This window comes from Candidatus Phytoplasma stylosanthis (genome assembly GCF_032886435.1).
GTDB lineage: Bacteria > Bacillota_I > Bacilli_A > Acholeplasmatales > Acholeplasmataceae > Phytoplasma > Phytoplasma stylosanthis.
Genome location: NZ_JAUZJP010000002.1, coordinates 1 through 57671 on the forward strand (window position 1 = coordinate 1; position 57671 = coordinate 57671).

Here is a 57671-nt window from a genome sequence, read left to right on the forward strand (position 1 = left end):
TCGTAATTTAATAAAAGATTATAGTGATAAAAAAAAATTAAAAAAATTGTTAAATCAAGATAAAATTTTTTTTTATTGCGGTTTTGATTCTACTGCGGGATCTTTAACAATAGGACATTTAGTCCAGATTATAACTTTTTTATTATTAAAACAAAAAGGTCATCGAATTTTTATTTTAATAGGTGGATTAACAACTTTAATAGGAGATCCTAAAATTAATAAAGAAAGAAATTTGTTGTCTCTTCAAGAAGTTAATACTAATTCTAATAAAATAAAAAGACAATTACAAAAAATATTATCCCAAAAAAAAATAACTTTTCAAGAGAGAAAGTTATTGTCTTTTGAAGAAATAAATAATTACCCTGATAAAATAAAAAAACAAATGGAAGATATTTTATCAAGAGATGAAGTTAATTTTATTAATAATTATGATTGGATTTCTAAAATATGTCTCATTTCTTTTTTTAGGGATTATTGCAAACATTTTAATATTAATTATATGATTTCTAAAGATAAAATAGCCCAAAGATTAAAAACAGGTATTTCTTATACAGAATTTTCATATATGATTTTCCAAGCACTAGATTTTTATTATCTATATAAAAATTATAATGTGCAATTACAAATTGGCGGTTCTGATCAATGGGGGAATATAACTTCAGGTTTAGAATTAATAAGAAAAATGGAAATTAATGAATTATCAGATACTAAATCTGTAGCTGGAATGAGTTTCCCACTTTTATTAGATAATAAAGGCGATAAAATAGGTAAAAGCGAAGATAATGCTATTTGGTTAGATGAAAAATTAACTTCTCCTTACCAAATGTATCAATTTTTTTTAAATTCTAAGGATATTAATGTTATTGACTATTTAAAAATGTTAACTTTATTAGAAGTAAATGAAATTATAAAATTAGAAAAAGAAACTAAAGAAAATCCAGAAAAAAGATTAGCTCAAAAAGAATTAGCAAAACAAGTTGTTAAATTTGTTCATGGACAAGATATTGTTGAAGAATGTATTCAAGTAAATAATATTTTATTTAATCAAGAAGAAATAATTTTTAAAATAGAAGATTTTCTTTTACTAAAAAAACATTTATTTTTTTTCGAAGTTAACAAACAAATTTCATTAATTGATGCTTTAGTTCAAACTAAACTTGCTTATTCCAAAAATCAAGCTAAAAATTTAATTTCAGCTGGTTCCATTAAAATTTTTCAAAAAAGTATTAAAAATAAATGTTTTTTATTAGATAATGAACAAGCATTGTTTCAAAAATATATTATATTAACTAGAAAAAATAAAATAAACGCTTTAATTATTTTTAAATCTTGAAATAATTAAAGCGTTTTAATTTTTCAAAAAGAGAAGGCAATTTAAGAAATTGAATAATATAAATGAATTATATAGAAATTTAATAATTAAACATTACCATAAATCTAATAATAAAGGATTGATAAAAAAAAACAATTCTAATGATTATTTAATTATGGAAAAAAAAAATATTTCTTGTAGTGATAGGATTATTTTACAAGTTAAATTAGAAAAACAAATAATTGTTGATATTAAATACGAAACAGAAGGTTGTATTATTTTAACTGCTTCTGCATCTTTAATGTCTATTTATTTAAAAAATCAAAAAATAGAAACAGCTCTTCGCAAAAAAAATATTTTTATCAATATGTTGAAAAATAATTTTTTTAAAAATAATCTTTTAGAAGAAGAATTGCAAATTTTTTTATTAGTAAAAAAATTTCCTGGTAAAGTTATATGTGCTAGTATGCCTTGGAATCTTTTAGAAGAAATAATATTAAATAAAAAAAATTAAATTTATTTGTTAATATCTTCGTTTTATATGTTAAAATTAAATAAATTAAGAAATTAAATAATTTTTCAACACAAATAATTTAATTTTTTTATAATGAGAAAGGATTTATTGTTTAAAAATAATGTTAAAAATAGTGAATCTTTATAAAACTTTTTTTTTTAACAAAAAACCTATCCCAGTTTTACAAAAAATTAATTTATCCGTTCCTCAATATAAAATTTTTGGCTTAGTAGGTTCAACTGGTTCAGGAAAAACGACTTTATTGAAAATAATGAATGGTTTAATGAAACCTGATAAAAATCAAGAAACTAAAATTTATAAAAAATTTAATATTTCAGAAAGTGGTACTATTTGGCAAAATTTTAATCTTTTATCTAATTTAAATGTTTTCGATAACATTGCTTTACCTTTAAAAATAAGAAATTTAAGTAAATCTCAAATCAAAAATAAAGTATTAAAAATTGTAAAATTTGTAGAATTATCTCAATTTATAAATATTTTCCCGAAACAACTTTCAGGTGGACAAAAACAAAGAGTGGCAATCGCTAGATCTTTGGTTTATGAACCTAAAATTATTTTTTGCGACGAACCAACTTCATCTTTAAATGAATCAACTGGAAAAAAAATTTTAAAATTATTTTATGAAATAAATAAAAAATTTAAAACAACTATCGTTATTATTTCTCATGATTCTTGGGTCATTAAAACATTATGTGATTTAGTAGCTATTTTAGATAAAGGAAAAATTAAAAAAGTTCTTCATTTACAACCTAGTTATGATTTTAAATTTTCATCATATCAAGAAATTTTTGAAAAATAATTAATTTTTTATTTTATTATCGTTTTTTTTATTTTTTTAATATATATCTTATTTAATTTAAAATTATTAAATAAGATATATATTAAATTGTATGTTAAATTTAATTTTTTTTAATAATTTAAAAATAATATAATATAATTAATTTAAATGACTTTTAATAGTCATTTTTATAAAAATTATTTTAATTTTTAAAAATAAATAAATATATCTTTATATATTAATATATTTATCTTTTATTATAAATATAGTAAAAAAATTTTTATAATATGAAAAATATTTATTATAATTTTTTTCTTCATTAGTTTTAAAATTCTTCCATTTTTAAAATTGTTAAAAAAATATATATAAAAATAGATTTTTTTATTTTTAAAAAAAGGAGTTTTTTAATATGAATAAAAAAAATACAAAAAATAAATATTCAAAATTATTTTTTAATTTTTTTTTTATTATATTTTTGTTAGTAGTGATTATTATGATTTTCTTTTTTATTTTTTTTAATAAAAATAAAAAAGAAAATGAATTTTCTCAACAAGAACTTAATTCTTCTCAAAATGTTAAAAATGTTAAAAAGTATGCAAAAGATAACAAAACAATTGAAGAAGAATTAGAATACGATATTAATAATAAATTAATTAAATCAATTAATTATCGTCCTGATGGAAAAACAGTTTGGTTTATTAAAGAATATAGTCCTAAAACTCATAAACTAGTAAAAGAAAAAACTTATTTTTGGGATGGAAAAAATATTCTTTTAATAAATGAATATGATGAAAAAAGTGGTCAATTGATAAAAGAAAAAAAATATAGAAATGATGGAACAGAATTTTAAAATAAAAAATGTTAATTCATTAAATTTAATTAAATTTCATTTTTTATTATGTAAAAAAATATTAGTTAATATTTTTTAAAAAAATAATTTATTCATTTACATAATTTTAATTGTAAAATAAATTACATTTTTAAATTTAAAATACCTTCTTCTAATAAATAAGCAAAATCTTTGTTATTACTATTTAATATATAATTACTTATATCAACATTTTGTAGTATTTTTTTAATATTTTCTTTTGTATATTCTACATTTAAAAAATTTTCTAAGAATTCTGATAAATTATCATTTTTATTAAAAAAATCACCTTTTAAAAATATTTGTTTTATTTTTCCTTTTTTTAAAGATAATAAAATTTCTAAATATCCCCAATTAAATCTTTTTTTTAATTTTTTATCATATTGCGGATGTTCATCAAAAATCCATTTTTTTTCTGAATATTTTTCAGACATTTTTTCTATTTTAGATATTTCCTCATGATCTAAGATATATTGTTCATTTGTTAATTGATCGTTTAAATATTGTACTAATTCTTTTTTTGTTGTATTTTTTAAATATTTTTTTAAATTAGTAATTCGTGAATATACACTTTCAATACCTTTAGAAATTAATTTTTCTTTATTAGGAGAGATACAACGAAACATCGTATCAACATCACAATCGTACAGTAAAGTCCCATGAATAATAACACCATTTTCATTTTGTAAAAAGGCATTTCCTGAAACTTTTTTATCTCCTAAAAGAATGTCATTTCTTTCGCTTAAATGTAAATTAATACCTTTTTTTTTAAATATTTCTATTATTTGAGATAAATATTTTTTAAAACTAAAATTTTTATCTTTTTTTTTTGAAATAATACTAAAAATTATAGTTCCTGTATCGTTATATACGCAACCGCCTCCTGTTGGTCTTCTGAAAAAATTAATATTATTTTTTTTAACAAAATCCATATTTAATTCATTTTCTATAATTTGATTTTTACCAATAACAATTCCTTTTATTTCCCATTGAAAAAAAAATGTTTGATCTTTTTGAGGAAGAAAATTTAAAATATATTCTTCAAGTGCATAATAAAAATAAGGTGTTAAATCATTTTTTTTTCTATTATTATAGACTACTAAAATCATTTTTTCTCCTATTAATTTTTAAAAATAATCATTTTTACAAATTATATAATATATTTTTTATTTTAATAGAGATTAATTTAAAAAAACCAAGATTTATTTTTTTTTGTATTTTCGTTTATTTGATCTAATTCTTTTATTTGTTGGATAAGTTTTTTTTGATGACTTGTTAATTTTTGAGGAGTTTTTACTTTCACTGTAACATAATGATGTCCTTTTTGATAAGAAGAATTTAAGTAAGGTACTCCTTTATTTTTTAATCTAAATTGAGTATGACTTTGAGTTCCTTCTGGTATTCTTAAATTAACTTCTCCATGAATAGTTGAAACACTAAAATCATTTCCTAAAATAGCATCGTAAAAATTAATCCATAAGTTTGTATAAATATCTTGGTTTTTTCTTTCGAATAAAGAATGAGATTTTACTTCAACATTAATATATAAATCACTATTATAGTTTCCTATTTTGTTTCCTTGGTTTTTAATTTTTATAGTCATTCCACTTTCTATTCCAGCAGGAATAGATACTTTTACTTTTTTAATTCCAGAAACTCTTTTTAAACCTTTACAAAATAAACATTTTTTAAGAATTATTCGTCCTTTTCCTTGACAATATGAACATACTTGTTGAGTAGAAACGCTACCTAAAAAAGTCATTTGAGTTCTTTTAATATAACCTTTTCCATCACAATAATAACAAGTTTGAATATCTTCTTTACTTTTAGCACCTGTGCCATTACATTCATGACAGTCTTCTTCAAATTGGAATTGGATTTCTTTTTCAACGCCTAAACAAGCTTCTAAAAAATCAATTGTAATATTTATATTTTTATCTTCAATTTTGTCTTTATTTCTTTTTTGACTTTGTTTATTTTTACTACTGCCAAAAAAATTTTCAAAAATATCTTCAAAATTAAATTCTTGACTAAAATCTTTAAAATTATTACTATTAAAATTATTATAATCATTTCTATGCCCGAATCTATCATAATCTCTTTTTTTTTCGGGATTACTTAAAATTTGATATGCTTCTTGAATTTCTTTAAATTTTTCAGTAGCATTAGCTTCTTTGGAAACATCTGGGTGATATTTTTTGACAAGTGTACGATAAGCTTTTTTTATTTCATTTTCAGTAGCATTTTTAGAAATTCCTAAAATATCATAATAATCTCTTTTAGAACTCATATTTTACTCCTATAAAAATTTTGTTACAAAAAATCTGAAAATTAGTAAAATAAACCAAAAAAAGACTTCTTTTTTTGGTTTATAATTTTTTAATAAAATTATTTTTCTTCTTTAAAATCTGCGTCTACTACTTTTTCTTCTGAATCTTTTGATTCTTTTTGTTGTTCTTTTTTATTATTGTCTTCTTTTTCTTTTTGTTTAGATTGTTCTTTTTGATAAACCCTTATTGCTATTGCTTGCGCTTCTTTTTCTAAAACTTCCATTTTTTCTTTAATAATAGCAATATCGTCTTTTTTCAATGCTTCTTCTAAATTTTTTATTTGTTCTGTTATTTTATCTTTTTCTTCTGGTTTTAATTCGTCTTTAAGAGAATCTAAAGATTTTTTAGTTTGAAAAATTAAATTATCAGCTTGATTTAAAGTATCAATTTTCTCCTTTTGGATTTTATCAGATTCTGCGTTTTCTTCTGCTTCTCTAATCATTCTTTTTATTTCTTCTTCTGTTAACGAACCATGACCTGAGATAGTAATTTGTTGTTCTTTATTTGTACCTAAATCTTTTGCTTTAACAGAAACAATACCGTTTACATCAATATCAAAAGTAACTTCTATTTGCGGAACACCTCTAGGAGCAGGAGGAATATTGTCTAAACTAAAACGACCTAAAGTTTTATTTTCTCTTGCTAAAGGTCTTTCACCTTGTAAAACATGTATCACAACTGAAGGTTGATTATCTTCTGCAGTAGAAAAAACTTGTTTAGCAGTTGTCGGAATAGTTGTATTTCTTTCTATTAATTTAGTAAATACATTTCCTAAAGTTTCTATTCCTAAAGAAAGAGGTGTTACATCTAAAAGAACAATATCTTTTACATCTCCTGATAAAATACCACCTTGAATAGCCGCACCCATTGCAACTACTTCGTCTGGATTAATACTTTTATTTAAAGTATTTTTATTTAATTCTTTTTTTACTAGTTCTTGAATAGCCGGAATTCTTGTAGAACCGCCTACTAAAAGAACTTGGTGAATTTCTTCTGGTTTAATATTAGCATCTTTAATTGCACGTCTTAATGGTTTTAAACAACGTTCTACTAAATCTTGAGTTAATTCATTAAATTTAGCTCTTGTTAAAGTATATTCAAAATGAATAGGAGTTTGAGCACCACTAGAACTTTGCATTGTCAAAAATGGTAAAGAAATTTGTGCTGACGTAGCATTACTTAATTCTTTTTTAGCATTTTCAGATGAACTTTTTAATCTCTGCATTACTGTACGATCTTTGCTTAAATCGATTAAATGATCTTTTTTGATTTTTTTTAATAAAAATTCAATTATTTTATTGTCAAAATCATCTCCACCTAAAAGATTATCTCCTGCAGTTGATAAAACAGAAAAATTACCTTCTGCTAAATTTAAAATTGAAACATCAAAAGTTCCTCCACCTAAATCAAAAACTAAAATATTCTGTTCTTTATCATGTTTATCTAAACCATATGCTAAAGCAGCAGCTGTTGGTTCGTTAATAATTCTTTTTACTTCTAAACCAGCAATTTTTCCTGCATCTTTAGTTGCTTGTCTTTGGGCATCATTAAAATAAGCAGGAACAGTAATGATTGCGTTTGATACTTCGGCTCCTAAATATTCTTCAGCTTGTTTTTTTAAATTTCTTAAAATCATAGCACTAATTTCTTGAGGAGTATAATCTTTACCTTTGATATTTAATTTAAAATCTTTTTCTCCCATATGTCTTTTAATGGATATTACTGTATCTAGATTAGTCAACATTTGTCTTTTCGCTACTTCGCCAACTAGAATTTCTTCATTTCTAAAAGCAACGATCGAAGGAGTAGTTCTACCACCTTCTGAATTTATAATTACCTTTGCTTCTTTTCCTTCCATAACAGCGACACAAGAATTAGTTGTTCCTAAGTCGATTCCAATTATTTTATTTGTTTTCATTTTTTTTATCACTCCATTCGTTAACTTTAACCATAGCTGGTTTTATAATTAAATCTTTGTATAAATAACCTTTTTGTAAAACGGCAATATTGATTCCATTTGGTTCATCTTTATTTGATGTTTTTTCTAAAGCATAATGTATCTTAGGATCAAATTTTTCTCTTAAAGCTTTAATTTCTTCAACTCCTTCTTTATTTAAAACTTCTTTTATCTGTTTATTAATCATTCTAAAGCCGGATAAAAAATTTTTTAACAAAGGTTCTTCGTAGTTTGTTTCTAAAACTTGTTCTAATTTTTCTAAAGGCTCTAAGAGATTACTAATTAAATTCATAGAAGAATATTTTAAATAATTATCATTTTCTTTTTTAATTCTTTTTTGAAAATTATCTAAATTTGCTTGATATCTTAATTTATCATTAAGCCAATTCTGTTTTATTTGTTCTAAATCTTTTTGTAATTGTTTATTTTCATTTTCTATTTCAGAAATATCTTTTTTATGTTCTTTTTCTTCTTTCTTATTTTCTGTTTCAGAAATATCTTCTTTTTCTTCATTAGAATTCGAAGAAGAAAAATTAGATTTTTTTTCTTGGTTTTGGTCTTCTAGTTTATTATCATCAATGTTATTTGTTTTTTTATTTTTATTTTCTTCTTCTGAATGATCGCAAAGATTATTTTTTTGTTTTTTGGTTTCTTTTTCCATTATTTCAGCAACTCCTTTAATTTTCTTTAGTTTATTTTTTTATTTATTATCATATAAATGCGATATATGTGCTGATAAATATTCTAAAATAGGAATAATTTCTTGATATTTTATTATATCAGAACCTAAAATGGCTAAAAAACCTTTTTCATTTTCATTAATATTGTAAGGTATAGATAAAAAAATAAATTTCTTATAAGGTATTAAACTAATTTGATTAGCTAATTTACAAATAATTTTTCGTGAATTACAAAAAAAATTAATTAATTTTTCTTTATCAAGAATTTCATAAATATCTTTTATATCATCAGTGTGTTTTTTTTCTTTATATAGTTCTAAAAAATTAGATATTCCATATACAGAAGTATTGTTAATTAAGAAATTATAAAAAGATTCTAAAAAAAAATGAATTAATTGATTTTGATATTCTAAATTTTGAATTATTTTATCTTTAAAATAGTTACTTTGAATAATGTTTAAAACTTCGTTTATATTTTTATCAATTAGTAAATTATTAAAAAGTTTAATAACTTTTTGTAAATCATCTATAATAAACTCTTTTTTTTTTTCAAAAAAAATATTTTGATGTTCTAAATTACCCTTATCAGTTATTATAGAAATAACTGCTTGTTTAGAATTAACAAAAAATAAATCAATTTTTTTGATTTTACTTGTTTTTAAAATATCAGGTTTAACATTTATAATTATATGATTAGTTTTTTTAGAAACCAATTGCAAAATTTCCTTAACGATTTTTTCTTTATTTAAACTTTTTTTATTTGTTAATAGTTCGAATAAAGAAAAAATTTCAATAGTTTCGTGTTTACGAGTTATTAAATTATTAAGATAAAAAACATAACCTTTTAAAGAAGGAATTCTTCCGCTGGATTTATGATTTTTACATAAATAACCTTTCTTTTCTAACTGGTTCATATCAAAACGAATAGTAGCACTAGAAAATTGAAGATAAGGTATTTTAGATAATAAATCAGAACTTATAGGTCTGTCTTCTTTTGAATAATTTTCGACTATAGCTTTCAAAATTAATCTCTTTCGATTAGAAAGCAAATTTATACCTCTATTTTGTCTATTTTTTTATTAATTTAGCAATCATCTATTAAGACTGCTAATAATATTCTATTACTTTTTTTCATTAATGTCAACATTAAAATTCAATTTTATATAAAAAATAAAAATATTTAATTTTTTAATAATTTTTTAATTTAAAGATAATAAATCCCAATGAGTAAAAATAAGATTTTAAAATTTATTTTAATCCTAAAAATTATTCTTTATTTTTAGATATTTTTTTTTTTACAGTTATTATCATTATTTTTATTTTGGTTATGAGGATTTTTTTAGGGTAATTTTTGAGATAAAGAAAAATTGGTACTTTGAGATTATTTTTTTAAAATTTAAAATTATTTTTTATCAATGATAAATTAAAAAAAAGAATATTTATTTTTATCAGAAATTTTTAAGAGATTTTGTAAAAATAATAAACAGAAAAATTTTTTTGAGCAGTATAAATCAAAAAATATTCCAAAATTAGACCTTTTTAATATATACTTATTTAGTTTAAAAAATGACAATTGAATTTTATTTAATTTTTTTTATTATTATCATTTTTTAAATAAAAAAATTTTGAAATTTCTTTTTCAAATGAAAAATAAACAAAAATCATTAAAAAAACATTTTGAAGAAATTAAGTAACACAAAAAAATAAAAAAAATCAATCTTTGATCTTTTTTAGTTATGTTCTTAGAAAAATCAAAATAATTTCATTAGAAGTAAATATACATATTTAATTTATCATTTTTTGATATCTTTTTGATTTTGGTTGTAAAATTGACTTAATTTCTCGAACTGCTTTAACCGACAATTACAAATTACAAATAAAAGATGTTTTATTTCATAAATATCTGAATTTTCAACATTTTTTTTATATCTTCTAAATTGATATTTTCTCCATTATATTCTATTTTTACTAAATTTTCATTTTTTAAAATCATATTGCATTCATTTTTTAATTTTTTTTTATAAAACATTAATTATTTTTTTAATTCTAAAGGTTTTCAATAAAAATCCATCTTTTGTTGATAAATATCTATTGTATTGAAACCTAAAAAAGCAAAAAAACTTTACAAAAATAAAATCAAATTATTCATTTGTATCTATTTCTCCTTTTTTTATGTTTATAAAAATTAACTTAAAAAATAAATATTAAAAATAAAAATATAATACTTTCTATGTTATATCATAAATATACTTTAAATTAAAAAGTTAAAATACAAAAATTATTTTTTTAGTTTCCTCTAAAAATTATTTTTTTCTTAAAACGAACTTATTTCAGTTAATAAAAAGTTTTAATATATTAGAAAGTAAGATTGGAATATATTAGTTAAACATAAAATTAAATTCACTCTGTCTCTTTTTTCCTACCTGCTGAACATTTTGAAAAAAATTAATAATAAGAGATAACCATTTTAAGTTATTTTTATTTTTGGCGAATTTTTTTTGGAATTAAAAAAGTTTTTTTAAAAAACAATCCTTTTACTATATATTTATACAAAAAAGTGAAAAGAAATCAAAAAAATAAAGAATTTAAGGAATAAAAAAAGACTAATTTTTAAAATTTTTTATTATTTTTATCTTTTTTGTTTTTAAATTTCTAAATATTAAGATATGAGAAAATAACACTGAATATTATTATTTGTTGTTATGTTTAAATAATAAAATAAAAAATTAGTAAGATAAAAAATAAAATAAATAATAAAATAAAAAATTAGTAAGATAAAAAATAAAATAAAAAATAATAAAGATATTTAAAAAGAACATCAAAAGACATAACCAATAAAAAAAAGGGATAGTAAAAAAAAATAAGAAATAAAAACAAATTTAACTATCAATTTTTATAACAAAAAATAACTAATAAAAATTAAGAAAAGTGAATATCTTTATTTTATATTGTAATTATTCTAGATAGTCATAAATTTTATAAATAACAAAAAAACACTTGTTATAATCTTTTTTTTTATTCATTTTTTATTTCATATTACAAAAGTAACCTATTTTGATTATTAAATTGTTGTGTAGTGAATGAGGAGAGAAGTGCGTTGTTAATATTTGATACTCCTTTGTTTTTTTCTTAACAGGTTATTAGTATTTTTTTATTTTTTTAAAAAAATTATAGAGATAGATTTTATTAATTTTTTTCTTCATTTTTTATTCCATATTATCATTATAACCTCTTCATTTTGTTATTTAGTTGAACTGAGGAAGGGGTTTTTTTAGGGTGCATTGCTGGTAAGTCTTCTAAATTAATTTTGTGTTCCGTAGATGGTTTTACCTCCTGAATTTTTTCTCTCTTCTTTATATATATTTTTTATTTTACCGATATTTTGTGATTTTTAATTAATTATGTTTCAATATGATGAGCATTATTAAAATACACTTTTTATATAATTTTAATTTTTGATTTTGATTATGGACAGAAATGTTTATTTCTTTAGCTTTTTTTCTATTTTTTTGATTGAGAAGGTTTAATTTGTTTTTTGTTTCTAAATGATAACAAGAAGCCAGACGCATAATTAAAAGAGAACACAAAAGAAGTAAAGTAGTAACAATAAGAAAAGAAAAAAGACGATATTAACGTGTTTTTAAAATAAATTGAAACATAGTAATCCTTTCTTTTACATGAATTCTTCATTATTACTTTTGGTAAATTCTGGTTCTTGTTGTTGTTGTTCTTGTTCTATATTATAAATCGCCCACTCACGAATTTTAATTAGTTTTTCGTTGTCTTTTAAATCTAAGTTTTTTAACCAATCAATAAGGTCTTGGCGATTGTATTGTAAATATATATTTTTTTGGTAATCACTATCAAATTTATCAAAATCTATATTATTATTAAATCTATGTAAAACTTGAAAAGATTTAAAATCAGCAGAAGATAAATTACGAATATCATATTTTAAATCTTCTAAATTTGCAGAAGGATCAAAACAATAAATATAATTAGAAATATTTTTATAACAATCAGAACAATAATCTTTAAATTCTTTTGATATAAAATATAACCAATCAAATTCTAATTCTAAGTTTTTAGTTATTAAACGAAGATAAGGTATTTTTGAATAATCATCTAATTCAGTAATCACATTAAATATATCAATATTTTGACAAGTATTTAAAAAACAATTACTTCGATTATAAAAATCATCATCACCATGTTTATCTCGTGTTAAAAGGTTTGTTTTTGCATAAGGTTTATTAGTTTGAATGAATTGATAATTACTTTTGGAAACTGGCCAACCATATTTTAATTTTTCATTTCCATCACTTTCAAATTCATATTCTCCTAAGTGGTCACGGCCATGAGACCATTGGAGAGGATAACAACTAATGCCAATTTTATTTAAACAATCTTCAAAATCTTTTTTATCAAAAAAAACGGTTCGTCCTTTGATGTCTTTTTGAGTGGGGTGCATGTTTTGAAAAAAAAGATACTCTCGAATAATATTCCCTTCTGAATCATAATATTTAAGATAAGGTTTAGTTGCTAAGATAGGGGTGGTGGTGGTTATTTCATTTGGAGTTGTAATTTCTTTTTGATTTTCTGTTGTAATTTCATTTTTATTTTCTGTTTTTAAATTTTCAACATCTTTTGTTAAATTATTTTTTTCTGGGTTAGGATTAGTTTCTAAAAGATTAAAAACAATCACACTTAAAGTCAGAATAATTAAAGAAATAACAAAACCCCAACCTAAAATTAATTTATTAATTTTATTATTTTTTTTATTCATTTTTTTTAAAATATTTTTCCTTTTGATTCTATTTTAAACTATTTTTTCTCTTTTGCAACAAGAAGCCAGACGCATAATTAAAAGAGAACACAAAAGAAGTAAAGTAGTAACAATAAGAAAAGAAAAAAGACGATAATAAAGTGTTTTTCAAATAAATTGAAACATAGTAATCCTTTCTTTTACATTAATTATTCTTTTTTAGTATTAGTAAATTCTGGTTCTTGTTGTTGTTGTTCTTGTTCTATATTATAAATCGCCCACTCACGAATTTTAATTAGTTTTTCGTTGTCTTTTAAATCTAAGTTTTTTAACCAATCAATAAGGTCTTGGCGATTGTATTGAAAATATAGATTATATTGATAATTATCATGAAATTTATTAGAATCTATATTATTTAATCTATGTAAAACTTGAAAAGATTTAAAATCAGTAGGAGATAAATTATTGATATATTCTTTTAAAGCATTAAAGTTATATATACAAGATTTAAAAAGTCTTCTAAATTTATAAGAACAATAATTTTCAAATTCATAAGTTATAAATTTTAACCAATCAAATTCTAATTCTAAGTTTTTAGTTATTAAACGAAGATAAGGCATTTTTTCAGACTCAATTTCTTCAGAAAATGTTTTAAATATGTCTATATTTCGACAAGTATTTAAAAAACACCAACTTTCATTATAAAAATTATTAATATTATAATCTTCCCTAGCACCATATGAATCTTTTGTTAAAAGTTCTGTTGTTACATCAGGTTTATTAGTTTGAATAAATTGATAATTACTTTTAGAAACCGCCCAAAGATATTTAATTTTTTTGATTCCATCACTATCCAATTCATATTCTCCTAAGTGGTCACGGCCATGAGACCATTGAATGGGATAACAACTAATGCCAATTTTATTTAAACAATCTTGAAAAGCTTGTTTATCAAAAAAAACAGTTCGCCCATTGATGTCTTTTTGAGTGGGATGCATATTTTTGAAAAAACAATATTCTCGAATAGTATTCCCCTCTGAATCATAGTATTTAATATAAGGTTTAGTTGCTAAGATGGAGGTTATTATTTCTTTTTGATTTTTTGTTAATCTTGCATTTTCTAAACATTCTAAACTTTCAAAAATGTTTTTAACATCTGTTTTTAATTGTTTAACATCTATTTTTAAATTTTTAACATCTGTTTTTAAAGGGTAAAATTTGTTAATTAAAAGTTCAAAATCTCTTTTAAAAACTTCGATTTTTGTTTCTAAATCATTTATTTCATAGTTAGTATTAGTTTTTAAAACGTTTAATTCATTTTTTAAAAGTTTAAAATTTTTTTTAAAATCTTTTTTTAAAGCGTCTAATTGATCTTTTAAATTTTTGTTTTCTAGATTTAAAAAATTTTTCAGACGTTTAAAAATGGTTTGAAAATGAGCTTCTAATTGTTCGTTTTCTTTTTTTAAATCTTCATTTTCTTGGTAAATGTCATTATTCATTTTTCTGAATTCTAATTTAATATCTTTGTTTAAAGCTGTTCGTCTGTTTTCAGTTTCTAAATGATACTGATGAAAGGAGGCGTGTATGATAAATAAAAAACAAAAAATTAAAATGGAGATAATGTAGATAAAAGGAATAATTTTGTAATAACGGCCTTTAATTTTAAAACTCATTTTTTTTAATGTAAACCTTTCTTAATATAATAACTATAATATTTATTATTAATTTTTAATCAAAAAATTCTAGTGAAAAAAAGATTTCAACATGAAAATAAATCATAAAAATAAAAAAGTAATTTAAAAAAGAAAAATAAATAATTAAAAATAAAAATTAATCTTAATTTAGTTTTTTTATTTTTAATTATTATTTGATTTATTAAATTTTGTTGATTCAATAATTAATGAAATAAAAAAAATTTTTATTAAAAAATAAAAATCATTAAAAAATTAATGTAACTACTTAGTATAATAATAAGATAGATAATTTTAAAATTATGCGATGCTAAAAATAAAAAATAGAAAATTTAAAAACAAAATAGAAAAATAAATTTTATGAAAATTAAAAATAAAATCATTAAAATAATAAAAAAAATTCCAATAAAAAAATCAAATTAGAGAATGAAATATCATATTTCCAAAGAAAATTAGAAATTATAAATAAAAGTTTAGATAAAAAAAGAAAAGAAAATATAATCTTTAAAAAAGAAAGTCCTAATTTTGAAAATCTTTATTAAAAATTAATTTATTTATATATTTTTTCTATAAATTAATTTCACTAAAAACAAATAAATTTTATAAGGAATTAACAATGAATAAAAAAATTGATCCTATTATCGAAAAGTTAATTAATAAAAAAGGATTTATAGAAGTAATTTGTGGTCCCATGTTTTCTTGTAAAACAACCAAATTAATTAAAATAATTAATTTTTTTAATTTTTATTCTTTTCAATTTTTAGTTTTAAAACCATTTTTAGATAACCGTTATTCTTATGAAAAAAAGTTAATTAATCATTGTTTAGAATCAACACCAGCTATTTTAATTAAAAAAAGTAAAGAAATTTATAATTTCATAAAAAAAGATATTGATTTAATTGTTATCGATGAAGTTCAATTTTTAGATAATGAAATTGAAAAAATTGTGAATTATTTATCTTATCAAGGAATAAGATTTATTTTAGCAGGGTTAGATTTAGATTTTAGGGGATGTCCTTTTGGTTCGATGCCTTATTTATTATCAATCGCTGATCATATTACAAAATGTAGCGCTTCTTGTTATTTTTGTGGAAAAGAAGCGACCCGTACTCAGAGAATAAAAAAGAAAAATTTCAAAAAAAAAGAATCAATTATTTTAGTAGGCGATAAAAAAGATTATCAACCTTGTTGTCGAAAATGTCACAAAATTTAAATAGTAAATTTTTATTATTAAAAAATATTAAAACATTTTTTTAAATTCTTTTTTTTAAAATAAGACTAAAATTGATCATCATAAATTAAATCTGTTTTTTTGAGAAATTGAAGTGTTTTTTTATCTTTTATATTAATAAAATATTATATTTTATCGTTAAAAAAAATTTTTTAAATATTAATTTTTTAATATTTTTTATTTTTATCAAATATATTAATTATTTTTTTCATTATTTCTATTATTATTAAAGGCATTATAGAAAATATAATAATAATCATAATATCTATATAAGATAAAAAATTTGATAAATAGAATCTTTGTCTAAAAAAAGGAATCACAAAAATAATAATTTGTAAAAAAACACTAATGATAAAAGAAATTATTAAATAAAAGTTAATTTTTAAACTAAAAATAGATTTATTAAAACTTCTTAAATTAAAAACATGCACTAATTGAGATAAAGATAAAACCATAAAAGCAATTGTTTGTGCAGATTGATTATTATTTTTGTTATATTTATATCCTATAAAAGCAGCAATAAATGAAAAAAAACCAATCATAAAACCTTCTAATAAAATTTTATAAATCATTTTTTTATTTAATAAAGAATTTTTTATTGAACGTGGTGGTTTGTTCATTAAATTTTCTTCAGGTAATTCTACTCCTAAAGATATAGCTACTAAAGAATCAGTTACTAGATTAATCCAAAGAATTTGTAAGGTATTCAAAATAACAAAATCTTTATTAAAAAAAAATATTCCTAAACAAGTATTTAATAAAATAACTATTATTTCCCCAACATTACAACTTAATAAGAAAATAATACTTTTTTTGATATTATCAAAAATATTTCTTCCTTCTTTAATGGCGTTTTTAATAGTTTCAAAATTATCTTCGATTAGAATAATATCTGATGTATTTTTTGTAATGTCAGTACCTGTTTTCCCCATAGCTATTCCTATATCAGCTTTTTGAATACTTGGAGCATCATTGACTCCATCACCGATCATGGCAACAATTTTTTCTTTTTTTTGCCAAGCTTTTATAATTTTTAATTTATGTTCAGGATTAACTCTAGCATATACTTTGATTAAATGTAATTGAGATAAAAATTTATCTTCTTCTAATTTATCTAGAATTTCTCCTGTTATAGCTAAATCTTTTGGATATTGAAATATTTTTAAATCAGAAGCTATTTTGATAGCTGTTTGCAAACTATCTCCTGTTATCATGATAGGAGTGATAAAAGCTTTTTTTAATTCTTTAATGGTGGGTAAAATTTCAGATCTAACAGAATCTTTTATCCCTACGCCGCCCAAGAAAATTATTTGATTTTTTGTTTGAGATAATATTTTTTCAATATTAGAGTTATTTAAATTAAAATCATTATTTTTTATATAACTATAAGCTATTCCTAAAACTTTATATCCTTCTGAAGACATAGAATTTAAACTTTTTTCTATTTTTTTCAAGTTATTTTTATTCTTTAAAATAAATCTTTTTTTGTATTTTATATAATAAGATAAATTTAAAATTGTCTCATAAGCTCCTTTTATAATAATTAAATTTTTTTGATCGTTTATTTTATGAATGGTAGCCATGAATTTATAGTTATTATCAAAAGGAAATTCTTTTATTTTTTTATTTTCTGCTTGAATTTTATTGATTTCTAATTTCCATAAATTTCCTAAATCTATAAAAGATTGATCTATTGGATCAAATAATAAATTTTCTTTTTCATAGTATTTTATATTATTTATTGAAGAATAATTATCATTGCATAAAATACCATAATTAATTATCTGGCTAATATCTGAATCTAATTTTAAATCATTATTTATATCTATTAAAGTGTAATTTAAATATAATTTTTGAATAATCATTTTATTTTGTGTTAATGTTCCTGTTTTATCAGTACAAATAATGTTAACAGCGCCTAAAGTTTCCAATGTTTTTAGATTTTTAACAATAGCCTTTTTTTTTATTACTTTTTTTACTCCTATAGCTAAAATAATAGTTATTATTGCTAGTAAACTTTCAGGAATAATAGCTACAGCTAAAACAATAGAAGATAAAAATAATTTTTTTATTATTGTTATAGTTATTACTTCGTTTATAAAAAAATATTTGATTAAATTCAAAATAAAGTTAAGAAATATAACACAAAAAATAATTAAACTTAAAAATTTAGATAATTGTTGAATATTTTTTTCCAAAGGAGTTTTGTTTTTTTTCTCTGTTATAACTAGGTTATTAATTTTTCCAATTTGTGTTTCTTGCCCTATTTTAATAACAACTCCGCGTCCTCTTCCTGAAACAATTATAGTATCCATAAAAACTAAATTAGGAGAATTATGACTTAGAAATTTTTTTTGTAAAATATCAGCATCTTTAACAACAGATGATATTTCTCCAGTTAAAATAACTTCATTTGTTTTTAAATTATGAGTTTCTATTAATCTTAAATCAGCAGGTACAATATCACCAGTTTCTAAAAATACAATATCTCCTATCACTATTTGTTCTCTTAAAATAAATTTTAATTCACTATTCCTTAATACTCTTGCACAAGGTTTAGTTTTTTGTTTAATTAAGAACAGAGATTTTTCTTTATGGTGTTCAAATAAAGCACCTAAGAAAGAATTAATGCAAATAATTGAAAAGATTAATAAACTTTCAAATAATTCTTCTTTTTGATTTTCTATTAATCCTAAAAAAAAAGTAAAAAAACAAATAGCCAATAAAATATAAACAAATAAATTATTAAATTGATTAATAATTTTCTTAAATAAATTTTCTTTTTTGTTTTCTTTTAATTTATTAAAACCATATTTTAAAAAATTTTGTTTTACTTTTTCTTTTGTTAATCCTTGAACAAAATTAGTATCTAATTTTTTTTCTAAATGTTCTAAAGAGCATTGAGGAAAAAAAGAATCCACAATTATATTTAACTCTTTCTAATTTTAATTTTTTTTATGTTTTTTAATTATTATTATTCTAATTTAGTAGCTTTTACTGTATTAATTACTAAACCATCATAATGTAGACTTTCAAATATCCAATTATTATAATTTATTTTGATCTTCTCATTTTTTTCGGGCATTCTTTTTAATTTAGCTAATATAAAACCATTTAATGTATCGTAATCTTCAGTAGGTAGATCAGCTTTTAAATAATCTTCTATTTCGTATAAATGAGCTGTTCCTTGTAAAATATATTCTTTTTCGGAAATTTTAATAATATCTTTACTTTGTTTATCATATTCATCTTCGATATCTCCTAAAATTTCTTCAATAACATCTTCAATTGTTACAATCCCTGCTGTTCCGCCATATTCATCAACTACAACGGCGATATGATTTTGTTTGATTTTCATTTCTTTAAATAATTCACTAATATTTTGAAATTCTATTACATAATAGGTTTTTCTTAAGAAATTCTTGATGTTGAAAGTTTTTTCGAAAGTTATTGAAGTAAATTTTGAATTTATTATGTTAATATCTTTATTTTTTCTATTTTCTTCTAAAAGCCCCTTAAAAATATCCTTAACATGGACAATACCAATTATTTTGTCAATGTTACCTTCATAAACTGGAAATCTTGTATATTTTTCTCGTGAAATAAATTCAATCAATTTCTCTTTTGTAATATCAGAATTAATAGCTATAATCTCTTTTCTATGACGCATTATATCTGAAACTAAAGTACCATCAAAATCAAAAATATTTTGAATCATGTCTTTTTTGCTATTATTAATAATTCCTGTCTTATATGACGAATTTAATATTAATTTTAACTCATCTTCATCTACATTATTTGTTTTTTTAATATTTGTATTAATTCTAAAAACAAACAAAATAAAATCACTTATTTTATTTAAAACCCAAACTAAAGGCTGCATTATAAAACAAACAAAACTAAAAAAACTAACAAAAAAGTAAGCAGTTTTAAGAGGAAAAGCTAAAGCAATTCTTTTTGGTAATAATTCTCCGAAAATAATAGAACATAAAATAACTAATATCTCTATTATATGACGGTTTATACCTAAACTACTTTGTTGATTTATTATAATTCCTTGTAAAAAAGTTAAAGTATGAATTATTATTTGAATAACTGATAAAAAAAGATTGGGTTTTTCTTTTATCCTTTTAATTTTTAAATCTTTTTTAGAACCTTTTTTAATTTTTAAATCAATTTTGTTTGGATTCAAAGAAATTAAAGAAACTTCGATAGAAGAAAAAACAGCATTTAAAAAAATTAAAATAGGAATAGAAAAATATTTATAAAAAATTTCTAAAGGGACCACTATTTTATTTTATAACCTCTTTTTTTTGAACTAAAAAAAATAGATTATAAATAGACAATAATATATTTACAATATTAAAATCTTCTAGTGTTTTATTTTCCATAAATTAATATAATAACTCCTCTTTGAGACCATTCTAAAAATTTTTCATCAAACTATTCTTATTTTAACACAATAAGCCAAAAAATACAAATTTATTTTGAAAACGATTTATTAAAAAAAATGTTTCATAATATTTATTTAAATTTAATCTAAATTTTTTTTATTAATTTTTTTCGCTTGTTTGATTAAAATAAAAATTCTTTTCTAGAATGGTTGTGTTCCACTAAAATATAATTACTTCAAAACAAAAATTTTTTCTAAAATTAGAATCAAATTATCTAGAAATATTTTTTTATTAATTATAAATTAAAAATTTTATTATAAATTAAAAATTTTTTAAAAAAGAAAACATCATTTTCGAAAATAATTTCAAAAAATGATGTTTTAAATTTTTTTAAATAATCTCTTATGATTTTATTATTTTATTTAAATAGTTTTTAATTTTTTGAATTTTTATTTATTAAAAATTAATTCATTTTTATTTTTATTTGTTTTTGTCTAATTTATTGTATATAAACTCAATAATTAAATTAAATAATTGAACTAAAAAAAACACAATTAAAATACAAGACCAAATTAGATCAAAATCACTAAATCCTTGAGGTTTAAATTCTTCATGTCCTTCATATCCATATTTATAAGCTATTGATCCTATCCCATCTATTCCAATAAACCCTAAAACATTGGAATATGCCAAAGAAGAAATAAAAAGATAATTTAATTTTAAAATTATATACGGTTTAGCTTCTGGTAATAAAAATAAAGTTATAAATTGTTTATTATTTGCTCCTAAAGTAAAAGCAGTTGAATAAAGTTCAGGATTAGTTTGTAAAAAAACTTGTTCGCAATGTTTCGAAAACAAAGCGCTTACAATTAAACTTAATAAAATTAATCCAACATTAAAACCATAATTAAGATTCAAAAAAGGACGTAAAATAAAATCAAGAATAAAAATAAATAGGAGTAAATAAGGAGTAGATACTATAATATTTACAAAAAAATTTATAATAAAATATGTTTTCTTTTTCTTATGTATTTTAGATAAATATAAACAAATTCCCCCTAATAAACCAATAAAAAAAGATATAAAACAAGAAAGAAATGTTATAAATAAAGTTACTTTAATTCCTTCCAACAATAGATAAGGTTGATTATTATCATAATTATTGCTAAAACTGGGTTTTTTAGATAATAAAACTTTAAAAAAAGTTTCAAACAAATTTATTAATTTTTTCAATTCATATTTTCCATCATTTAGATTTTTTTACTTAAAAAAGTAATTTCTAATTTTTTTATATTTTTTTAATTATTGAAATTGTGAATTATTAATATTAAAAATTACTTTTTGGATATCATATTTTTGTAAACCACATGCAAATTCTTTTTCTTTTTCCCAATATGATTTTAATATTTCTTTATCCTCAAAAACCTCTTTTAATTTTTGTATTTTTGTTTGAGATAAACTTTCTTTTCTAACTATTATCGAAATGATATAAGGTAAAAGAGGATCTTTATAATCTTCTTCATTCTTTTCTGTATCTTCATTTAATTCAATTGTGCTAATTGTATTTAAAAAATTTTGAAGATTATTATTTCCTAATACTTTTGGATAATTACAACAAATATCATAATTTCCGCCTTTAAATTGATTAAAAAAACCTGTTAGTGCATTTGAAAATTCCATTTTTATATTTGGTTTTATAACAAAATCTTGTTGTGATAATTGAAATTTTTCTTTAGTGGTTAATCGATCATCTGTACGATCATTTTTTCTTTCTATTAATTTTAAATTCTCAAGCAAACGTAAAGCTAAAGTTTTTTGTGTTCTTTCTTCTGGAAGCAACATTTTTATTTCTTTATTTTCATTAAATTTATTCTTTAATGATTCTTCATTATTTATACTACTTTCTTTTAAACTATAAATAGCAAATTTAGGAAAATATAAAAGCGATAAAACTTCTATTTCTGTTTTTATATTTTTATCTTCATTCTGGAAATAAGACCAAGGAAGATGAGAATCTAGTTTAGCATCACATTTTTTATTTACTAAATCATCATGATTTTTTGTATAACTTTCTATATGTAAAACTTCTAGTTCTACTCCCTTTTCTTGTAATTTTGGTTTTATTTTTTCATTTAAAAAATCACTTACAGGTCGTAAAGCTGTTTGTATTTTTATTTTTTCGATTTTTTCTTCGTTTTTGTTATTTTTTTTATTACTATAAATACAAAATAAAAATATTATAACTACCACAAAAGAAAATATATATATTGTAAATTTAGAATTTATAATATTTTTTAATTTTGTCATTAGATAACTCATTTGATTTCTATTCCTTTAACTTCTTTTCTTTCTATAGATTTAATTTTTAATTTCATCATTTTTTTAAAATTAACGAATTACAATAATTCATCATTAAAATAAAACAAAATACACTAAAAAAAATATAACACAAATTTAATGAATATAAAATAAAATAATATAAGATAAATTAAAATTATTTTGAATAATAAGCTGAATAATTTTTTTAATAATTTTTTTATATTTTTTAGTAAAATATTCTCTATTAATATTACTATTTATCAACATATTATTTGTTATTTATTAAAAATTAAAAGTAAAAATAGATTATCTTTTTTTTACAATTTTCTTTATTAGATACATGTTAAAAAATGTAATCAAAAATTAATTTATTCTATAATTTAAGTAGTTTTAAAAATATATTTACTTTCTAATGTGCTTTTATTAAATAAAAAGAAAGATGGTTTCTTTAAGTAAAAATATATTATAATGTAATTAAATTGAAATAAATTAAATGTAAAAATGTGGAAATTGAAAATTATTTTTTAAATATTATTTATGAGTAAAAAGAAAACATGAATAAAAATTTAGTTGTATAAAATCTAAATTTTTAATTTATTTGTTCTTTTCATTTATAAAATAATCAAATTAGAGAGTAATAATTCATTAAAGAAACAAAACATAAATAAATTATAATTCATATTCATATATAGCAAGAATATAATTAGAAATTAGTTAGTTTAAAAAATTAGCAGTAAATTAAAATATAATTTTTAGATAAAAAGATATATTTAAATAATAATAAAAAGAGGAAAAAATGAAAAATCTAAAGAAAAAAATTAAAAAATTAAATCTATTTTTAATTACATTAATTATAATTGTAATTTTAATGTTTTATGGTTGTCTAAAAATTAATGAACAATCAAAAGAAAAAGAAAAAAAAGAAGGACATTTTCCAGACAACCAAACAAAAGAAGAAAAAAAAGAATCAAATAATTTATATAATAATAAAAATTTTCTTTCTAGTAATAAAGAAAATTCAGAAAAACAATATAATAATGGTTCATCAACGAAACCACAAGATGAAAAAAATAATTTAAAAACAAGTGAAACAAACAATAAAGAAAATGAAGAAGAAAAAGTTTCAAAAGATTCCGAATTACAAAATACAGAATCACAAAGAAAAATTAAAAAATTAGAAAACGAAAAAAAAAAATTAAAAAGCAAAATTGAAGAATTAAAAAAAAAAAAAGAAAATTTAAAAAGTAAAATTGAAGAATTAGAAAACGAAAAAGAAAATTTAAAAAGCAAAATTAAAGAATTAGAAAATGAAATTAAAGAATTAAAAAATGAAATTAAAGAATTAAAAAATGAAATTAAAGAATTAAAAATAAAAATTGAAAAATTAGAAGATAAAATCAAAGACTTAGAGAATAAAATTAGAGACTTAAAAGGAAAAATTGAAGAATTAAAAGTTGATAATACAAAATTAAAAACAGAAAATAGAGACTTAAAAACATCAATAGAACAAAAACTTCAACCTTTTAAAGTTCTAGAAAATCAAAGAGAAAAATTATTAAATTCAGAAAATAAAAAATTAAAAACAGAAAATCAAAATTTAAAAATAGAAAATGAAAACTTAAAAACAGAAAATCAAAAATTAAAAGAAGCAGAGCATCAATTAAAAAAATATAAACAACTAGAAGAAAAATATTTAAAACAAGTTGACAAATTAGAATCTATTATTATTACAATTACCGCTAATAGCGATCAAGGACCTCAAAAAGATCTAAATCAAAGAATTGATTCAGCTAAAAAAGAATCAGAAAAATATTTTGAATTAAAAAAAAATTTACATTTTCAACCTGATAATAATCAAATTTAAAAATTGAAGAAAGAAAACTAATAAATGAGAAAAAAATGTTTAATAATAATTAAAAATAAAAATTCTAGATTCCCAAATTTAAAAAAAAGGTTAATATAAAAATTATGAAAATAGGAATAATTGGTTTACCTAATGTTGGTAAATCAACTTTATTTAATGCTATAACTAATATGAATGTTTTAGAAGCTAATTATCCTTTTTCCACGATTCAACCAAATTTTAGTGTTGTTACTGTAGAAGATCAACGTTTAGATTTTTTATCTAATCTTTTTCAATCTCAAAAAATTATAAAAACACAAATACAATTTGTAGATATTGCTGGTTTAGTAAAAAACGCTTCAAAGGGCGAAGGATTAGGGAATCAATTTTTAAATCATATTAGAGATGTAGATGCTATTTTTCATGTTGTCAAATGCTTTGAAAATTCTAAAATTATTCATATTAATAATAAAGTAGATCCTATTGAAGAAAGTAAAATTATCGAAACAGAATTAATCCTTTCTGATTTAGAACAAATCGAAAAACGTTTGTCAAAATTAAAAAAACAAAAAAAAAGTATCATAGAAAAAGAATTTATCGAAGAAACAGAATTATTAAATAAATTAAAAATAAATTTAGAACAAGAAATAAGTATTTCTTCAATTGGTTTAATTGATAAAGAATTAAAAATTATTAAAAATTTTAACTTATTATCTTTAAAACCAATGATTTATATTGGTAATTTTCAAGAAAAAGATTTATTCCATTTAGAAAGTAATTTATTTTTTAAAAAAATGGATTTATATAGTCGATCAAAAAGAAGCAAATTTATTCCTATTTGTATTTTGTTAGAAAAAGAAATATCTCTTTTGACAGAAAAAGAAAAACAATTTTTTTTAAAAACTTATAATTTAAAAAAAACCGCTTTACAAGAAATTATACAAAGTGGTTATCAACTTTTAGGATTACAAACTTATTTTACTGCAGGAAAAAAAGAAACAAAAGCTTGGTCTTTTCTAAAAGGAATGACAGCTCCTGAATGTGCTGGATTAATTCATAGTGATTTTCAAAGAGGATTTATCAAAGCAGAAGTTTGTAATTATAACGATTTATTTCAGCTTAAAAGTTTATTAAAAATAAAAGAACAAGGTAAATTGAGGTTAGAGGGTAAAAATTATTTAGTCCAAGATGGCGATGTAATTGTTTTTTATTTTAATGTTACTAAATAAAAGATTTCTGTTTTTGAATAAACTTTATTTTTTAACTAAAAAATAGTTTTTTTAAATATATAAATATTTTTTTAATTAAAAAGAGAGAAATAATTATGATAAAGAAAGATTACAAAGATACTTTGTCGATGCCTTTTACTAATTTTCCAATGAGAGGAAATTTAAATCAAAAAGAAAAAGAATTAGAAGATTATTGGGATAAAATAAAATTATATTCTAAAGTTCTAGAAAAAAATAAAAATAATCCAAGTTTTTTTCTTCATGATGGCCCTCCTTATGCTAATGGTAATATTCATATAGGACATGCTTTGAATAAAATTTTAAAAGATTTTATCTTGCGTTTTAAAACAATGCAAGGTTTTTATTCTCCTTATATTCCTGGTTGGGATTGTCATGGACTTCCTATTGAAACAACTTTTTTAAAAACTAGTTCCAAAAGCGAAATATTATCGAAAAAAAAGTTTATGGAAAAATGCGAAGAAATAGCTTTAAATTTTGTAGAAAAACAAAAAAAAATGTTTCAAAGATTAGGAATTTTAGGACAATGGGAAAAACCTTACTTAACTTTAAATAATTCTTTTATAGCTGATGAAGTACGTATTTTAAGTAAATTAATTGCTCAAAAATTAATTTTTAAAAAATTAAAACCTGTTTATTGGTCACCTTTTTTAAAATCTGTTTTAGCAGAATCTGAAATAGAATATAAAAAGAAAGAAAATTATTCTATTTTTTTTCTTTTTCCTATTTATAAAAAAGAAGGAATATTTAAGAATTCTCAATTAGCTATTTGGACGACAACTCCTTGGACTTTACCAGCAAATGTTGCTGTTTGTGTTCATCCAAAAAAAGATTATTTGCTTGTTGAAGTAGAAAATAATAAATACATTTTGGGTTCTTCTGTTTTTGAAAATTTAAAATTAAAATTTAATTGGGAAAATACAAAAATTTTAAAAACTTTTAAAGGAGATTTTTTAAAAGATTGGGTTTACGAAAATAAACTTTTTTTTCGTCAAGGTAAAATTATTCTAGACACTTTTGTTTCAGATATAGAAGGAACTGGATTGGTTCATATAGCACCAGGGCACGGAGTTGATGATTTTATATTAAGCGAAAAATATAATTTGGATATTTTATTAGCTGTTAATGAAAAAGGTATTATGAACAAAAATGCTTTAAAGTACCAAAATCTTTTTTACGAAGAAGCTAATTCTCAAATTGTATCTGATTTAAAAAACAATAAATTAATTATTCATTCAGAAATAATAAATCATTTTTATCCACATGATGATAGAATCAAAAAACCTATTATCTTTTTAGCTATTTCACAATGGTTTTTAGATATAGAAAAAATTAAAAAACAATTACTTTTGGAAATTAAAAAAGTTGAGTGGTTTCCTAAATGGGGAGAAATTAAAATGTTCAATATGATTAAAGATCGAAAAGATTGGGTCATTAGTAGACAAAGAACCTGGGGAACACCGATTCCTATTTTTTATACAGAAGATAATGAACCTCTTTTAAATACTTATATTATTGAACATATTGCTGATCTATTTGAAAAATATGGTAAAAGTATTTGGTTAGAATGGGATGCTTCTCAACTATTACCTTCTAATTATAAAAATATAAAAAGTCCTAATAATATTTTTCGTAAAGAAACAGATATCATAGATGTTTGGTTTGATTCAGGAACTTCTTATAATATTTTTAAAAAATTTTCTAATAGTTTTTTTTCTTTTGATGTTTATCTAGAAGGTGCAGATCAATATCGAGGTTGGTTTAATTCTTCTTTGATTACTTCTGTTGCTGCATTCCAGAAAGCTCCTTATAAAAAAGTTATTACCCATGGTTTTGTTTTAGATGGTGTTGGACAAAAAATGAGCAAATCTCTTAATAATGTTATTGATCCTTTAAAAATTATAAAAAACAAAGGAGCAGATATTTTAAGATTATGGGTTGCTAGCATCAATTATAATATAGATGTTAGATTAGATGATAATATTTTAAAACAAATTGAAGAAAAGTATAAAAAAATAAGAAATACTTTTCGTTTTATGTTGGGTAATTTAAATAATTTTTCTCCTTATCAAAAAAATTATATTCATTTTCATAAAAGAACAATATTTGATAAATTATTTATTCTAGAATTTTGGAATATTTCTTTACAAATTATTGAATCTTATGAAAAATATGATTTTGAAAAAATTATGAGTTTGTTATATTCTTTTATTGTTAAAAAAATTAGTTCTTTTTACTTAGATTTTAGTAAAGATATTTTATATATCGAAAAAGATGACAATTTAGAAAAAAATATAATTAAATCTAACATATATGATATTTTTATATTATGTTTGAAATTTTTAACTCCTATTATCCCGCATACTAGTTCTGAAATTTATCAACATTTACCTTTTGATAAAAAAGAGGATGTTTATTTAGAATCTATTCCTAAAAAAGAAGACATTCAAAATTGGATCAAAGATTTTGTTTCAAAACAAGAAAATTTTGTAAAAATAGAAAATGATTATAAATTATTCTTTCTTTTGAGAGAAGAAGTTTTAAAAAAATTAGAAGAATCTAGACAAAAAAAACAAATAAATAAATCTTTACAGGCTAAATTAATTTTAAAATTACCATCTGAATATATCCAAATGCTAAATTCTTTAAATATTAAAGATAAATTACATCAATTATTAATTGTTTCTCAAATAGAAATTATAAAATATGATTTTTTTGTTATTGAAGTTTTTAAAATTATTGGTTCTCCATGTCCTAGATGTTGGAACGTTATAGAAAACAAAAATTTAGATGATTTATGCCAACGTTGTTTAAATTTTTTTAAAAAATAAAATATTAGAATTTGGAAAAAAATATAATTTCATGAGTTTAAAAAATAAAATTAATTTTAAAAATTTTCAGAAATATGAATTTTTTTTTACAAAAAAAAATTTAAAAATTTTTTTGATTTCTTCATTTTTAATTTTTATTTATACTTTATTAGATGTTATGTTTATGAGTGGTGATTACGAAATGAAATTATATACCACAGGTATTCATGGAATAGGAGATGCTATTGCTAAAGTTTTAATTCAAATTTTCCCTAATATATCACAAAATAAATCTTTTAATGGTTATTTTGTTGCATTTTTTTTTGGATTTGTTAATTTATTATTATTTATTTTTATATCTTTCCCTAAGTTAGATTTGAAATTTAGTATAAATTCTTTTATTAATTCTTTTTTATTTGTTTTTTTTTTATTTTTACTTACTTCATTAATAAACGAACCTAATGGAGAATTTTATAAATATCATAATTTTTTTCAATTAATTCCTGTTAAATACGATTTATTTTATTCTTTATTAAGAATTTTTATTTGTGGTATTTTATCAGGTTTTATTTTAGGAATTTGTCTTAATATTGGTAGTTCTACTGGTGGAATCGACATTATTGCTAAATATATGTCCATTTATAAAAAAAAAGATATATCTTTATGTATTTTTATATTAAATTTTTCTATTTCAATAATTTCAGTTTCTTTTATATGTTTTTTTAATAAAAAAATAGATTTAATACCAATTTTTTTAACTTTTATGAAATTATTTATTAATTCATTAGTTATTTATTTAGTATTAAATCATACTTCTTTGAAAAAATTTATTAAAAAATAACATTTTTTTCATATTAAAGAAAGTTTTAATTAAAGAATGAAAAATTTTGTTTCCAAGTTTGAATCATATCTTAAATATGAATTATTATTATCTAGAAATACTATTTTAGCTTATTTAAGTGATATTCATCAATATTTAAATTTTTTAACTATAAATTTAAAATTAAAAAATCCTAAACAAATAAATACAAGAGATATAACTTTATTTTTATCAAATATCGTGGATGTATATATGATTAGTAGCCAAAGTTTAGCTCGAAAAATTATTGTTATAAAAAAATTTCATAATTTTTTAATTTTAGATAAACAAATAAATCATAATCCTTCTTTTATTATAAAAATACCTAAAGTAGACAAAAAATTACCTTCTGTATTATCTTTAAAAGAAGTTTTTAAATTTTTAGAATGTATTCATGACCAAAAAAATATTTTAATTTCTTTGCGTAATCAAGCTTTATTTGAATTAATGTACGGTTCAGGTTTAAGAATATCTGAAGTATTAAATTTAAGTTTGACTAATATATATGAAAAAAAATCTTATATCATTGTGACAGGTAAAGGTTCAAAAGAAAGAATAGTCCCTGTGACTAAATATTCTTTAAACACATTACAAAAATATCTAAAAAAACGTCATTTATTTTCAAAAAATAAAAAAAATGGTTTTGTTTTTTTAAATAAAAACGGTAATAATTTATCTCGTCAAGGTTGTTATAAAATTTTTAAAAAGATTGCTCAAAAAGCTAATCTAGATATTAATTGTTCTCCACATATATTGAGACATTCATTCGCCACTCATTTATTAGAAAATGGAATTAATTTAAGAACTTTGCAAACTATTTTAGGACATGAAGATATTTCCACTACTCAAATTTATACCCATATTAGCCAAAAATACTTAAAAAAAATTTATTTTAAATATCATCCTCGTGCTTCTAATTAATTTTTTATTTATATTTCAATGGAGTTTTTTTATGAAAATTCATTCTTTAAATTTAATATTTCATTATCAAAAATTTTTTTTAGAAGAAACTAAAAAAAATTTAAAAAACATTTGTAAAAAAAATAATTACCATTTTTTATTTTATTCTATTGATGTTAATAATTATATCGAAATAATAAAAAAAATAATTCAAGAATTATATACCAGTTCTTTTTTTTATGATAAAAAAGTTCTTTTTATAGAAAATATTTCATTTGTATTTCAAAAAAAAAATATAAACTTAGATTTTTTATTAAATTTTTTTAAAGAACCCAAAAATAATATTATTATCTATTTAAGTGAAGAAAGAAATAATTTTCCTTCAGACATTCAAAAAAAAATATATCCTTATTTTAAAATTTCCAAAAAATATAAATTTTCTTTTCAAGATTTATTTGAATATGTTAAAAAATCATTCCAAAAAGATAATTTTTTTATAACAGATGAAATTGTTTATTTATTAATACATAAAACAAATAATAATTTATTTTCTTTAAAAGAAGAAATTAAAAAAAATAAATTATATCATTTTGATTCTAAAAAAATTACAGATCCGGAAATAGTAGAAAAATTAGTTTTTACAACAGAAGATAAAAATATTTTTTTATTTATTAAGGCTATTATCGAAAAAGAAAAAAAAATAGAAAATTTTTATTTATTTGAATATTTGATAAATAAAAAAGAAAATCCTTTTTTTATTATTTATCAAATATTAAAAAAATTAGAAGAAATGATTATTGTTAAATATTTATTAAATAAAAACAAAACACATAATGATATTTCTAATATTTTTAAATATTCTTTAGAAAAAACTTTTTTTTTAGTAAAAGAAACAAATCTTTTACCTTTAGAAAAAATGAAAAATTTATTTTTAGTTTTTTTTGAATTATATTCAAAAACGAAGAAAGAAAATATCAAACCTATTAATAGTTTAAAAAGTTTTTTAATTAAAGAAATATTCAACTTATAATTTTTTTAATAATTTTAAAAGGAATTTCTCCTTCTCTTATTAATGATAAATTAGGTGTTGTGATATCAATAATTGTAGAATTTAAACAAGATATATATTCATCATTATCATATATATAATTTACTTTGTTATGATATTCCTTTACTATTTGAAAATAATTATTTAAAGGTTGTTCACCACTTATATTAACAGAAGTTGTTCTCATTGGACCTTTTTGTTTTAAAATTTTTAATGCTAAAAGATGATTTGGAATTCTAATTCCTATTTTTTTTTCTTGAGTTTTTTGATAATGCTTTTTATGGCTATTTATAATTAAAGTTAAAGGGCCAGGCCAAAAAAAATTTGATATTTTTTTCACTTTTTCGTTAATAATACCTATTTGTTTTATTTGTTCTAATGATGAAAATAAAATAATAATTGGTTTATTTAATGGTCTTTTTTTTATATTATAAATTTGATTTAAACTTTCTTTATCATAAATAGAACAACCCATGCCATAAACTGTATCAGTAGGAAAAATAATAATTCTATTTTTATTTTTAATAATCATATTTTTTCTTGAAATTCTTTTTTTTTAAATTCATTTATCAAAGGTTCTATAATTAAATTAATTTTTCCTTCCATAAAAAAATCTAATTTTTTTATACTTAAGTTAATACGATGATCTGTAATTCTATTTTGAGAATAGTTATAAGTTCTTATTTTTTCACTTCTATCTCCGGTTTTAATTACATTTTTTTTGATTTCATTTTTTTTTTTATTTTGTTCAGATTGTATTCTATTAAATATTTTATTTTTTAATAATTGAAAAGCTTTTTCTTTGTTTTGATGTTGACTTTTTGCTATTTGACAAGCTACATTATCTCCAGTAGGTAAATATGTTAAACGAACTGCTGATTTGGTAGTATTAACTGATTGCCCACCAGGTCCACTTGCATTAAAAGTATCAATTCTAATATCATTCCAATTCAAATCTAATTTAGGATTTTCTATCTTTGGAGAAACTAATACTTTTGCTGTAGAAGTATGAATTCTTCCTTTATTTTCTGTTTCAGGAACTCTTTGTACTCTATGAATACCTGATTCATATTTTAAAAAAGAATAAACATTTTTTCCATAAAATATCATTTCAACTGAAATAATACCGCTTTTTTGACTAGATATTAAATTAATAATCTCTATTTTCCAGTTTTGATTTTCAGCATATTTAACATAAGCACGAAATAAATCAGCTACAAAAAGATTAGATTCATTTCCGCCTACTGAACTTTTAATTTCCATTATAACATCTTTATTATCATCAGGTTCTTGTGTAGATAATATTTTTTTTAATTGAACTAATTTGTTTTTTATTTTATTTTCTAAATCTTTTTTTATATCTTGTGCTAAAACAAAGAAATCATTTTCTTTTTGTTCAATATTTTTTTCTTCTATTAACATTTTTTGAATATTTTTTTTTTCTTCTTCTAAAGCTAAATATTCATCATAAACGGAAACGATTTTTTCTAATTCATTTATTTTTTTTAAAAAATTAATATCAGTTAAGACTTCTTTGTTTTCTAACATTTTTTTTTGTAAAAATAAGAATTTTTCTTTTATTATTTTTAGTTGGGAAAACATATTTATCGATCTCCTTTTTTTCAAAAGTATAATAAAAATAAAATAATTTTATTATTCTTTTTCAGTTTCTTGAAAAGATAAATCATTTAAATTAAATAAAAATTGTGTTTTTCCTGTTGCTCCTTGTCTATTTTTAGAAATAATTAATTCAGTATAATTCATTTTAGAAATTTCTTTTTTATTTTTATCATAATAATCAGGACGATAAAGAAACATAACTAAATCAGCGTCTTGTTCAATACTTCCTGAATCTCTTAAGTCAGATAAAATAGGTCTTTTATCTTCTCTTTTTTCTACTTCTCTTGATAATTGAGATAACGCTAACACAGGTACTTTTAATTCTTTGGCCATTTGTTTTAAACCTTTAGAAATTTCTGCAATCTCTTCTTGTCGATTATTAAAATTTTTATAATTATTTTTGTTATTTTTGCCAATCAATTGTAAGTAATCTATTATAACAATATCTAATTTATTTTGGTTTTTCATTTTTCTACATTGGGATCTGATATCTAAAAGATTAGCGCTAAAAGAATCATTAAAAAAAATATTATAATTTTGTAATCTTAAAGAAACAGCTTTTAATAAATCTATTTCTCTTTGATTTAAAATTCCTAATTGAATTTTTTTGTGATCAATTTTACTTTGTGAACTCAACATTCTAGTACATAATTGTTCATTAGACATTTCTAAACTAAAAATAATAACTGATTTTTTTTTATTTTTACGTACGATATTTAAAGCCAATTCAGACATAAAACTGCTTTTCCCCATAGAAGGACGAGCTGCTAAAATAATTAATTCCTCTGGTTTAAAACCTAAAGTAATATCATCTAAATAAGGAAACCCTGTACTTAAGCCAATAATTTTATTATCTCTTCGATGATAAGTTTTATTTTCTACTTCTTTTAATAAAGTTTTAATATCAATTAATGTTGTATTTTTTTTTTTTTTAGAAATTTGAAATAATTTTTCTTCAGCAATATTTAAATAGTTTTCAAAATCTAGTTCTTGATTACTAATTCCTTCATTATAAATACCAGAAATTGTAGTAATTACTTCTCTTTTCAAAGAGGCATCATATACAAAATCGATATAAGAATCAAGGTGATAAATAGAAGGAATGTTATTAGTTAATTGAAATAAATACTTTAAACCATTAGATAATTTTTTATTTTTTTTTTCTAAAACAGAATTTACTGAAAAATAATCAATATCTTTTTGTTCTTGTATTAAAGTTTTCATTGCTTCATAAATGTATTGATGTTCAAGATTAAAAAAATCTTCTGTTGATAATCGATCCATAACTATTAATATTTTTTTAGGATCTAAAAAAATAATTCCTAAAATAGATTGTTCTGCTTCTAAATAAAAAGGAAGTTTTAAATTATCCATAATTGTTTTTTAAACTTTCACATTAATAAAAAAATAGGCATGAATATTTTTAGTCAACAAAACATTAACTTTGTATTTTCCTAAAGAATTAATTTCATTTTCTAAAAATATTTTTTTCTTATTAAGAATAATACTATATTTATCATTGAACACATCTACAATTTGTTTTAAAGTTATTTTACCATAAATTTTACCTTGGGGTCCTATTTGCACTATTATATCAATCTGTTTGTTATCAATATCTTTTTTTAATTTTTGCATCAATAAATCATGTTTTTTTTTCTCATTTTCTTTCAATAATTCCTCTTTTTTTATTTTTTGAATATTTTCTTCTGTTGCTAAGAGGGCTTTTTTTTCTCTAATCAAAAAATTTCCATAACCAGAATTTATTTTAATAATTTCATTTTTATTACCTTTATTTTTAATATCTTCTAATAAAATAATTTTCATATTTTTTAAACTTTCTTTATATTCTAAAAATAATATATTTTTTAATTTATCAATTATTTCTTCTAAGTTATTTCCTTCAATTTGAGTTGCTGCACTATTAATATGACCTCCTCCTCCCATTTGTTCCATTATAATTTGGACATTAATTTCTTCATAAGAACGAGCACTTATTCCGATTTTATTATTTGGTAATTGAGCAACTGTAAAAGCAGCTTCAATGTTTTGAATATTTAAAACATTTTCAGAGACTTTTGCTAAAAATGTTCTATTGTAACAAATTTCATCATCTTTAATAATTGCTATTTTATCCATGTAAATTTCCATTTCAGAAATTAATTTATTCATCTTTAAGATTTTATTCAATTCTTCTTTTAACCAAAACTTTACTTTAGCACTATCAGCACCCAAAGAAATCAATTGTGCAGCAACCTCTAAAGTTCTTGCGCTTGTACGATAAGTAAAATAATTAGTATCTATAACAATTCCACCATAAATTAAAGTAGCTTCTAAAGGAGTAATTTTAATTTTATATTTAAAAAAACTAATAATTTCCATTAAAATTTCTGAAGTAGAAGAAGCTAAAGGATCAACATAAGAAAAAATATTATTAATTATATTTTCAGTTGATCTATGATGATCTAAAATAGCAATATTAGGAGTTAAATTTAATATTTCTGGACTACTAACAATATCTCTACTTTGAGTATCTACAATAACTAAAAGTGAATTTTCATCAATAATTTCGCTAGCTTTTTTAGTTGTAATAATTTGCTTAACTAATTCTTTTTCTTCTTGAATTAAATTTTGATAAATAAATTTAAAATTGCTATCTGTTTTTTCTTCATCAATAATTAAATAATGTTTATAATCTTTGTTTATTGCTAAAGCGATTTTATAAAATGCAATCATTGAACCTAAAGAATCTAAATCAGGATTAATATGTCCCATAATAAAACAACTTTTATTTTTTTGTAAAATTTCTTCAATCATTTCAGAATTAACTCTAACCGATATTTTAGAATTTGTTTTTAAAAAGGTAGTAGCAGCTCCAAAATATTGAATTTTTTGATTTTCTATGTTTACAACTGCTTGGTCTCCTCCTCTTTTTTGAGCTAATTCAAGAGCATTTTGAGCATAAATGGCTAATTTATTGTAAGGTAAATTATAACAAGCTACTCCAATTGAAAGTGTTATTTTAAGTTTATATTTACCTGAAATATCACGAATTGTTTGTAAAATAGAAAATTTATTATCAATAATATTTTTTAATTGATCTCGATGAAACAAAATCAAAAATTTATCATCTGATAATTGTTTTAAATAACTATCATAAATTTCAAAAAAATCAGATAGAGCGCTTAAATATTCTACTTTAATTTGAGATTTTTCAGAAAGATCTAAATCTTTAAGAGAATTTTCTAAGTTATCAAAGGATAAAAAAATCCAAGCAGGAGTTTTATCATAATATAATTTATTTATTTTGGCCTTTTCAGTTACATCAAAAATATAAAAAACATTAAATTCTTTTTTATATAAACAATCAAAAGTTTTTTCTTCTATGTATATAACAGTATGATCTTTACCTGATTTTAATAAATCAGCCATTTTAGGATTAATTTTTTCTAATAAAGTATTTAAAAAAGGTTTTTTAAAAATAATATTTGCATAATTATTAATCCATTGAATTCTAGTTGTTATATTATCGATTAAAATTATACCAATTGGGATTTCATTAAAAACTTCTTCTCCTACTTCATTAATATAATAAGAAAGATGAGCCCATAAAGAAAGTCTTTCATTTAATTTTTTAACTTCAAAAAAATGATTAATATTATAAAAAACACAAATTGAAATAAAAAGAATTATTAATTTACCAAAAAAGCTTAAAAATAAATGTAAAAAAGTTGATTTTAATTCTCTTACTATTTCTGAATAATCTTTTTTTATTACTTTATATATTTTAGGAACATCATGTAATATGATATGTATTATAAAAATAATAAATATAGCCCAAAATATCAATCTACTATAATCAAATATTTTTTTTTTAATTTTTTTATACATATTTTATTTTTTCAAAACTCACTTTTAATATTCAGTTATTGAAAAATTAATTAATAAAAATAAAACAAGCAAATAATATTTTAAAAATATAACAAGCTTGTTTGTTTATAAACTTAATTATTTAACTATAAAAGGAATTAAAGCCATATGACGTGCTCTTTTAATTGCTTTAGCTAAACGTCTTTGCCACTTAACCGAGGTATTAGTTATTCTACTGGGTAAAATTTTCCCTCTATTATTAATAAATTTATTCAATAATTCTACATCTTTGAAGTCTATTTTATTAATTTTATTTTCAATAAAATAACAAACTTTACGACGTTTTTTAAAATATTTTTTATTTTTATACATTATTTATTATGTCATCTCCTTTTTTTATATTTCTTATAAAAATTAAAAAGGCAAATCTTCATCTAAATTATTGATAGTAATTATTTCTTTATTATTTTCTTCATCTTGTGTCTCGTTTGGGTTATTATCAAACATATTATTAACTTTATTACTATTTTTTTTAGATTCTAAAAATTGAACACTATCGCAATTTATTTCAGTTAAAAATTGTTTTTGATTATTACTTTCATATGTACTTACTCTAATACTACCTTCGATGCCCAATAAAGCGCCTTTTGAAATATATTTAGCTAAATTTTCTGCTTGTTTATTCCATACAGAACAACGAATAAAATCTGTTTCTCTTTGTCCTGAAGTTCCGATATAATTTCTATTAACTGCTAAAACAAATTTAACTAAAGGAGTATCATTATTTATAAAACGTAGTTCAGGATCTTTAGTTATTCTTCCTACTAAAATGACTCTGTTTATCATATATTTTTCTCTTCTACCTTTAAAACAATATAACGTATCACTTCTTCTGTAATGTGAATTATTCTATTAAATTCTTTAATTGCTTCATTATTTGCTTTTACTAATAAACTAACATAAAATCCTTGTGCAAATTTTTTTATCTTATAGGCTAATGTTTTTAATTCAGGTTTTTTATATTCTAATATTTCCCCTTCTTTTTCGAAAATATTATTAATATTAATTGTAATTTGATTTATTTTTTTTTCATCTAAATTAGGGCTTAAAATATACATAATTTCATATTTTTTCATTTTTAAAAATTCTCCTTATGGACATATTAGTTCTTATTTTTTTAATAAGAAAAGGAAGTTTGATTTTGTAAAAAATAATCGAACTTAAACAATACTTCATTATGATTATACTAAATTTTTATAATAAATTTTTGAAAATTAATTAAATAACAATAAAACTTTTAAAAAAATATAAAAACTAAAATTAAAATAATAAAAATATTTTTATAAAATATAAGTTCATTCTAACAAATAATTTAAATTTATTTTGTAATTATTAAGATATTATTTCAAAAATAAAAATTTATTTTTTCATAATAATATATATTAAATAAAATAATATCCAAATTATAAAACTTAAAAGAATTAAATATTTATCTTTATAACTGGGATAAGTATAAATCTCATTCCAAGCATCATTAATTTGTTTTTTATTTTTTTCATTATATTTGTATATTTTATCTTCGTCAATTATTTTTAGTTGAAGTTCATTTGGGTAATATTCATTTTCTTGAATGTAAGGTGTATCATAATTAATAAAAGATTTATTTCTTTTTATGTTTTCTGGTTTTAATAAAAATTTAATAAATTCATAAGCTCCTTCTTGATCGCTTCCTTTCGGTAGAACTAATGCATCAAACCAAATATTAGTTCCTTTTTTAATTTTTTTTGAGTCACTATCTTGATCAAATTGATAATAATCTAAATTATCATTTTGTTTCATTAAATATCTTGCATCACCAGAATAAGCAACTACAATATCATAATACTCCTTATTCTTAGTTTTCATTCGATCTAATAATTGATCAGTGATAAATGATAAATTTGTGTTTATTTTTTTAATTTCTATCAATGCTTCCTTAGCTTTTTTTATTTCTTCTTGGGAATTAACACTAATATCTCCTCCAGTAATTTTTAATCCTAAAAAAATAACTTCAAAAGGATTATTATACAAAGCTATTTTATATTCAGGATTTTTTATTGTTTTTTCTAAATTAATTATTTTTTCTCGATCTAATTTATCTTTTCTATATAAAATACCTATTTTTCCCCAAAAATAAGGAATTATATATTCCCAAATATTATTATTGTTATCTCTTTTTTTCTTTATTTGTTCAAATTCATTTGTAAATATGTTTTTTATTTTTAATAAAGCATTTATATTCTTAATTTTTTCTAAATTATTATTTTGCAATAATTGTTCTATAGCGTATTCACTTAAAATGGCGATATCATATTTATTACCAGATTTAATTTTGTTAATAGCTAATTCATTAGAAGAAAAAAACATTTGTTTAACATTGAATTTTTGTGATTCTTTATTAAAATTATTTATTATTTCTGAATCGATATATTCGCCCCAATTAAACAATATAATATCTTTTTTTTTATTTGTTTTTGTTTTTACATTTTTGTATATCACTATTGAAAAAGTTATAATTACAAAAAAGATAATTATTAAGGCTATTTTTTTTTGCATTTTTTTTTATTTTTTTTCCTTAATTTAATAAAATCAATAATTATTTTAGATAATAAAATCAAGATTAAAATTGAAGACAAAGCATTTATTGATGGATTAATAGTTCCTTTTAAACTATAAATATAAGCTGATATATTTTGATAATCTGAACCTCCTGCAAAATAAGAAATAATAAAATCATCAAATGATAAAGCAAATACAATACCAGCGCTTGTTAACATTGTATTTTTTAATTGAGGTAAAATTATTTTTATAAGAGTTTGTGAAGGTGTTGCACCTAAATCACTAGCTGCTTCAATTAAATCTGTTTCCAAAAGAAAACATTTATTATAAACATAAATTAAAACATAAGGAGTACTAAATGAAATATGAGCTAATAACATTCTCCAAAAACCACTTTTTAAACCAATAAAACTAAATAAAACAAATAAAGCTAAAGCATTAATAATTTCAGGAATAATAATAGAAAATTGATTAGCATCAAGAATAAAATTACGCCATTTTTTTTTATAATTCATTAATGAAATAGCTCCTAAAGTTCCTAAAATTGTTGAAACAATAGTAGATAAAAAAGCTATTTGAAAAGTAACAAAAATTGATGATTTAATTGCTTCATCTTTTAAAATTTTTAAATACCATTTAAATCCAAATTTATCAAAATGAATTAAAGAAGCTATTCTTCCTTCGGTTTCATTAAAAGAAAAAATAATTAAAGAAACAATTGGTAAATAAATAAATAGTAAAATAAGAAATAAATAAATATAAGTTATTTTTTTAGTATTTATTTTGAACATAAGAATTATATACTTTTATAGATTGTTTCTTTTTATAAAATGTTAAAATACAAAACAAAAAAAAACTTAAATTAACAGCAATAGCACAAGCTGATTTTATATCTCCACTTAAAAAAGTTTGATTTTCTATTAATTCACTAATAACTGTTGTATTTGTTGGTCCTAAATATTTTGGTATTGCTAAATTGGTTGCAATTTGCAAAGAAATTAAAACAACTCCTGTAGTAAAACCAGGTATCGATAAAGGGAAAATAATTTTTTTAAAAATTTGTTTATTATTCGCTCCTAAATCTTTAGCAGAATCAATTAAAAAAGGATCTATTTTAGAAATACTTAAAAAAATAGGCAAAAAAATATAAGGCAAAAAAATATAGATAAAACCTATAAACATCGCTAGATTTGTTTCTAATAAATTTATATTCAAGTTCCTTTCTATTAAAGAAAAAATTTGTAATAAAGCTTGAATTTTTAAAATCATGTTTACCCACATGGTACCATTAATTAATAAAACTAAAATTGATTGAGTCATGAGATCAAGTTTATAGACTGTATATGCCAAAGGATAAGCAATTATTATAAGAAAAAAATTTGAAATGATAGTTATAGCAATAGAACGAAATAAAATATAAATATAAGATTTAGTAGTATAAAAATTATAATATTTTTTAATAGTAAAAGAAAAATTAAAAATATGATTTGGATTATATTCTTGAATAGAATCAAAAAAAACAATAAAAACGGGAATTAGAACAAAACAAATTAAAATAATAAAATAAGGAATAGCTAAATATTTATAAAATTTTTTATTATTTATACAATAAGACATTTTTTTACCATATTTCCATAATATGTAAATCTTCGGGATTAAAAGAAATTCCTACATTAGAATCATTTTCAATAAAATCAGTGGTATGAACTATATAATTACGGTATTGAGTTTTAATATTTACTTCCCAATGAACACCTTTAAATAAAACATAATTTACAATTCCTTGAAAAAAACCTTTTTCTGGTTGAACAATGTCAATATCTTCAGGCCTAATAACAATATCTACTTTTTGATTTGATTTAAAACCAAAATCAACACATTTAAAATCTTTATCATCAAAAAAAACTAAAAAATCTTTTTTCATATAACCAGAAATTAGATTAGAATCTCCAATAAATTGAGCTATAAATTTATTAGCAGGTTCATTATAAATATCTTGAGGAGTACCAATTTGTTGAATTTCTCCTTTATTAATAACTACTATTTTATCACTTATACTTAATGCTTCTTCTTGATTATGAGTTACAAAAATAAAAGTAATACCTGAATTTCTTTGAATTTCTTTTAATTCATATTGCATTTCTTTTCTTAGTTTTAAATCAAGTGCTGCCAAAGGTTCATCAAGTAATAAAACTTTTGGTTCATTAATTAAAGCTCTAGCAATAGCAACTCTTTGTTGTTGTCCGCCTGATAACTGATTAATATTTCTTTTTTCTAACCCATTTAATCCTACTAATTTTAAGTAATGTAATACTTTTTTTTGAATAAAAATTTCTTTTTGTTTATTGTTTAAAATTTTTTTATTTAAATTCATTAGTTCTTGATAATATTTATTTTTAATTTGTTTTTTTGTTTTTTTAAAATCTTTTTTTATTTCATAAAATAAATTTGTTTTTTTTGTCAAATAAAATTTTAAATAAGAAAAAAAAGATTTTTTTTTATTTACGAAAAATTTTTTTTTTTCTTTTTCTTTTTTATAATTTTGTTCTGTTTTTTTTAATTCTTCTTTTGTTTTAATTTTTAAATCTTTTTTTATTTGTTCTACCTTTGCATTTAAATTTTTTATTCTTAAACTGAAAGCTATATTCTCATAAACATTTAAATGGGGGAAAAGAGCATATTTTTGAAAAACTGTATTAATTAATCTTTTATGAACTGGAGTATTTATAATACTTTTTTCATTGAAAAAAATATTACCACTGCTTGATTCTTCAAAACCGCCTATTATTCTTAAAATAGTAGTTTTACCACAACCAGAAGGACCTAATAAAGTAACAAATTCATTTTCTTTTATTTCTAAATTAATATTTTTTAAAATAATTTGATTATTAATAACCTTTGTTATATTTTTTAATTTTATTAATTTGGTCATTTTTTTACCTTTCTTCCAAAAAATTATTTTTTCTCAAATTATTTTATTTATCTCCGCTAGATAAAATAGCTAAAAAAGCTTTTTGAGGTAAAACTACTTTTCCTAAAGTTTGCATTTTCTTTTTTCCTTTTTTTTGTTTAGATAGCAATTTTTTTTTACGACTTACATCTCCGCCATAGCATTTATCAATAACATTTTTTCTCATAGATTTAATTGTTTCTCTAGTGATAACTTTTTTTCCTAAAGCCGCTTGTATAACAATTTCAAACATTTGTCGAGGAATTAAATCTTTTAATTTTTGACAAATAATTTTTCCTCTACGATAAGCAAAATTTTCGTGACTAATAAAAGATAATGCATCTACTATTTCTGAATTTAATAAAATATCAACTTTTTTTAATTTACTTTCGTAATATTTATCTAATTGATAATCAAAAGTAGCATAACCTTTAGTTACAGATTTTAATTTATCAAAATAATCATAAATTATTTCTGATAAGGGTAATAAATATTTCAATATTACTTTGTTATGAGATAAATACTGGATATCTTTTAGTTGACCTCTTTTATTTTGAGAAATTTCCATCACAGAACCAATATATATTTCAGGACAAGTAATGAAAGCTTTAATATAAGGTTCTTCAATCTTTTCTATTGATGTATTAGTAGGCCATTTAGTTAAATTATCTATGATAATTTTTTTATTATTGTGTTGATAAATATGAAATACGACGGAAGGTGCTGTAATAATAATTTCTATTCCAAATTCTCTAATAATTCTTTCTTTTGTTATTTCCATATGTAAAATACCTAAAAAGCCAACTCTAAAACCTACTCCCAAGATTTTAGAACTTTCTTTTTCATAAACTAAAGAAGAATCATTTAGTTTTAATTTTTGTAATGCTTCTTTTAAATGATTATATTTTTTAAGGTCAGCAGAAAAAATACCACAAAAAACAACTGGATTGATTTTGCGATATCCTGGCAACGGAAGAACTTGATGATTAATATTTAACGTAATTGTATCTCCAACATGAACATCATCAATATTTTTAATAGAAGCAGTTAAATATCCTACTTCCCCAGCTGCTAAAAAATCTTTTTTAAAGGGTTTTGGAGTAAAAATTCCCACTTCGATTACTTCATAAACAGCTTTGCTTGAAATAAAACGAATTTTGTCTCCTTTTTGGACTAAACCATTAAAAACTCGAATAGAAGGTATTACACCTTTATATGCATCAAAAACAGAATCAAAAATCAAAGCCTGTAACGGTTTTTCAGCGTCTCCACGCGGAGGTTCTAATTTTTCTACTATATTTTTTAAAATTTCTTTAACTCCTAATCCTGTTCGACCACTTGCTATAACTAAATTTTCTAAACTTAAATTTAATGTATCTTGAATATCTTTTTTTGTTTTTTCTATATCTGCTGTAGCTAAATCTACTTTATTTAAAACAGGAATGATTGTTAAATTATTTTCTAATGCTAAGTTAATATTAGTTAATGTTTGAGCTTGAATACCTTTTGTTGCATCTACTACTAAAATAGCTCCTTCGCAAGCAGCTAAAGAACGAGAAACTTCATAATTAAAATCAATATGTCCTGGAGTATCAATTAAATTTATAGTATATATTTCTTGATTTTCATGTTTATAATTTATTGATACAGTATTTAATTTAATAGTAATTCCTTTTTCTCTTTCTAAATCCATAGAATCTAATATTTGATTTTTCATTTCTCTTTTTTGGATTGTGTTGGTGATTTCTAAAATTCTATCAGCTAAAGTAGATTTACCATGATCTATATGTGCAATTATAGAAAAATTACGAATATTTTTTTGTTTTTTATTAATTTCGTTTAATTTCATATAAGGAACCTTATCAAAAAAATTTTATTATTAAAAATATTAAACCATTTTTTATATTTATTATTTTTCAGTTTTATTGAAATAATCAAATTTTTTTTTATTTTTTTTTATTTCTTCAATAAAAAAGAGATAATTATGATATCTGATACTAGAAATTAACTTTTTTTGATAAGCTTCTTTAACTTTGCAATTATTTTCGTTAATATGTAAACAACTACTACCAAAAAAACATTCTTTTGCAAATATAAGAAAATCTTCATAAAAATTTTTAATTTCTTCTATTTTAAAATTTAATAAATCTAATTTTGAAAAACCTGGAGTATCAGCGATATAACCTTCATGAAAAAAAAATAATTTAGAATTTTTAGTAGTATGTTTTCCTCTATTTAAATATTCTGAAATTTCTTGTGTTTTTAAATTTAAAGAAGTTAAACTGTTAATTAAAGTTGATTTTCCTACTCCTGTTTGACCTGCAAAAATTGTTACTTCATTTTTAAAAAGTGGATATAAATATTTCAATTCTTTTTTTTGTTTGCAATTTATGTAAATAATAGATAAAAACTTTTCATAATAAAAAATTTTTTTTTTAAATAAAAATAATTCTTCTTCTGTTATTAAATCTACTTTAGTAAAAATTAAAATAATTTTTATTTTAAATTTTTTTAAAATTAATAAAAATTTATCTAGTAATTTAAATCGAAATTTGGGTTTTACTAAAGAAAAAACTAAAAAAACTTGAGTTATATTACTTATATTAGGTCTTGTTAACATATTTTTTCTAGGTAAAATACTATCAATTAAAAATTTATTTTCTTTGAATTCATATAATACTAAATCACCAATTTTAATTTTTGAATAATTTGCATTTTGATCATTTTTTTCTTTAGATTTATTAAATTTTAATTTTCCTTTTGCTTGCGCAATAATTTTTTTTTTTGTCTCTAAATCTATAATTACATGTTCTTTAATTAAAGATTCAATTATAACACCTTTACGCAAATAACATCTATCTCCATTTTATTTTATCTTATTTTAGCATTAAAATTACTTTTTATTTTTTCTTCTATTTGTGACATTACTTTATTTATAATTTCATTAGATAAATTTTTCTTTTTATCATTAAAAATGAAACGAAAAGATAAAGAATGATCTTTTGAAGATATTTTTTTTGATTCATAAATATCTATAAGTTCACATTTGATTAAAAAAGATGGTGTATCTTTAATTAAAACTTCTTTTATATTTTGGAAAGAATATTTTTTTGAGATAAAAAAACTTAAATCTCTAACTATAGAAGGAAATTTGGTTATTGGTTGAAAAATAATGTTTTTCGATTTTTCTAATTGCAATTTTTCTAAATCTATTTCTGCAATAAAACTTTTTTTTAAATGAAAAACGTTTTCTAAATAAGGGTGAACTTCTCCTAAAAAACCAATTTTCTCATCTTTATAAAAAATATCAGCTTGTTTTTCTGGATGAAGACTTAAATAAGAAGAAGTTTTTTTAAAATTTAATTGCAATCCTAGTTTAGAACTAATTTGAAATAAAACCCCTTTTAAAACAAAAAAAGAACTTTCAATATTAGATTGATGCCAATTTTTTGAAATAAAATTTCCACTTAAACCTAATGATAAATGTAATTTTTCTTCCTTATGATGATAAATTTTTCCAATTTCGAAAAAAGAATTATCGTAATTATAATTTTTTTGATTATAACTTAAAGTTTGGATCATACTACCACTTAAATGTTGTCTTAAAATTGTGTGTTCTTGAGAAATAGGATTCACAACTTTTATATAATTTTCTGAATATGGAAATAAATCTAATTTTTTTTTGTTTATTAAGCTATAATTAATAATTTCAAAAAATCCTAAATTAGATAATAAATTTTTTATTTTATTTAAATTTTCTTTTTTTTGATTTATTGAAACATTTTGAGTTTGTATTGGTTGATAAATTTTTATTTTTTTATAACCATAAACTCTTATAATATCAGAAAAAACATCTTCAGGAATTATTACATCGTAACGTTTTAAAGATGCTTTTACGTGAAAAATATTATTTTCTATTTTTATTATTTCGTAATCTAATTTTTTTAAAAAATTTTCTACTTCATTTAGAGCAAAATTAATTCCTATTTTTTTGTTTAATTCATCTAAAGAAAATAAAATTATAGAATTTACTCTTTCTTTTATTTTTTCACTTTTGATATTTGATATAATTATTTTCTCATCTATTTCTTGTAAAAGAAAAACAGCTTCATTTAAAGCTTTCATTATCAAAGAACAATCAATTCCTTTTGTAGAACGAAAACTTTTTTCATTCTCTATGTTTAATTTTTTACTAGTTTTTAAAACATTAGAAGGTTCCAATATAGAAGAACCAATAATAATTTTTTTGGTATCTATTTTTATATTATTTTCATGGGAATTTATAATACCTGCAACAGACATAATATTTTTTTCATTAGCTATAATTAAATTATTTTCATCTAAATGAAATTTCTTATTTTCAGAATATTTAAATATTTCTCCTTTTTTAGCTTTTCTTATTTCGATATTTTGAAAATTTAAATGTGAAACATCAAATACATCTAAAGGAATTCCATATTTTATTAAAATAAAGTTAATAATATCATAGATATTATTAACAGGATTTATTTTATGTGAAAAAAGTAAACTTCTAAGCCATAGAGGAGATTTTTTTACTTTTATATCTGAAATAAAACGTGTATTGTATTCTAAACAATTTTCATCCATAATTTTAATTTTAAAAGGATTATCTGTTTTTTCTTGAATTTTATCTTTTGTATCAGGTAAAGATTCGAATTTATAAATATCGGATATAATTTTTAACTCTTGAGCAAAACCTATATAAGATAATAAATATCCTTTATCAGGAGTAATATTTAATTTCCATAATCCTCCTTGCAAAGATAAATAATCTAAAACATTTTCGCCAACAGGTGCTTCATCATCTAGAATAAGAATTCCTTTTTTTTCTTTTTCTGTTAAGATTTCTGGATTTAGTTTTAATTCTTTATAAGAACAAATAATACCTTGTGTATCAATTTTTAAAATATTTTTAGTTTTTAAATAAGCATTCATCGAATTGATATATGTTTCTTCTAAAGATATTGCTACTTTTTTGTTTTTTTCTAAATTATTATCTTTGCAAATAATATTTAAAATTTTTTTTTTAATGTCAACAGTTGCTAAAAAAAAATTTTCTTTTTCATTTATTTTTTTTAATGCGATTATTTTTCCTACAACAAAATCAAAATTAGGTTCAAATTGATCAATTTTGTCTATTTCGGTAATATAATCATTTACTAATAATTGCAATTCGTCCCAATTATAATTATTTATATGAAAATACTTTTTTAAAAATTTTTCCGTTATTATCATTATTTATTGAATATCAACCCCATATTTCTGGTAATTTATTAGTTTTTTTTGTTTTTATCTTTAAACTACGAATTAAATGAACTGATTTAAAAAACGAAGGTCGTTATTGTAAAAATCTCTTATATTTTTTATTTTATGTTTTATCATCGCAATTCTTTCTATTCCTAATCCAAATGCTATACCCTTATATTTGTTACTATCAAAACCTCCATTTGATAAAACTTTAGGATGAACTAAACCAGCTCCAATAATTTCCAAGTATTTTTTATTTTGGTTTTTATCTATTAATATTAAATCTACTTCAAAGCTTGGTCTTGTAAAAGGAAAATAAGAAGGACGAAATCTTAATTCTTGTTCTTTTCCGAATATATGTTTAATAAAACAATCAATAGTTGTTTTAAGATCTATTAAGTTTATCTTATCATCAATTACTAGACCTTCTAGTTGAGTAAATTGATGACTATGAGTATCGTCTTCTTTATCTCTTCTATAAACTTTTCCAAAAGAAATCATTTTTAAAAATTTATTTTTATTTTGTAACATAGTTCTTATTTGACTACTTGAAGTATGAGTTCTTAAGAGTTTTTCGGAATCCATATCTAAATAAAAAGAATCTTGCATATCTCGAGAAGGATGTTCTTTATCCATATTCAATAATTCAAAATTATACAAATCTGTTTCTATTTCGTTTCCTTCATGAATAAAATAACCTAATCCTAAAAAAAAATTTTCTATTTGATTAATAATTTGATTTAAAGGATGTATAGAACCTTGTGGAAATTGAAAATGAGGTAAACTGATATCTGTTTTTTCTTTTGTCAATTTTTGAAATAGAATTTGTTCTTTCCATAAATTTTGTTTTTCTTTTAATAAATTATTTATTTTTCGTTTAATCAAATAAATTTTTTTTTTAAATTCTTTTTGCTTTTCTACAGAATTATTAATTTTTTTAAGTTGTTTTAAAATATCAAAAAAATATCCTTCTTTTCCAATGTAAATTGTTTCTAATTGAGATAATTTTTGTTTATCTTTAACATTTTCTAATTCTAAAATAAATTTTTTTTCCAATTCAGATAATATTTTATCTAATTCAACTAATTTTGAATACATTATAACTTGACCTCTATAGCCTTTTTTTTAATTATATTTTTTTGATATTAGTTTATATTTTTTTATTTATAATTTGTTTTAATTTTTTAATTACAATACAATATAAATTATTATATATTATTTTGAATAAGAAAAAAATGTATAAATAATATAAAATTCCAAAATTTAATTTTATGTAATTTATTGACTAATTTTAAAAGAGAAAAAAAAATAACCTAAAATAGTTATTTTATTATTCATTTCTTTCTCAAACATTAAAAGAAAAGAAATGCTAAAAAGTGCGAAATAAAAAAAATAATCCTAAAAAATAGTAATAATTAAATTAATATCCAAAAGGAACAATTAAAAAAGATCAATTACTTTTCAAAATTTAGATAAGAAAAATAAATAAAATATAACAAAAAATCAAAATAAATTACATTAATTAAGTACATTTTTTTTGACTTTTTTATAAAATTTTTTAAAATTATTAAATTTTATTTGCTTACTAATGCAATACTTCTATAAAAAAAATGTTAAATATTTTTGATTTTTTTGAAAAAGAATTACAAATTTCAAAAAAGTTAATTTTCTAAAAAATAAAAAAAATTTTATATTTTTTCATTCTTTTAATTCTAGAAACAAAAAAGTTATAAGAAAAAAACAAAATCATCAATATTAAATTTAAATTTTTTAGTTTTTTCTAAATTATTAGATATTATTGTTTTTTTACCTACAGATAACAAAATAACAGGAACATAATCTTGAGATATTCCGAAAATATTATTTATTTTTTCAAATGAAAATCCACCTATAAAACAACAACTATAATCAAAATCTTGAAGAGTTAAAATAAAATGAAGAGCAATAATTCCAGCTTCAAAAAAAACTTCATTTTGTAATCTAGTATAATTTATTTTATTATAATGATTTTTTATTGTTTTTAAAAAATTTTCTTTTTGTTCATGAGTTATTTCATTATTAATATATTTTTTATTATAAATATATTCAGCTGAATTAACTTTATTTAAATTACCACATATTAAAACTACAGCAGAACTAGTTTCTAATTGTGCTTTATTCCCTTGAACAATATTTTTTAATTTATTTTTACTTGTTTCGTTATCAATAATAAAAAAACGCCAAGGTTGTAAATCAAAAGAAGAAGGAGTATAACGAATTTCATTGAAAATTTTAAACCATTCTTCTTTTGATATTTTATGATTTTTTTTAAATAATCTTACCATTTGAATATGCATAATAAATTTACTTTCTGAATTTTTTTTTATTTATTTATTAACATTTTTTTTAAAATATAAAATAAATTTAATTAAATTTATTTTATTTATAAGTAAATATTTTAAATAATCTATTTTAATCTTTGTTGTTTAATATATCATAAATTTTTTCAAATTCAGTTCCATTAATTTTACTATTTCGTTTCAAATGATCTTTTAATTTTTGCCATAATAAATTTTTTCAAATTCAGTTCCGTTAATTTTACTATTTTGTTTCAAATGATCTTTTAATTTTTGCCATATTTGTTTTTTGTCTTTTTCTTCTTTATTATTTTCATCTTTTTCAACATTATATCCATTTAACAATTCTTTAGTTTTTTTGTAAGATTCTTTTAAAATTAAAACGATGTTTCTTTCTTTGTCTTCTTTGTGAATATATATTTCTCTTTCATCATTTTTAGAATACAATCCATACAATCCTGTTTCTATTATAATTTTAGCTAATTCTTTTGCTTTAAATAAATCGTCTTGAGCTCCAGAGGTAACTTGTTTTTTGTTTTCTAAAAAAATTTCTTCTGCTATTGTACCGCCTAATAAAATTTTTATTTTATTTTCAAAATATTCATAAGTTGGCAAAAAAATTTTTTCCTTAGGGACGCTAATAGTATAACCAGCTATTTTTCCTCTAGTGCCAATATTAATACGAATAATTTTAAATCCTAATTCTTGAGCAATTAGAGCATGACCTAATTCATGTATAATAACTTTTTCTTTTTCATATTCATTTGTATCATTTTGTTCAATAGAAGGGCCTAATTTTAAATCATCCCAAGCATCATAAATATAACTTACTAAATTTGATTTTTCTTTTTCTTTTTCATATATATTTAAAAATTTTTTAATTAAGTTATGAATATCTGAAGGAGTAGATTTATTTTCACTTAAAGTAAATAATAATAAATTATATTCATCTTTATTTTCTTGTTGTAAAATTTTAAATATTTCTTCTGATTTATTATTTAATTTATTATCATCTTTAACATATTTTTTCAAAAAATATTTAAAAAGTTCTTCTATTGCTTTTTCATTAAGAAAATCTAAATATAAATTTTCTGATAAACGTCCTTCTCTTTTTAAAGCTGGATCTATAATTTGTTCTCTATTAGTAGCCCCGATTACAATTCCGTATGGTTCTGAATTTGTATTAAAACCATCTATTTCAGATAATAAAGCATTTAAAGCATTTTCGTGTTCTATATTATTAGAATCTAAACGCGAACTTCTTTCACGACTGATAGAATCTATTTCATCAATAAAAATAAAGAAAAATTTTTGTTCTTTATTTTTAGCAGTTTGTCGAGCATAAGCAAAAATTTCTCTAACACGTAAAGGACCTAAACCAACATACATTTCAATAAATTGAGAACCATTTACTATAAAAACAGGAGCATTATCTTTAACTGAACCCGCTAAACATTTAGCTAAATAAGTTTTTCCTGTTCCAGGTGCACCATGTAACAATATACCTCTTGGAATATCTTTAATATTATTTTTTTTAACATTATAAATTAATTCTTCTATTCTTTTTTTGTTAGATTTATTTCCATGAAAATCTTCTTCAATAGTAACAATATCTTTTTTTTTAAATTGAACTTGCTTATCTTTGGCCCAACTATCATTTATATTCTTCGGAAAATTATTCAAATTTTTATTATTTTTATATTGAGCATAAGATAATAATAAAGTTGCAAATAAAACTAAAATAAATAAAATATCAATAGCTAAACGTAATTTTTGTTTTAATGATCCAGAAAAATAAAAAGAATTTCGTGATTCTTTATTAGGATTTTGAATATTTTTTTTATCAGGATCATTGAATATATAATTTTCTGACATTAAATCAATAATTTCCTTTCTTAAAAAATAAAAAATATTTAAAAATAAATTATTTATTTTTTATATATTTTATAATTTTAAAATCATTTCTTAAATTTATTTTTTATCCAAAATTGTTTTAATAATTCTATTTTAGGTTTTTGAATTTGAGTATCTTTATAATCAAAAGACAAAGGAACTAATTTATTGATAGTTATTAAAAAACGATTAAAAAAGACTTTATCCCTAAATTGAATAAACTTATCTTTTATTTTAGAATTTATTTTCCATAAATTATCAAAAATATTTTCTAAATTATCAAATTGATTTAACAATTTAATAGCAGTCTTAGGTCCAATCGAAGGAATACCTTGAATATTATCAGAACTATCACCAACAATACTTTTAAAATCAACTATTTGATGAGCTCGCAAAAAATATTTATCTTCTAAATTTTTTTCATCATAATATACAACATTTTTTAATCCTTGTTTTATTAAAGCAACACAAATATTATTATTTATTAATTGAAGAAAATCTTTATCACTAGAAAAAATTAAAACAGAAATATTATTTTGAGAAGCTTGCTGCGCAATAGTTCCTATAATATCATCAGCTTCATATCCATCTTTAGAAAAATGTTTTATACCTAATAAACTTAAATATTCTTTAATTAAAAAAATTTGATTAATTAAAGAATCAGGTGTTTTAATACGACTTTTTTTATAATCTTTATATAATTCATGTCTTAAAGTTTTATATTTAGAATCAAAAGCAACACAAATATAATTTTCAGTTTTTTCTAAAATTTTCCTAAACATATTAACAAAAATTATTAAAGCATTAACATCTTTTTTTTCAGAATTTTGTATCAAATTATCATTTTTATAATAAGTAGCATAATATGCACGAAAAACTAAAGAATTTCCGTCAACCAAAACTAATTTGCGCATTTTTTATTACAAGCCTCAGACTATAATTTTTTTGATAATAAATATTATATCATAACAAAATCAAAAAAATATTTATTTTTTAGTTAATAATTTTTTTTAATATATCTTCAGGATTATTTAAATTATCTAAATCTAATCCTCTCATTTGTTGAGAAATTTGTTTTTGTTTTTTAATAAATTGAATCAAATTATTAATATCAATTATTTTCGTACCTGAACCATTAATTATTCTTATTCTTCTTCGGTTATTATTTTCAATTAATATTGGTTTTAACCTTTCTTCTATTGTCATGCTTTGAATAATAAATCTAAATTTTTGAATAATATTATCTTCCAAAAAAGGAAGATTTTTAATTTTGGAAGCCATTCCAGGAATAAAATTTAGCATTTTTTTAACAGAACCTATTCTTTGTAATAACTTCAATTGTTTTAATAAATCATTATAGTTATAATCTTCATCCAAAATTTTATTAAAAATTTCTTTATTATTTTTGATGTTTATTTTTTCTTCTACATTTTCAATCAGTGTTGCCATATCACCCATATCTAAAAGTCTAGAAGCTATCCGTTCAGGATGAAAAATTTCAAAATTATCATCATCATGTTTTTCAGAAGAAGAAATAAACTTTATCGGAAGTTTAGTAACATATTTCATAGACAAAGCAGTCCCGCCTTTTACATCAGCGTCCATTTTAGTTAATATAATTCCTGTTGCACTAATGTCTTTATGAAAACTTTTCACAATATCAACTGATTTTTGACCTAAAATAGAGTCTACAACAATAAGTGTTTCAGAAGGTTTAAATTGTTTTTTTATATTTTTTATTTCTTGAATCATTTGATTATCAATAGTTAAACGTCCAGCTGTATCAATGATAACTACTTCAAATTTATTTTGAAAAGCATATTGAATACCTTTTTGAATAATATTTAAAACATTTTCATTTGTTTCGCTAAAAAAATCAACTTCAATTTTTTTTGCAATAGCTTTTAATTGTTCAATAGCACCAAATCTATAAATATCAGCAGCTATTAATAAAACTTTTTTTTTTATTTTCTTTTTTATAAAGTAAGATAATTTTCCTGATACTGTTGTTTTGCCGCTACCTTGCAATCCTATCAAAAGAATAATATCTAAATTTTTATTTAATTGTAAAGGAGTATTTTTATTTCCTAAAATTAATGTTAAAATATCTTTTATAATTTTAATAACTTGTTCTTGTGGTTGAACTCCTTTTAAAACTTCTTTGTTGAAAGTTTTTTGCTTAATTAATTCATTAAATTCAACAACAACATCATAACTAACATCTGCTTCTAAAAAAGAAAATCGAATATCTTTCATTATATCTTCGATATCTTGTGAACTAATAAATTTTTTACCTTTAATTTTATTTATAATTTTATGAAAACTATCATTTAACAAACTCATTTTTTTATCTCTTAACCTTTCTTTTTTTATAAATCAATTATTTTAATTGTATTCTAAAAATATTTTTTTATATCGAATTTATACATATTAATTACCAAATAAACTATTTACGTAATTTTCAATAGAAAAAGTTATTAAATCATCAACTTGTTCACCATTACCTATATATTTAACTGATAAATTATATAAATTTTTAATAGTAAAAATAATTCCACCTTTAGAAATACCATCAAATTTAGTTAAAATAATATTGGTAATACAAACTACTTGATTAAATAATTTAACTTGTTTTAGTCCATTTTGGCCCGTCATGGCATCTAAAATTAAAAAAGTTTCATGTGGAGCACCTGGCATTTGTTTATTAATAACTTTTTGGATTTTTTCCAACTCTTTCATTAAATTAATTTTATTTTCTAATCGTCCTGATGTATCGCATAAAATCGAGTCAAAATTTTTTGTTTTGGCATAAAGTAAAGCTTCAAAAAATAAACTTGAAGCAGAAATATTTCTATCTTTATTTCCATATTTATAAAAAACTTCTACATTAATTTTTTGACCCCATTTTTTTAATTGTTCAACCGCTCCTATTCTAAAAGTATCACCAGCCACTAAAAGAACTTTATGGCCTTTTTTTTTTAATTTAAAAGCTAATTTTCCAATAGTAGTCGTTTTTCCAACACCATTAACTCCAACAAATAAAAATACTTTATTTTTATTGTTATATAAATTTTCATTTTTTTTATCTACTAAATGATAATTTTTAGAATAAAAAGAAACAAGAACTTCTTTTACTAAAAGTAAAAAATCATAAGTTTTAGTAATATTTTTTATTTTTATTTGATTTTTAATCTGTTCAATCAAATGTGAAGCAGTGGAAACATTGATATCAGATTTAATAAATAAAATTTCTAAATCATTTAAAAAAACTAAATCAAAATTTTCTTTTTGTAAAATATTTTGTTTCCATTGAAAAAAATCAAATCCTATCTTTGTAATGCCGATATATTCTTTTTTGGAAATAGATTTTTTTTTAAATATTTTTTTTAAAAAATCAAACATAAAATTTACACCTTTTTTATATTCATAATTTTTTTACATTTAGGAAAACCACTACAACCTAAAAAAACACCATATTTACTTTTTCTTTCAATTAAAAAATTGCTACATAAATCACATTTTTGTTGAGTAATGACAGGTTCTGGTTTTTTTATTTTTTTATCAGCCTCCAAAAATAATTTTTCAAATTCATTGTAAAATTCTTTTAAAAATGTTAATTTATTAACTTTTTGAGAAGAAATATCATCTAATTTTTTCTCCATTTGGGATGTATAATTCACATTAATTATTGAAGAAAAAAAAGTATTCAAGAGTTTTTGATTCAAAAAACCTAATTCTGTACAAACAAATTTATTATTTTCTATTCTAACATAACATCTTTTTTTTAAAATTTCTATAATTAAAGCATAAGTAGAAGGTCTACCAATATTTAAACTTTCTAATTTTTTAATTAAAGAGGCTTCCGTAAAACGAGCAGGTGGATTAGTCATTTTTTTAATTATTTCTATTTTTTGAGCTAAATATTTATTATTTAATTTTAAAACAGGTAAAAAATCATTTTTAAATAAATTACCAAAAATTTTATAATAACCTTCAAAAACTATTTCATCTCCTTCAGTTAAAAATAAATATTGATCAACTTCAAAAAATAATTGAGTTCTTTGAAAAATAACATCTGCCATAAAACTAGATAAAGTACGCTCATAAATTAATTTGTACAAAGACAACTCATATTTATTTAAATGTTTTTTTAAACTTTCAGGGTTTTTTTGAATATCAGTTACTCTGATTGCTTCATGTGCATCTTGAATATTATGATCTTTTTTATACTCATGAGAAAAATTTCTTAAATATTCTTCTCCATATGTTTGCTTAATAAATATTTCAACTTTTTTGATAAATTCTGATGAAATTCTTAAAGAATCAGTTCTCATATAAGTTATCAAACCAATTCTTTCTCCCTCTATATCAATACCTTCATAAAGTTTTTGAGCAATTGACATGGTAGTTGATGCTTTCATAGATAAAATTTTGAAAGCTTCTTGTTGTAAAGTAGATGTGATAAAAGGTTTAGAAGGTGATTTTTTTATTTTTTTATTTTTAATTTTTTTTAATAAAAAAAATTTATTTCTAATACATGAAACAATTTTTTTTGCTTCTTCTGATTTTATTTTATAATTTTTTGGTTTTACGACCAAATCAGCTTGAAAACCATCAAAGTAAACTTTTATTAAATTATATTCCTCTGGAACAAATTTTTTTCGTTCTTCTTCTAATTCAACAATTAATTTTAAAGCTACAGATTGAACTCGTCCTGCTGATTGAGCTTTAATTCTTCTAACCAAAGAAGACAATTTAAAACCAATAATTCTATCTAATATTCTCCTTGTTTCTTGAGATTCCACTAAAGACTCTCTAATTTTTATCGGATTTAAAAAAGCTTCTTTAACAACATTTTCTGTAATTTCATTAAATAAAATTCTATTTTTTTCGTTTTTATTTAAATTTAAAACTTGTGCTAAATGCCAAGCAATCGCTTCTCCTTCTCTATCTGGGTCGGTAGCTAAAAAAACTTTTTTATTTTTAGTTTTTTGAATTATTTTTTCTACTATTTGTTTTTGCTTTTCAATAATTTGATAATCAGGCTGAAAATTGTTTAAAATATCTATTCCTAAATTATCTGTTTTTTTAAAAGATAAATTTCTAATATGTCCTTTGGAATATAATACTTTAATATTATTCCCTAAATAACTACTAATAGTCTTAGCTTTAGCAGGAGATTCTAAAATAATAACTATATTATCATCTTTCATAATAATTTTTTTTAAAAACTTTCTTGTAAAAATATCTTTGAAATTAAAATAAATACTTTAAATCTAAATCATAATTAATTTTATAAATAAAATTATTTTTGATTTTTTTAAAAATAAAAGACAATAAATCATTTTCCATTTGAACATGAAAATGATTATAAATTCTTATTTTTTCAGCAACTATTTGGAATAAATTATCTTTTTGTAACTCTAAATCAGTTAAATGAAAAATTTTTTGTAAATAAAGAGGATAATATTTTTTTAAATAATTCAAATGATGAATAATAAATTTTTCTTTAGAGAAAACACTTTCCTTAAGGCAACCACAGACTGCTAAAGAATAACCTATTTCAGGACAT

The 57671-nt window shown here is 20.4% G+C and carries 45 protein-coding genes (1 of these 45 running past the window's edge); 11 read left to right on the forward strand and 34 right to left on the reverse strand.

Translation table 11 applies throughout. From position 1 onward, the window contains the following. The 4 genes from tyrS to Q8777_RS00725 form a co-directional block, all read left to right on the forward strand. Positions 1–1333 (forward strand): tyrosine--tRNA ligase (tyrS, locus tag Q8777_RS00710; protein WP_318749436.1); only part of this gene is annotated, 1333 nt, incomplete at its 5' end. A gap of 49 nt (positions 1334–1382) precedes the next feature. After that, positions 1383–1826, forward strand: coding sequence for a Fe-S cluster assembly sulfur transfer protein SufU (gene sufU, locus Q8777_RS00715; RefSeq protein ID WP_318676066.1), 444 nt, complete (start codon positions 1383–1385; stop codon positions 1824–1826). A gap of 121 nt (positions 1827–1947) precedes the next feature. Then, positions 1948–2646 carry an ATP-binding cassette domain-containing protein gene (locus tag Q8777_RS00720; RefSeq protein ID WP_318676067.1) on the forward strand — a complete coding sequence of 233 codons (699 nt, stop codon included), beginning with the start codon at positions 1948–1950 and terminating at the stop codon, positions 2644–2646. A gap of 388 nt (positions 2647–3034) precedes the next feature. Next, positions 3035–3475: a DUF2963 domain-containing protein gene (locus tag Q8777_RS00725; protein ID WP_318676068.1), complete on the forward strand. Its 441-nt coding sequence runs from the start codon at positions 3035–3037 to the stop codon at positions 3473–3475. A gap of 122 nt (positions 3476–3597) precedes the next feature. On the opposite strand, the gene Q8777_RS00730 is transcribed toward Q8777_RS00725, so the two are convergent. The 8 genes from Q8777_RS00730 to Q8777_RS00765 all read right to left on the reverse strand — a co-directional run bounded on the left by Q8777_RS00730 (position 3598) and on the right by Q8777_RS00765 (position 14898). Continuing rightward, on the reverse strand, positions 3598–4602 hold the full coding sequence (locus Q8777_RS00730; protein WP_318676069.1) for a lipoate--protein ligase: 1005 nt from the start codon (positions 4600–4602) through the stop codon (positions 3598–3600). A 77-nt stretch (positions 4603–4679) separates the two neighbouring features. Next, positions 4680–5783, reverse strand: a complete 1104-nt coding sequence (dnaJ, locus tag Q8777_RS00735) for a molecular chaperone DnaJ (RefSeq protein ID WP_318676070.1) — start codon at positions 5781–5783, stop codon at positions 4680–4682. A gap of 98 nt (positions 5784–5881) precedes the next feature. Continuing rightward, the gene (dnaK, locus tag Q8777_RS00740) at positions 5882–7741 is read right to left on the reverse strand and encodes a molecular chaperone DnaK (RefSeq protein ID WP_318676071.1); all 1860 of its coding nucleotides are present in this window, start codon (positions 7739–7741) and stop codon (positions 5882–5884) included. Further along, the gene (locus tag Q8777_RS00745) at positions 7728–8441 is read right to left on the reverse strand and encodes a nucleotide exchange factor GrpE (protein WP_318676072.1); all 714 of its coding nucleotides are present in this window, start codon (positions 8439–8441) and stop codon (positions 7728–7730) included. The genes dnaK and Q8777_RS00745 overlap by 14 nt, the downstream gene beginning before the upstream one ends. Positions 8442–8480: 39 nt before the next feature. Next, entirely contained in the window at positions 8481–9509 is a 1029-nt protein-coding gene (gene hrcA, locus Q8777_RS00750; protein ID WP_318676073.1) for a heat-inducible transcriptional repressor HrcA, read from the reverse strand. 839 nt (positions 9510–10348) lie between these two features. Next, positions 10349–10489, reverse strand: coding sequence for a hypothetical protein (locus Q8777_RS00755; RefSeq protein WP_318676074.1), 141 nt, complete (start codon positions 10487–10489; stop codon positions 10349–10351). A gap of 1644 nt (positions 10490–12133) precedes the next feature. Further along, complete coding sequence (locus Q8777_RS00760; protein WP_318676075.1) at positions 12134–13246, reverse strand: hypothetical protein; 1113 nt, start codon at positions 13244–13246, stop codon at positions 12134–12136. A gap of 188 nt (positions 13247–13434) precedes the next feature. Continuing rightward, entirely contained in the window at positions 13435–14898 is a 1464-nt protein-coding gene (locus Q8777_RS00765) for a hypothetical protein (protein ID WP_318676076.1), read from the reverse strand. Between the two features lie 634 nt (positions 14899–15532). On the opposite strand from Q8777_RS00765, the gene Q8777_RS00770 reads away from it, so the two are divergent. Continuing rightward, positions 15533–16129, forward strand: a complete 597-nt coding sequence (locus Q8777_RS00770) for a thymidine kinase (protein ID WP_318676077.1) — start codon at positions 15533–15535, stop codon at positions 16127–16129. Between the two features lie 185 nt (positions 16130–16314). Here Q8777_RS00770 and Q8777_RS00775 read toward each other — a convergent pair whose 3' ends face one another. The 4 genes from Q8777_RS00775 to Q8777_RS00790 all read right to left on the reverse strand — a co-directional run bounded on the left by Q8777_RS00775 (position 16315) and on the right by Q8777_RS00790 (position 22860). Beyond that, positions 16315–19068 carry a cation-transporting P-type ATPase gene (locus Q8777_RS00775; protein ID WP_318676078.1) on the reverse strand — a complete coding sequence of 918 codons (2754 nt, stop codon included), beginning with the start codon at positions 19066–19068 and terminating at the stop codon, positions 16315–16317. Between the two features lie 53 nt (positions 19069–19121). Beyond that, positions 19122–20435, reverse strand: a complete 1314-nt coding sequence (locus Q8777_RS00780; protein ID WP_318676079.1) for a hemolysin family protein — start codon at positions 20433–20435, stop codon at positions 19122–19124. Positions 20436–21021: 586 nt separating this feature from the next. After that, complete coding sequence (locus Q8777_RS00785) at positions 21022–21774, reverse strand: ABC transporter permease subunit (protein ID WP_318676081.1); 753 nt, start codon at positions 21772–21774, stop codon at positions 21022–21024. A gap of 69 nt (positions 21775–21843) precedes the next feature. Beyond that, the gene (locus Q8777_RS00790) at positions 21844–22860 is read right to left on the reverse strand and encodes a MetQ/NlpA family ABC transporter substrate-binding protein (RefSeq protein ID WP_318676082.1); all 1017 of its coding nucleotides are present in this window, start codon (positions 22858–22860) and stop codon (positions 21844–21846) included. Between the two features lie 796 nt (positions 22861–23656). Between Q8777_RS00790 and Q8777_RS00795 the strand changes: the two genes are divergently transcribed. The 6 genes from Q8777_RS00795 to Q8777_RS00820 all read left to right on the forward strand — a co-directional run bounded on the left by Q8777_RS00795 (position 23657) and on the right by Q8777_RS00820 (position 31549). After that, positions 23657–24724, forward strand: a complete 1068-nt coding sequence (locus tag Q8777_RS00795; RefSeq protein ID WP_318676083.1) for a hypothetical protein — start codon at positions 23657–23659, stop codon at positions 24722–24724. A gap of 104 nt (positions 24725–24828) precedes the next feature. Further along, complete coding sequence (ychF, locus tag Q8777_RS00800; RefSeq protein WP_318676084.1) at positions 24829–25932, forward strand: redox-regulated ATPase YchF; 1104 nt, start codon at positions 24829–24831, stop codon at positions 25930–25932. Positions 25933–26027: 95 nt separating this feature from the next. Further along, on the forward strand, positions 26028–28781 hold the full coding sequence (gene ileS, locus Q8777_RS00805) for an isoleucine--tRNA ligase (protein ID WP_318676085.1): 2754 nt from the start codon (positions 26028–26030) through the stop codon (positions 28779–28781). Between the two features lie 31 nt (positions 28782–28812). Continuing rightward, a complete protein-coding gene (locus tag Q8777_RS00810) occupies positions 28813–29601 on the forward strand; it encodes a YitT family protein (protein ID WP_318676086.1) in 789 nt (262 codons plus the stop codon). Between the two features lie 36 nt (positions 29602–29637). Then, positions 29638–30540: a tyrosine recombinase gene (locus Q8777_RS00815; RefSeq protein WP_318676088.1), complete on the forward strand. Its 903-nt coding sequence runs from the start codon at positions 29638–29640 to the stop codon at positions 30538–30540. A 31-nt stretch (positions 30541–30571) separates the two neighbouring features. After that, positions 30572–31549, forward strand: a complete 978-nt coding sequence (locus Q8777_RS00820) for a DNA polymerase III subunit delta (protein ID WP_318676089.1) — start codon at positions 30572–30574, stop codon at positions 31547–31549. On the opposite strand, the gene Q8777_RS00825 is transcribed toward Q8777_RS00820, so the two are convergent. The 22 genes from Q8777_RS00825 to ylqF form a co-directional block, all read right to left on the reverse strand. Then, positions 31539–32099 (reverse strand): L-threonylcarbamoyladenylate synthase, encoded by a 561-nt coding sequence (locus tag Q8777_RS00825; protein ID WP_318676090.1) that lies wholly within the window; start codon positions 32097–32099, stop codon positions 31539–31541. The genes Q8777_RS00820 and Q8777_RS00825 overlap by 11 nt on opposite strands. Beyond that, entirely contained in the window at positions 32096–33169 is a 1074-nt protein-coding gene (locus tag Q8777_RS00830; protein WP_318676091.1) for a PCRF domain-containing protein, read from the reverse strand. The genes Q8777_RS00825 and Q8777_RS00830 overlap by 4 nt, the downstream gene beginning before the upstream one ends. Before the next feature lie 51 nt (positions 33170–33220). Continuing rightward, the gene (dnaB, locus tag Q8777_RS00835) at positions 33221–34561 is read right to left on the reverse strand and encodes a replicative DNA helicase (RefSeq protein ID WP_318676092.1); all 1341 of its coding nucleotides are present in this window, start codon (positions 34559–34561) and stop codon (positions 33221–33223) included. Between the two features lie 9 nt (positions 34562–34570). After that, positions 34571–37075 (reverse strand): 50S ribosomal protein L9, encoded by a 2505-nt coding sequence (gene rplI / locus Q8777_RS00840; protein ID WP_318676093.1) that lies wholly within the window; start codon positions 37073–37075, stop codon positions 34571–34573. 117 nt (positions 37076–37192) lie between these two features. Next, positions 37193–37429, reverse strand: coding sequence for a 30S ribosomal protein S18 (gene rpsR / locus Q8777_RS00845; protein ID WP_318676199.1), 237 nt, complete (start codon positions 37427–37429; stop codon positions 37193–37195). Between the two features lie 39 nt (positions 37430–37468). Next, on the reverse strand, positions 37469–37900 hold the full coding sequence (gene ssb, locus Q8777_RS00850) for a single-stranded DNA-binding protein (RefSeq protein WP_318676094.1): 432 nt from the start codon (positions 37898–37900) through the stop codon (positions 37469–37471). Continuing rightward, positions 37897–38190, reverse strand: coding sequence for a 30S ribosomal protein S6 (gene rpsF, locus Q8777_RS00855; protein ID WP_318676095.1), 294 nt, complete (start codon positions 38188–38190; stop codon positions 37897–37899). Before rpsF ends, ssb begins: the two co-directional genes overlap by 4 nt. 283 nt (positions 38191–38473) lie before the next feature. Continuing rightward, positions 38474–39649 carry an extracellular solute-binding protein gene (locus Q8777_RS00860; RefSeq protein WP_318676096.1) on the reverse strand — a complete coding sequence of 392 codons (1176 nt, stop codon included), beginning with the start codon at positions 39647–39649 and terminating at the stop codon, positions 38474–38476. Then, positions 39634–40443: an ABC transporter permease gene (locus tag Q8777_RS00865; protein WP_318676097.1), complete on the reverse strand. Its 810-nt coding sequence runs from the start codon at positions 40441–40443 to the stop codon at positions 39634–39636. Before Q8777_RS00865 ends, Q8777_RS00860 begins: the two co-directional genes overlap by 16 nt. Beyond that, positions 40424–41269 (reverse strand): ABC transporter permease, encoded by an 846-nt coding sequence (locus tag Q8777_RS00870; protein ID WP_318676098.1) that lies wholly within the window; start codon positions 41267–41269, stop codon positions 40424–40426. The genes Q8777_RS00865 and Q8777_RS00870 overlap by 20 nt, the downstream gene beginning before the upstream one ends. A 4-nt stretch (positions 41270–41273) precedes the next feature. Then, on the reverse strand, positions 41274–42584 hold the full coding sequence (locus tag Q8777_RS00875) for an ABC transporter ATP-binding protein (RefSeq protein WP_318676099.1): 1311 nt from the start codon (positions 42582–42584) through the stop codon (positions 41274–41276). Positions 42585–42627: 43 nt separating this feature from the next. After that, complete coding sequence (lepA, locus tag Q8777_RS00880) at positions 42628–44451, reverse strand: translation elongation factor 4 (protein ID WP_318676100.1); 1824 nt, start codon at positions 44449–44451, stop codon at positions 42628–42630. A 60-nt stretch (positions 44452–44511) separates the two neighbouring features. Further along, positions 44512–45450, reverse strand: coding sequence for a ribosome small subunit-dependent GTPase A (gene rsgA, locus Q8777_RS00885; RefSeq protein WP_318676101.1), 939 nt, complete (start codon positions 45448–45450; stop codon positions 44512–44514). A 23-nt stretch (positions 45451–45473) separates the two neighbouring features. Further along, positions 45474–47858 carry a phenylalanine--tRNA ligase subunit beta gene (gene pheT / locus Q8777_RS00890; RefSeq protein WP_318676102.1) on the reverse strand — a complete coding sequence of 795 codons (2385 nt, stop codon included), beginning with the start codon at positions 47856–47858 and terminating at the stop codon, positions 45474–45476. A 72-nt stretch (positions 47859–47930) separates the two neighbouring features. Then, positions 47931–48968 (reverse strand): phenylalanine--tRNA ligase subunit alpha, encoded by a 1038-nt coding sequence (gene pheS, locus Q8777_RS00895; RefSeq protein WP_318676103.1) that lies wholly within the window; start codon positions 48966–48968, stop codon positions 47931–47933. A gap of 629 nt (positions 48969–49597) precedes the next feature. Next, a complete protein-coding gene (locus Q8777_RS00900; protein ID WP_318676104.1) occupies positions 49598–50206 on the reverse strand; it encodes a nitroreductase family protein in 609 nt (202 codons plus the stop codon). A 195-nt stretch (positions 50207–50401) separates the two neighbouring features. Beyond that, positions 50402–52081: an AAA family ATPase gene (locus Q8777_RS00905; protein ID WP_318676105.1), complete on the reverse strand. Its 1680-nt coding sequence runs from the start codon at positions 52079–52081 to the stop codon at positions 50402–50404. Between the two features lie 83 nt (positions 52082–52164). After that, the gene (locus Q8777_RS00910) at positions 52165–53013 is read right to left on the reverse strand and encodes a 5'-3' exonuclease H3TH domain-containing protein (protein ID WP_318676106.1); all 849 of its coding nucleotides are present in this window, start codon (positions 53011–53013) and stop codon (positions 52165–52167) included. A 79-nt stretch (positions 53014–53092) separates the two neighbouring features. After that, positions 53093–54442 (reverse strand): signal recognition particle receptor subunit alpha, encoded by a 1350-nt coding sequence (locus Q8777_RS00915; protein WP_318676107.1) that lies wholly within the window; start codon positions 54440–54442, stop codon positions 53093–53095. Positions 54443–54529: 87 nt separating this feature from the next. After that, the gene (ftsY, locus tag Q8777_RS00920) at positions 54530–55501 is read right to left on the reverse strand and encodes a signal recognition particle-docking protein FtsY (RefSeq protein WP_318676108.1); all 972 of its coding nucleotides are present in this window, start codon (positions 55499–55501) and stop codon (positions 54530–54532) included. Between the two features lie 5 nt (positions 55502–55506). Then, positions 55507–57312 (reverse strand): type I DNA topoisomerase, encoded by a 1806-nt coding sequence (gene topA / locus Q8777_RS00925; RefSeq protein ID WP_318676109.1) that lies wholly within the window; start codon positions 57310–57312, stop codon positions 55507–55509. Between the two features lie 43 nt (positions 57313–57355). Continuing rightward, on the reverse strand, positions 57356–57671 hold the 3' end of the coding sequence (gene ylqF, locus Q8777_RS00930) for a ribosome biogenesis GTPase YlqF (protein ID WP_318676110.1). It continues 527 nt past the right edge of the window; only the last 316 of its 843 coding nucleotides appear in the window; its start codon lies beyond the right edge, outside the window; the stop codon is at positions 57356–57358.

Coding starts and splice junctions, on each gene's coding strand:
- Q8777_RS00720 (WP_318676067.1), top strand. CDS start 1,948: ATGTTAAAAATAGTGAATCTTTATAAAACTTTTTTTTTTAACAAAAAA.
- Q8777_RS00725 (WP_318676068.1), top strand. CDS start 3,035: ATGAATAAAAAAAATACAAAAAATAAATATTCAAAATTATTTTTTAAT.
- Q8777_RS00730 (WP_318676069.1), bottom strand. CDS start 4,602: ATGATTTTAGTAGTCTATAATAATAGAAAAAAAAATGATTTAACACCT.
- dnaJ (WP_318676070.1), bottom strand. CDS start 5,783: ATGAGTTCTAAAAGAGATTATTATGATATTTTAGGAATTTCTAAAAAT.
- dnaK (WP_318676071.1), bottom strand. CDS start 7,741: ATGAAAACAAATAAAATAATTGGAATCGACTTAGGAACAACTAATTCT.
- Q8777_RS00745 (WP_318676072.1), bottom strand. CDS start 8,441: ATGGAAAAAGAAACCAAAAAACAAAAAAATAATCTTTGCGATCATTCA.
- Q8777_RS00755 (WP_318676074.1), bottom strand. CDS start 10,489: ATGTTTTATAAAAAAAAATTAAAAAATGAATGCAATATGATTTTAAAA.
- Q8777_RS00760 (WP_318676075.1), bottom strand. CDS start 13,246: ATGAATAAAAAAAATAATAAAATTAATAAATTAATTTTAGGTTGGGGT.
- Q8777_RS00765 (WP_318676076.1), bottom strand. CDS start 14,898: ATGAGTTTTAAAATTAAAGGCCGTTATTACAAAATTATTCCTTTTATC.
- Q8777_RS00770 (WP_318676077.1), top strand. CDS start 15,533: ATGAATAAAAAAATTGATCCTATTATCGAAAAGTTAATTAATAAAAAA.
- Q8777_RS00790 (WP_318676082.1), bottom strand. CDS start 22,860: ATGAGTTATCTAATGACAAAATTAAAAAATATTATAAATTCTAAATTT.
- Q8777_RS00795 (WP_318676083.1), top strand. CDS start 23,657: ATGAAAAATCTAAAGAAAAAAATTAAAAAATTAAATCTATTTTTAATT.
- ychF (WP_318676084.1), top strand. CDS start 24,829: ATGAAAATAGGAATAATTGGTTTACCTAATGTTGGTAAATCAACTTTA.
- ileS (WP_318676085.1), top strand. CDS start 26,028: ATGATAAAGAAAGATTACAAAGATACTTTGTCGATGCCTTTTACTAAT.
- Q8777_RS00810 (WP_318676086.1), top strand. CDS start 28,813: ATGAGTTTAAAAAATAAAATTAATTTTAAAAATTTTCAGAAATATGAA.
- Q8777_RS00815 (WP_318676088.1), top strand. CDS start 29,638: ATGAAAAATTTTGTTTCCAAGTTTGAATCATATCTTAAATATGAATTA.
- Q8777_RS00820 (WP_318676089.1), top strand. CDS start 30,572: ATGAAAATTCATTCTTTAAATTTAATATTTCATTATCAAAAATTTTTT.
- Q8777_RS00825 (WP_318676090.1), bottom strand. CDS start 32,099: ATGATTATTAAAAATAAAAATAGAATTATTATTTTTCCTACTGATACA.
- Q8777_RS00830 (WP_318676091.1), bottom strand. CDS start 33,169: ATGTTTTCCCAACTAAAAATAATAAAAGAAAAATTCTTATTTTTACAA.
- dnaB (WP_318676092.1), bottom strand. CDS start 34,561: ATGGATAATTTAAAACTTCCTTTTTATTTAGAAGCAGAACAATCTATT.
- rplI (WP_318676093.1), bottom strand. CDS start 37,075: ATGTATAAAAAAATTAAAAAAAAAATATTTGATTATAGTAGATTGATA.
- ssb (WP_318676094.1), bottom strand. CDS start 37,900: ATGATAAACAGAGTCATTTTAGTAGGAAGAATAACTAAAGATCCTGAA.
- rpsF (WP_318676095.1), bottom strand. CDS start 38,190: ATGAAAAAATATGAAATTATGTATATTTTAAGCCCTAATTTAGATGAA.
- Q8777_RS00860 (WP_318676096.1), bottom strand. CDS start 39,649: ATGCAAAAAAAAATAGCCTTAATAATTATCTTTTTTGTAATTATAACT.
- Q8777_RS00865 (WP_318676097.1), bottom strand. CDS start 40,443: ATGTTCAAAATAAATACTAAAAAAATAACTTATATTTATTTATTTCTT.
- Q8777_RS00870 (WP_318676098.1), bottom strand. CDS start 41,269: ATGTCTTATTGTATAAATAATAAAAAATTTTATAAATATTTAGCTATT.
- Q8777_RS00875 (WP_318676099.1), bottom strand. CDS start 42,584: ATGACCAAATTAATAAAATTAAAAAATATAACAAAGGTTATTAATAAT.
- lepA (WP_318676100.1), bottom strand. CDS start 44,451: ATGAAATTAAACGAAATTAATAAAAAACAAAAAAATATTCGTAATTTT.
- pheT (WP_318676102.1), bottom strand. CDS start 47,858: ATGATAATAACGGAAAAATTTTTAAAAAAGTATTTTCATATAAATAAT.
- pheS (WP_318676103.1), bottom strand. CDS start 48,968: ATGTATTCAAAATTAGTTGAATTAGATAAAATATTATCTGAATTGGAA.
- Q8777_RS00900 (WP_318676104.1), bottom strand. CDS start 50,206: ATGCATATTCAAATGGTAAGATTATTTAAAAAAAATCATAAAATATCA.
- Q8777_RS00905 (WP_318676105.1), bottom strand. CDS start 52,081: ATGTCAGAAAATTATATATTCAATGATCCTGATAAAAAAAATATTCAA.
- Q8777_RS00910 (WP_318676106.1), bottom strand. CDS start 53,013: ATGCGCAAATTAGTTTTGGTTGACGGAAATTCTTTAGTTTTTCGTGCA.
- Q8777_RS00915 (WP_318676107.1), bottom strand. CDS start 54,442: ATGAGTTTGTTAAATGATAGTTTTCATAAAATTATAAATAAAATTAAA.
- ftsY (WP_318676108.1), bottom strand. CDS start 55,501: ATGTTTGATTTTTTAAAAAAAATATTTAAAAAAAAATCTATTTCCAAA.
- topA (WP_318676109.1), bottom strand. CDS start 57,312: ATGAAAGATGATAATATAGTTATTATTTTAGAATCTCCTGCTAAAGCT.